This window comes from Bifidobacterium imperatoris, assembly GCF_002860405.1.
In the GTDB taxonomy this organism is placed as follows: domain Bacteria; phylum Actinomycetota; class Actinomycetes; order Actinomycetales; family Bifidobacteriaceae; genus Bifidobacterium; species Bifidobacterium imperatoris.
Map to the genome: position 1 here is coordinate 1 of NZ_NMWV01000008.1, position 57,671 is coordinate 57,671.

Sequence of the window (57,671 nt, forward strand, 5' to 3'; positions counted from 1 at the left end):
AAGCACCCGGGACGGCCGTCCCCGCCGCGTCTACGACGCACCACGCACCCCGTGGGAGCGGCTCAAGGAGTTCGACGAGGCGGACAGGGCCGCCGGCGGCCCCGGCTTCATACCCGACGACAAGCGAGAGGAGATCGAACACACGCTCGCGACCGTGAACCCGGCCGAGCTCGTCCGCCGCATCCACGACATCCAGGACCGGCTCGAAGCACTGGCGGCACCGCGCACCGCGCGGCTGGCCAGACGCATGGGCCCGGACATGGCATACTTGAACAAGACGCTCGCCCGGATCGCGGGCGTCGAACCGGAAGACGACGAAACCCCACAAGCCGACGCGGACTAGGATTTCACGCTCACCACAGGTGAGGCACCACTCCGGATTACGCGCTCATTTTCAAATGAGGCACCTCGAGGGTACACCTCGCATATAAAAAGCCCGGCAGCATAACACTGCCGGGCTTGATAAGCCTTAGTCAGAATTCAACTCAGAACTCGCGACGTGAGCAGTCGCCAGACTGCTCACCAAACAGCACAGCTGCGGTCGCAAGAATCGCGAGTTCTGATTAAAGCGCAAGCGGAGATCAGAACTCGCGGTTCTTACGGTAGAACTCGATCAGGCTCTGGGTGGAAGCATCCTGAGCTGCGAGAGCATCGTCATCCTTGGAGATGGCCGGGGTGATCTGCTTAGCCAGCTGCTTGCCGAGCTCGACGCCCCACTGATCGTAGGAGTCGAGGCCCCACACGGTGCCTTCAACGAAGGTGATGTGCTCGTACAGAGCAATCAGCTCGCCAAGTGCGAACGGGGTCAGAGCCACGCCGAAGATGGAGGTGGTCGGACGGTTGCCGGTGAACACACGGGCCGGAACGATCTCTTCCGGAGTGCCCTCAGCGCGGACTTCGTCGGCGGTCTTACCGAAGGCGAGAGCCTTGGTCTGAGCCAGGTAGTTGCCGAGGAACAGCTCGTGCACGTCCTGGTCGCCATCCTTGGTCGGGTTCGGGGTGTTCACGAACGCGATGAAGTCGGCCGGGATGAGCTGGGTGCCCTGGTGAATCAGCTGGTAGAAGGCGTGCTGGCCGTTGGTGCCCGGCTCGCCCCAGAAGATCTCACCGGTTTCGGTGGTGACCGGGGTGCCGTCCCAACGCACGGACTTGCCGTTGGACTCCATGGTCAGCTGCTGCAGGTAGGCCGGGAAGCGGTGCAAGTACTGGTCGTACGGCAGCACAGCGTGAGAGGCAGCCTTGAAGAAGTTGCGGTACCAAACGTTCAGCATGCCGAGCAGCACCACAACGTTCTTCTCGAACGGGGTGTTGGCGAAGTACTCGTCGATCTCGTGGAAGCCGTGCAGGAACTCCTCGAAACGAGCCGGGCCGAAGACCACGGCCAGGGAGGTGCCCACAGCGGAGTCGACGGAGTAACGGCCGCCGACCCAGTTCCAGAAGCCGAAAGCGTTGGCCGGATCAATGCCAAACTCTTCAACCTTCTCCAGGTTGGTGGAAACGGCCACGAAGTGCTTCTTGATGGCTTCGGCGCGCTGAGCGGCGTCGCCGGAAGCGATGGCACCATTGGCCTCGAGCTCTTCGAGCAGCCAGGTACGGGCTTCGCGAGCGTTGGTCAGGGTCTCCAGAGTGGTGAAGGTCTTGGAGACGATGATGAACAGGGTGGTCTCCGGGTCGAGGCCCTTGGTCTTCTCAGCCAGATCGTTCGGGTCGATGTTGGAGATGTAGCGGGCGGAGATGCCGGCGTCAGCGTACGGCTTCAGGGCTTCGTAAGCCATGACGGGGCCCAGGTCGGAGCCGCCGATGCCGATGTTGACCACGGTCTCGATCTTGCGGCCGGTCACGCCGGTCCACTTGCCGGAGCGAACGTCATCGGCGAAAGCGTAGATCTTGTCGAGGGTTTCGCGCACGTCCTTGACGGTGTCCTGGCCGTCAACGATGTACTTGCCTTCATCCTCAACCGGGCGACGCAGTGCGGTGTGCAGCACAGCGCGATCCTCGGTGTTGTTGATATGCACGCCGGTGTACATGGCCTTGATGCGGTCGCCGAGCTTAACCTCGTCGGCGAGGAAGGTGAACAGGCGCAGGGTTTCCGGCTTGATCAGGTTCTTGGACAGGTCGAAGTGCAGGTCGCCTGCGTCGAAGCTCAGCTCCTTGACGCGGTCGGGATCTTCAGCGAACCACTTCTTGAGGTCGATGCCCTCGGCCTGAAGCTCGTCATAGTGCTTCTGCAACGCAACCCATGCAGGGGTCTTGGTGGCGTCAACAGGAGGATTGATTGCCATTGGAATTTTCCTTTCCTCGTTGATTGGAGCGCCCGCGCACACGGTTCATCTGCGCTCCGTATCACCAAACAGAATACTCACAAATTCGGACATGAACAGAACAAAAACAGTCAGTGTCGCGGAGTCGAACTACGTTGCTCACGCCAGAAACCTATATATAGTTACCGTTTGGTCACTCACCGACCGCTACCCTCTCGGCGTTTCTCAAACCACCGTATTCGCGCTCAAACACGTCCGATTGGCATTTTTCCACAGTGTGCTTTATACTCATTATCTTGTGCGCGGTTAGCGAATGCTTTCCGCGAGACAAGCCACTTTAGCTCAGTCGGTAGAGCGGCTCACTCGTAATGAGCAGGTCGTCAGTTCGATTCTGACAAGTGGCTCGACTGCCCTAGGTAGGTTCGTCCGCCTAGGGTTTTGCATATCGACTCCGCATCAATCGGTGCGAACGGTATGCAGCAGCGCGCGAGTGGCGGAATTGGTAGACGCGCAGGATTTAGGTTCCTGTGTCTTTGACGTGTGGGTTCAAGTCCCATCTCGCGCACCCTGTTCTATGGCTCGGAAATGTCTTTTCTATTGGCGGCGCACAACATAAACGCCGAAAAATACAACAGGAAACACAACAAAAAGTAACACTTAATTTCACACAGCCACATCCTCTCCCTTATGACCACATATGGACCATATATGACTGTAGGGTTTTGAACACCGACTGTAGGGTTTCTAACATCAACTGTAGGAATCCCAACATTGACTGTAGGTTTTCCAACGGAATATGTTCAAAAACCTACAGTCGAAGTCAAAAAACCTACAGTCAGTGTTGAAATCCCTACAGTCATAAGTGATTAATAAATGGTTAAAAGATTAGAGTTCTGCGAAACAGCAGAGCAACATCTGCAAAACCGCAATCGTCAGTCCGTGGTGTGAGAAATCCCCCTAGTCCCGCACATTCCTCGTCCGGCACAGCGAGGATAGTAAAACCCGTACGCGATCGAGGGAGAGAAGCTGTGTCTGCCATACTTACGCCAGTCGGCCTGCTGCTGATTATTCTTGCCGGCTACCTGTTTCGGCGTTTTGGCCTCTTCGGGCAAAAGGATTACCGAGTCCTGCAAACCGCGGAATTCAATATCGTGCTGCCCGGTGCCATCGTTTACTCGTTCGCCACGAATCCTCACGATATTTCTCTACTCTGGATTTCGCTGTTCGCGTTTTTCTGCTCGTTTATTCCAGTCGTGTGCATTTTCATCGCCACTCGCAAACGCAATGTCACCGACCGCGCATTCCTCATGCTCAATGGCGCTGGGTTTAACCTTGGCTGCTTCTGTTTCCCTGTAGTGCAATCGTTCTGGGGCGCGGGAGCTGTGGTACCTGCCGCAATGTTCGATATTGGTAACTGCGTGATGGTTGCAGCCGGCACCAATGTGCTCACCCAGCAACTTTTGCATATTCAGCCCGGCAAAACACTCGCCGAGCAGCACGCCGGCTCTGCGCCTACGCTCCCGTATGAAAAGCCTAAGGATCGCGATGCCAAACGACTGGCCAGGCGCGCGCTGTTGCGCACTATCGGCAAAAGCTTCCTCGGTTCAGTACCATTCGACACCTATCTGTTGATGATTGCGCTCACCATGTTCAATGTGCATATTCCTGACTGGATTGCCACCATATGTCAGCCGCTCAGTGGCGCAAACGCACTGGTGTCCATGCTGATGGTGGGTATGCTCATGGATCTGCCGCAATCCAAGCATGATGTGCGCGAAGTGCTGGCCGTTGTGGCATGGCGACTGCCGTTCAGTATCGCGTTCGCTTGCGCCGCCTGGTTCCTGCTGCCGTTCAGCGCCTCGATTCGCGCGGTCGCAGTCATTTGTGCGCTGGCACCTATCGCCATCTTCTCCACACTGTTCACCGATAAGGTGCTCGGCAATGCCAAGCTCGCTGGCTTCTCGCTAGCCTTGACTGCGATTATTTCGCTGGTGCTGATGGCTATTGCCCACGCGCTGATGGGTGTGTGATTGCCAATAATTATGCGAGATGATTTGTGAGGCCTGTACTTCAGCGCAATGGAAGTACAGGCCTCAAATTGTTTTCGACTATATGCCGCGTTCAGCGCAACCTTGTAGGCGATATTGAACGCATTTAGCCAAGCAGCGCTTCGATATCCGGCACCAAAGCCTTGAGCGCCTTGCCGCGGTGGGAGATCGCGTTCTTTTCGGCTGGCGTCATTTCGGCGCTGGTCAGCGGCTCACCCTCATGATCAGGTTCGGTACTGGTACGACCTGCAGGCTGGTCGTTCGGCACGAACAGCGGATCATAGCCGAAACCATGCTCGCCGCGTTCTTTGCGAATAATGCGACCGATCATGTCGCCCAGTTTGACCACTTCGGATTTGATGGCGTAACGACCGGTTACCGGAGCGCCCTGAGCTGCGGCGGAATCCACAGTCTGCGCATCGCCGGTCACGTCAATGCCGGCTTCCGTGTCCGGCACCACCAGTGCCGCTGCGCAACGGAATCGGGCAGTGCGCTTGTCATCCGGAATATCTTCGATCTGAGCGAGCAGCAGCGCATTATTGGCCTTGTCATGACCGTGCGCACCAGCCCAGCGAGCAGACAGAATGCCAGGCGCATTGCCCATCACGTCCACAATCAGGCCGGAATCATCGGCAATGGCGGGCAGGCCAGTGCGGCTGGCCACATCGCGCGCCTTGAGCAGCGCGTTCTCTTCAAAGGTCACACCGGTTTCCACGGGATCGGGCAAATGCAGGCTGCCAGCGGAAACCAGCTCGATGTTTGCGGCATCCGCACCCAGGTCCTCTTCGAGAATGCGGCGGATTTCCACCAGCTTGCCTTCGTTGTGCGTGGCAACGACAAGTTTCATCGGGGTTTTCTCCTTATGTGATCGCGAGTTCGGTCGGTGGTCAGTCCAGAGCGAGGGCAGCACGCTGAGCGGCCTGCAGCTCCTTGTTGCCCTTTTCGGCAAGGTCGAGCAGGGTGCCAAGTTCGGCGCGGTTGAACGGACGGTGCTCAGCAGTGCCCTGAATTTCGATGAACGTGCCGGAACCGGTCATGGCCACGTTCATGTCGGTCATGGCTTGGCTGTCTTCGATGTATGGCAGGTCGAGCATCGGCGTGCCGTTGATCACGCCCACAGACACTGCGGACACTGAATCCTTCAGCACCTTGGCGGCGGACTTGATGTGGCGATTCTTCTCAGCCCAGTTCACCGCATCGACCAGCGCCACATACGCACCGGTCACGGAAGCGGTACGAGTGCCGCCGTCCGCTTGCAGTACATCGCAGTCAAGCTGAATCTGGTTCTCACCCAGTGCCTTCATATCGACAACACCCCTGAGGCAGCGGCCGATGAGTCGGCTGATTTCCATTGTGCGGCCGCCGAGCTTGCCCTTGACGGATTCACGATCCGTACGTTCGGCAGTGGCGCGCGGCAGCATCGCGTATTCGGCGGTGACCCAGCCAAGGCCGGAATCCTTGCGCCAACGCGGCACACCGGGAGTGAAGGTTGCGGTGCACATCACGCGAGTGTTGCCGCATTCAATCAGCACGGAACCTTCAGGAGCATCCGTGAAGTGGCGGGTGATGCGAACCGGGCGCAGCTCATCCACAGCACGACCGTCCGCGCGAATAATCTGATGATTAGGAAGCAAATCTTTAATTTCAGCCATGAGGCCCAGCATACGCCAACCGGCTCACGCACGAATCGCAAGTCACCTAGCCCAGGAAGGCTTTCTTCGGCAGCGCCCGGCCAATCACCCATACCGCAAAGGAAAGCACCACGAATGCGAGCGCCAGTTTGCCGCAGCTCACCGCAAAGCCTTGCCAGCCGAGCGCGTTCAGATTAATAAATTCATACGGGTATGGGCTGCCGCCCGCAGCCGGCCCGGAATTAGGCCAAAGCGCTGCACGAATCAGCACAAAAGCCAAGTACAACGGAAAATACAGCAGCCACGAGAACATGTAATGCCAGCGGAATCGACGGTGCGAGTCGAACAGCAGGAAATCTATTACCGCCATAATCGGTGCGATTTTGTGCAGCATGGTATTGGTCATGATGCCGATGACTTGCGGCACATAAGCAGGATTGTCGGGCGGCATCAGGAAGAAGGCAACCAGTGCTGTCACAATGGCGTACAGCGTGACACAGCCTTTCAGCCAAGCGGGCGGCTGTATGCCCTTGAGCAGCGTGGCGGCTCCGGCCCAGAGCATCACAACGCCGAGTACCAAGCCGGTTTGGAAGGTGAAATACACCCAGTATTGCGGCTTGGACCAAGCCTCATACGTGCCCACAAAGCAGAATCCCGCAATGGCCAGACGCCATAGTGCCGCAATGAATCTCATATCGATGAGTCTACTCACTGTGCCGGCCCCGCCGAGCGAGCGCTCAGGGCCACACAAGGACTACACTTATAGTCATATTTACTATTAGTAGGAAAGCAGATACGAAAGGCCCGATAATGGTCGATTATTCGCCGGCTTTGATGACCGACATGTACGAATACACAATGCTCGACGCCACACTCAAAGATGGCACCGCGAACCGCAAGTGCGTGTTTGAAGTGTTCACCCGTCATCTGCCGGAAGGCCGACGCTATGGCGTGGTGGCCGGCACCGGACGCATTTTGGATGAACTCGAGCGCTTCCACCTCGATGATGAGGACCTGAAGTTCCTTGCCGACCGCCATGTGGTGAGCCCGGAAACCATCAAGTGGCTGGAGAACTTCCACTTCTCCGGCTCCATCAAGGGCTACCGTGAAGGCGAGATGTTCTTCCCGAATTCCCCAATCTTGCAGGTCGAAGGCACGTTCGGCGAGTGCACGCTGCTGGAAACGCTAATTCTGTCCATTCTGAATTATGATTCCGCCGTGGCTTCCGCCGCCTCCCGCATGGTGTCGGCCGCCAAAGACCGCCCATGCATGGATATGGGCGGTCGTCGCACCAACGAATGGGCTGCGGTTGCCGCAGCACGCGCCGCCGTGGTGGGCGGGTTCAAAGGCACGGCGAACCTGCTCGCCGCACAGCTTTATGGCCTGAAAGCCATCGGTACTGCCGCGCATTGCTTCACTTTGGTGCACGACTCCGAGCGCGAGGCTTTCGAATCGCAAATCGCCGCGCTTGGCAAGAACACTACGCTGCTGGTGGATACGTACAACATTGAGGAAGCCGTCAAAACCGCTGTTGAGGTGGCGGGACCGGAGCTCGGCGGCATTCGTATTGACTCCGGTGATTTGGCCGCGATGGCTCAGCGTGTGCGCAATCAGTTGGATGCTTTGGGCGCTACGAACACCACTATTACCGTGACCAATGATTTGGATGAGTACGCGCTGGCTTCGCTGCAAACCGCGCCTGTGGATTCTTATGGCGTAGGCACGATGCTGGTCACCGGCTCCGGTGCTCCAACCTGCGCAATGGTGTATAAGCTCACTGAGCGCGAAGGCGCGGATGGCACGATGCAGCCGGTTGCCAAGAAGTCGAAGGATAAGGCCACTGTGCCGGGCCGTAAGCTGGCTTATCGTTCATACGAGTATTCGCTGGCCGAAGCAGAGCATGTGATTTCCGGTTCCGAGGAGAAGCTCGCTGGATTCACGCCAGAGCCGGAATGGAAGAATCTGCTCGTGGACTTCGTGAATCACGGTGATATTGATTCTCAGTGGCAGGGTCACGACGCCATCATGGCCGCACATGATTACCGCGCCAAGGCACTGGCCGAGCTGCCGATTACCGCACAAAGCCTGATGAAGGGCGAGCCGGTGATTCCTACGGAAACCACAGTTCTGTGATTTCCGTAGGAATCCGTCGCGGCACAGCCGCTCCCCTCACCTACGAACAGCCCACCGGGCTATTCGTTTAACGGTTCGGCTACGGAAACCACAGTTCTGTGATTTCCGTATTTAGCAATCAATTGAGTAGACGCGGGTTTTGTAGTTCTTCCAGTCCGGCAAGGACTCGCCCGCGTCTATCGCACGCTTGATATCACCGTAGTAGTGCAGCTTGCGATGCACATGGATGGCTGCCTCGTTGAGCGCGCGTCGCTGCTCATCCAAGGCTTTGCGCCGGGATTCCAAGAGCTCCAAAATCTCATTGATATGCTCCGGCTCATTGGACTCGTATACGAAGAACTTCTTCAAGTCATCAATGGTCATGCCAGCGTTCTTGAAGCAACAGATGGCCCGCAATCGGTCGATATGGCAGTCCTCATATATGCGCTGCCCGGTTTCCGTGCGCCCGACATTAGTGAGTAGCCCCTGATCCTCGTAGTAGCGCAGCGTGGACGGCTGCATATGGAATTGTGTGGCTACTTGCCGAATCGTATATGACATGCCCTGCTCCTTTTTCAGTGCACGAATGCCACGCGACACGCCGACGTGCCGCCCAACATTTGCATTCAAGTTCACTTGAACTGGAACCATAATAACCGACAAAGGAAAACGCACACCCCGAATCGAGCATCAGAACAATACGCCACAGGAGGCATTATGTTCGAACCAACCGCTACCTACTCCCCCAACCCGCATCGCTACGACACGATGACCTACAACCGTGCCGGCAACTCCGGACTCAAATTGCCGGCAGTTTCCCTCGGCTTCTGGCACAACTTCGGCGACATCACACCGTTTGAGCAGATGAAGTCCCTTGTGTTCACCGCGTTCGACAACGGCATCACCCACTTCGATCTGGCCAACAACTATGGCCCGGAACCCGGCCAGGCCGAGAAGAACTGTGGTTTGCTGCTTGCCAAGTATTTCAAGCATCATCGCGATGAGCTGATTATCTCCACCAAAGCCGGTTACGAGATGTGGGCAGGCCCGTACGGCGACCTCGGCAGTCGCAAGTATCTGCTCGCCTCACTCGATCAGAGCCTTGAGCGTTTGGGTCTTGATTATGTGGACATCTTCTACCATCATCACCCGGACCCGGAAACCCCGCTTGAGGAGACGATGGGTGCTCTGGCTCAGGCCGTGAACTCCGGCAAGGCGCTGTACGTGGGTCTTTCCAACTATGACGGCCCGACGATGGAGAAGGCGGCCGCAATGCTCAAGGAACTGCATGTGCCGTTCATCATCAACCAAAACAAGTACAACATCCTCGACCGCACGGTGGAACACAACGGTCTGAAGGAAACTGCATATCAGCTCGGCAAAGGCCTCATTACCTTCTGCCCGCTGGAACAGGGCCTGCTGACCAACCGCTATCTGAACGGCATTCCGGCCGACAGCCGCATTGCCCACGATCCGCGATTCCTCAACGATTCCGCACTCACCGACAAGCTGCACAAGCAGGTGGTGGACCTGAACAATCTGGCGGCCGAGCGCGGTCAGACGCTTGCGGAAATGAGCTTGGCCTGGCTGCTGCACGACGGCAAGGTGACTTCCGTGTTGGCCGGCGCCTCCAAGCCGCAGCAAATCCTCGACAACATCGGCGCCCTGAAGAACACCCACTTCACCGATGAAGAGCTCAAGCTCATCGACGAAATTGCGGCCCGCTGATCAAACAATCATCCAAACAAATAATAATGGCTCCCTTCGCACCAGCGATGGGAGCCATTACTTTTCAGAACGCCAAATTTCAAGCCATCATTTCGTCATAGATGCGCTTGCAATCCGGGCAGACCGGATACTTGGACGGATCATGCTTCGGCACCCACACCTTACCGCACAGCGCCACCACCGGGCGGCCGGTCGCACGAGACTCGGCGATACGGTCACGAGACACATAATGCGCGAATCGATCGGCATCACCGCCATCATCGCGAACCGGCGACTCTTCAACCTGCGGGCGCTCCAGCACCGAAGTTCCCGCGGATTGATCCGGGTTCCTTAATGGCTCAGCATCATTGACAAAGCTTGCAAAGTTCAGGCTCATAACGTACTTCTTTCCTTGGCATACAGCGTCCGCCATCATCAGAGGCGGATATCCGCACTCCATCATAGATTCCCACTACCCCTGCCGAACGATGTAGTCTAGGAATCATGACTATCGCAGTATGCCCCGGCTCGTTTGACCCCGTGACAGCCGGCCACTTGGATGTAATCGAGCGCTCGGCACGATTTTTCGACGAGGTACACGTAGTGGTGGCTGTTAATGCCGCGAAAACACCGATGTTTTCCGAATCCACCAGAGTCGAAGTAATCCGTCACGCATTGGAGAAGGCCGGCTGCACTAATGTGGTCGTTTCCTCCACTGAAGGACTCATCACTGACTATTGCAAGAAGGTTGGCGCAAGCGTTATCGTGAAGGGCCTTCGTCAAAACGGTGACTATGAGGCCGAGCTCGGCATGGCTTTGGTCAATCGCAAACTTGCCGGCATCGAGACACTGTTCCTGCCGGCCGATCCGATTCTTGAACATATCTCCAGCTCCATCGTCAAGGATGTGGCCCGTCACGGTGGCGACGTTACCGGCATGGTACCTGATTGCGTTGTTCCTATGCTTGCCGAAGCCTTGGCCCAGGAAGGTCGGAAGAAGGACTGATGACTATGAGTGACGAGCATCCCACTGGATACGTTGATTTGACTCAGCCGGCGCAGAATACTGCCCCGAATACTGCCCCGAATACGCAGGTAGATGATGTGCCGGTTCCACCGGTGACTTCGCCGGCTCCTGCATCAACTGCCGCTTACGAGTCACCCGCACCCACCGAGGCAGCTTCCGCAGTCATGCCTTCCGCTGCTTCGTCGGCACCGCATACAAACTATGCCGAACAAGCACCGGCCGCTGCTACTGCAGCTGGCAACACCGACAGCAAGCCACGCAACTTCAACATGGATTCGCTGCCTGACTTGCGCACCACACTGGACCCCGATTCCCCCACGGAGAAAAGCCGCGAGGAATTCACCACCGTGTATGACGTTATCGATCAGATTGATGCCATGCTCGCTGAAGCGAAAACCAGCATTTTCACCCCCGGCATGGTACGAGTCGACCGCGATGAGCTGACCTCACAACTCAACGAATTGAAGAAGCTGCTGCCGGTACAGTTGGAACGCGCTTCCGCTTTGATGCGCGAGGCGGAGCGTCGCTTGGAATCCGCCCAGACGCAGGCTAATGCCGTGGTGGCTTCCGCGCAAAGCCGTGCTGCCGACATGATCAAGGAAGCCAACGAACAGGCACAATTCCTGGCAGGTCAGGAGAATGTGACCGAGCTGGCCCGCCAAAAGGCGCGTGCAATCTTGGAGCAGGCGCAGAACAAGTCAGATCATCTCACTCAGGGCGCGGATCAATACTGCACCACAGTGATGGAAGGACTTTCTCAGCAGCTCATCAAGCTGAATCAGGATGTTCAGGCTGGTCTCAATGTGCTGAACGAGCGGCAGCGCGCGGCAGCGGAAAAAATGCCGAACATCACGCTGAACGATTATCCTGAAGCGCAGTAACTAGCAGCACAGCAGCAAGTAGCACGTACGAAAGGCATATATATGGCACGAGTTGAGGATTCTCCCTGGGCAATTCCGGTGGCGCAAATCGCCTCCCGAGCAGGGCAGTCCAAGTCGATTGACGCTGATTTCCCAGCACCGAGCGGTATTGGCGATAGCATTGTCGGCATCAAAGAGGGCGAGCCCGTACATGTGACCGGCCAGTTCGATTCGATTGTGGACGGACTGATTTTCACCGGCCGCTTGGTGGCTCCGTTTGTTAGCGAATGCACGCGATGCTTGAAGCCGATTGATGAGGATTGGCCTGTGAATGTCACGGTGTTCTTCCCATATGAATCCGCCGCAGACAAGAATGCAGCCCGCGGCAGCAAGGGCAAGGGCGGTAAGGCTTCCAAGGATGAGGAAGTGGAAATCTTCGCCGGTGAAGACGAGTCCGAAGACACCTACCCGCTGTTGGAGAATGGCGCATTTGCGGATATCGAGGCGATGATTCGCGACACGCTGGTCGAATCCCTTCCCCTGCAGCCGCTGTGCAAGCCGGATTGCAAGGGATTATGCTCCCAGTGCGGCGTGGATTTGAACGAAAACCCCGATCATCATCACGACACCACGGATATTCGCTTCGCCGGGCTTGCCGCGCTGAAAGCCCAGTTGGAAGCCGAACAGGGCGAATAGTCGAGGCACAAAACAGGCGAGTTTGGCGTTTGTACGAGCCCTGCGTTAAGATAACGGACGCTTAAGCTCAATTGTTCGAACGAAACAGAGGATACTCAAATGGCACTGCCTAAGTACAAGACCTCTCGCGCCAACACGCACTCGCGTCGCGCGAACTGGAAGGCCACCGCTGCTGCAACCGTGAGCTGCCCGAACTGTGGCGCTCCGGCTCTGCCGCACATGGCTTGCCCGGCATGCGGCAACTACCGCGGCCGCACCTACCGCTCCGCCATCCAGCCGGCTCACACCAAGTGAGTCCTGAGATAACGGCTTAACCAAGACCCTGCCATCGACGGGTGGCAGGGTCTTCGCATACCGGCTGATTATGATCCGCTGATGATCTGCACAGCATTACACATAGCAGCTCACGGTCGGCCGACAATGCGGCACATTAACCATCCATCCATCTCATTGCGAAGGATCGCGCATTAACCATGACTGAAGCATCAGCCGAACATCACGTCCGAGTCAGCGTCCAAACTCCCGAAAACAATCCGGCCAACGAACTGCTAGAGTCTCTCGGCACCACCATCAGCCCTGAACTGCTGGTACAGGCCCTCACCCACCGTTCCTTCTCCCACGAGAATCCCGGCGCGCTCAACTACGAGCGTCTTGAGTTCCTAGGCGATGCCGTACTGGAACTGGTTTCCACCGAAACCCTGTTCAAGATTCACCCGGATATGACCGAAGGCCAGCTTGCCAAGATGCGCGCCAAGGCCGTTTCCGAAGATGCACTGAGCGTCATCGCCAAAACCAAGCTCAAGGTTGGCCCTTATATTCTGCTGGGCCACGGTGAGGCCGAACAGGGCGGCGCACAAAAGAACTCGATTCTGTGCGACATCGTGGAATCACTCATCGGCGCCACGTTCCTGGAGCATGGCATTGACGAAGCCCGCAAAGTAGTGCATCGCCTCATCGACGACACACTCGCCGAAGTTGCCACAGAAGGTCCGGCTTTGGATTGGAAGACTTCACTAACCGTTAAGGCACATGAGCTGGGTAAGCCTGAGCCGATTTATCACATGGAAGTCTCCGGCCCTGAATACGCCCAGGTGTTCACTGCAAAAGTCAGCCTTGGCGATAATGACCAGATTATCGGCACTGGCAAAGGCTCCAGCAAACGTAAGGCTCAGCTGGCGGCTGCCGAAGCCGGTTGGAAGGCGCTTGACCAAAAGCAGAAGTCTGGCGCTCTCAAGAAGCGGACTAAGTAGGCCTGCTGTCAGCATTACGAATAGACTGATACCACAACATGAGCAGCGAGCCGCATCCTGAGCCACAAGCCCAGTCATCGGCGAGAATTCATACGAGCGCAGCACCGACTTCACCCACAGTCGGCAAGTATGCGCGGTACTTTATGAGGTGAGAGGAATCATGGCTTTACCCACGCCTTTGCAGGCTTTCAGCGGTGTGCCCAAAACCACTGCAGCCACGGACAAGCAGACCATTATCGACGGCGAGAAGATGACTGGCGCCGAAGCGCTGGTGCGTTCGTTGGAAGACCTGGGCGTTGAGGACGTCTTCGGCATTCCAGGCGGCGCGATTCTGCCGGTTTACCATCAGATCAACGGCAACACCAAGTTCCGCTTCGTGTTGATGCGTCACGAGCAGGCGGCCGGTCACGCAGCGGAAGGCTATGCGCTGGCTACTGGCAAGGTGGGCGTGTGCATTGTGACGTCCGGCCCGGGTGCCACCAATGTGGTCACCGCCATCGCGGATGCCAATATGGACTCCGTGCCGATGGTGGTTATCACCGGTCAGGTGGGCGTGAACGCCATCGGTACCGATGCCTTCCAGGAAGCGGATATTGTGGGCATCACATACCCGGTGTCCAAGCACTCCTTCCTGGTGACTCGCGCACAGGATATTCCGCGCGTGCTGTCCGAGGCGTACCACATTGCCAGCACCGGCCGCCCTGGCCCGGTTGTGGTCGATTTGACCAAGACCGCGCAGACCGGCGATATGTACTATTCCTGGCCGCAGCGCATGATTCTGCCCGGCTACAACCCAACCACCAAGGCGCACGGTCGCGTGCTTTCGGATGCGGCCAAGCTGTTCTCCAAGTCCTACCGCCCGGTGCTGTACGTGGGTGGCGGTGCTGCCCGTTCCAACGCCGGCGCTCAGGTCAAGGCATTGGCCGATCTGACTGGCGCTCCTGTAGTGACCACCCTGCCTGCCCGCGGCATTATTCCGGACACTGACCCGAAGAACCTCGGCATGCTGGGTATGCACGGTACGATTGCAGCCACCGGCGCTGTGCAGCGTGCTGATTTGTTGGTGGCCATTGGTGCTCGTTTTGATGATCGCGTGACCGGTAAGCTTGATGCCTTCGCACCGACCGCTCGCGTGATTCACATCGATATCGATCCGGCTGAGATCGGTAAGAACCGTCAGCCTGATGTGCCGATTGTGGGCGATGTGGCTACGGTTCTGGATGATTTGATTCCGGAAATCGAGCGCACACAGGCCATTGTGGGCAAGCCGAACTTGAAGCCGTGGTGGGATGCCATCGACGGTTGGCGCAACAAGTACCCAATGACTTGGGATGAGCCGACCGATGGCTCTTTGGCTCCGCAGTGGGTTATCAAGAAGCTTTCTGAACTCGCCGACCCCTCCACCATTTGGGTTACCGGCGTGGGACAGCACCAGATGTGGGCTTCCCAGTTCATCGATTTCGAGAACCAGCACTCCTGGATTTCCTCCGGTGGCCTTGGCACGATGGGCTATGGTCTGCCGGCCGCCATCGGTGCTTCCGTGGGTTCGGCCCGCGAATTCGATGGTAAGAAGCCGGTGTGGCTGATTGATGGCGATGGCTCCTTCCAGATGACCTCCGAGGAGCTGGCTGCAGCGTTCCTTGATCATGCTCCGGTGAAGATTGCTATTCTCAATAATTCCGTGTACGGCATGGTTCGTCAGTGGCAGACCTTGTTCTACAACCATCACTATTCGCAGACCAATCTGAAGGATGGCGAAGCTCACGGCACCGAGGGCGAGGCACAGCTCAATGCTGGCGACGCTCCGCTCGAGGTTCCGGACTTCATCAAGCTGGCAGAGGCTTATGGTTGCGTTGGCATCCGTGCCTTTACCGAAGATGAGGCCATTGCCGCCATCAAGAAAGCCAACGAGATCAATGACCGTCCGGTACTGATTGACTTCCGCGTGTGGAAGGATGCTATGGTCTGGCCGATGGTCGCCGCTGGCGCTTCCAATGATGAAGTGACGTATATGCCTGGCATCAAGCCGCTGATGGGTGGCACTCCAGCTCCGGGAACTGGCGCTGCCGATGCTGAAGTTGCTGCCGATTCCGCTGACTCTGCTGTGAACGAGCACTGAGGGGAGAAGATTTACGATGGCTATTTATCCTGCATCTCAGCCGGGTTCTGAGCGTCATACCCTGTCCGTGCTGGTGGAGAATCGCCCGGGCGTGCTGGCTCGTATCGCCGGACTGTTCGCTCGCCGTGCGTTCAACATCAACTCCCTGTCCGTCTCCCCCACCGAGCGTCCGGACATCTCCCGCGTGACCGTGACCGCCGACGTGGAGGCCGTGCCGCTGGAGCAGATCATCAAGCAGCTCAACAAGCTGCTGCATGTGCTGAAAATCGTGGAACTCGACCCGAACTCCACCGTGGAGCGCGAGCTGGTGCTCATCAAGGTGGCGGCCAACCAGTCCAATCGTTCCGATGTGCTCGAGATTGTGCGTCTGTTCCGCGTGCGCGTGGTGGATGTGAATCCGGAATCGCTCACCATCGAGGCCACCGGCGCTGAAGGCAAGATCGACGCGCTGCTGGGCCTTCTGGAGCATTACGGCGTGATTGAGCTGGTACGTTCCGGTGCCGTGGCCGTGACCCGCGGACCGCGAGCCCTGAGCGAAAAGGTAATCGGCTCCGAAGTTACCGGTCGATAAAGCCAATCCAATAGCCTCACGAAGCTTACGCTGATTCCTTATCAGCTTACGTTTCGTGAGGTTTTTCTATGTTTTGGCATGCTAGCAAAATGCATGCAGATTGTGCTAGCATTGTGCTAGCACAGACAACGATGTCTTTCTTAGGTCGATTTATAGAAAGGAGCGCCAACATGGCAACCATCACTTTGCGCAAAGTGCCTGACGACTGCGTAGAAATCTTGAAGAAGGCAGCTAAGAACAACAATCGTTCTATGGAGGCTGAGGCCAAATCGGTATTGGAAGAGTTCACTTCGCAATATGTGGCACACAAAATCGTTACCAATGCGGATTTAGTTCAAGAGATGTGGCGTCTGCTAGACGGACACGGGCTCGGAGAGGATGAAGAACTTGTCCCTCCTCGCAACACGTATGATACCGAGCCACGACCCGTAGATTTTGGAGACGATGATGATTGTGCTTGACACCAACGTGGTCAGTGAAATCCTTAAAAAGGACAACAGCGATCACAGCGTCATTAACTGGTTCATTCAGCTGCCACCGCAAGAGTGCCGCACGACGACGATTACCATAGCGGAATTGTTGTATGGACTTGCCATCAAGCCTGCTGGGCAGAGAAGGGACAACTTATCTCAAACCATTCAGGCGTTCATCGCAACCTATAGGGACCGGACATGGTCATTTAATCAAACAGCGGCATCTCATTATGCTGCAATTGCAGCATCACGTCGACAAGCCGGCCGACCCATCGGCGTGCAGGATGCCATGATCGCAGCCATCGCACGCTCCCACGGTGCGGCTGTGGCCACTCGCAATATCAAAGATTTCGAAGACACCGGCGTCGAGCTCATTAATCCGTGGGAATACGCCAAGTAATGTCTCGGTAATCAAAGTGCTTTCCTAAAAAACGTACGCTGACGGCAACTTAGCGTACGTTTTTTAGGAAAGCACCGAACTAGCCCAACTGTTCGGAGAGCTCGAGCCATTCGGCTTCGAGATCGTCATTCTCCGTGTTGATGGCGGTCAACTGCTCGTTGAGTTTGTTGAGGCCTTCGTAGTCGGACGGGTCATGAGCGGCCATCTGCGCTTCAAGGTCGGCCTTCTGCTCTTCGAGCTTGGCGAGCTTGCGTTCGATGGCATTCACGCGCTTGGACGCCTCATGGAAGGCCTTGCCGGTGAGCTTTGCCGAATCATTCTTGGCTTCCTCTGATGATGAAGCTGTCTGCGGAGCGGACTGAGGCAGAGATGCAGTAGTCGTCTTACCCTTGCCGGACTTCGTCGAACTGCTGCCCGTACCCGCGAAACCGGGGTTGTCGGCAGGCAATCCTTTGCCGTTCTTGATGTCCTCGACCATATCGAGGTAATCCTGCACACCGCCGGGCAAGTGGCGTACCTTACCGCCAAGCAGGGCGAACTGCTGATCGGTGACGCGCTCGAGCAGATAGCGATCGTGGGAGACCACGATCAGCGTACCCGGCCAGGTATCGAGCAGATCCTCCATCACGGCGAGCATATCGGTGTCCAGATCGTTGCCGGGCTCGTCCATGATGAGCACGTTGGGCTCGTCAAGCAGAATCAGCAACAGCTGCATGCGGCGCTTCTGGCCACCGGAGAGGTCGCGAATCGGCGTCATCAGCTGGGCGGACTCGAAGCCGAGTCGTTCCATCAGCTGTCCCGGCGTCACTTCCTTGCCGTCCACGATGTAACTCGGCTTATAGCGGGAGAGCACTTCCTTAATCTTGTACTTGCCAAGCTTCTCCAGCTCATCGAGACGCTGTGAAAGCACCGCGAACTTCACCGTTTTGCCGATGTTCACATGGCCTGCGGTCGGAGTGAGCGAGCCATCGATGAGCTTCAATAGCGTGGATTTGCCGGCACCATTCGCACCAACGATGCCGAAGCGGTCGCCGGGGCCAATCAGCCACGTCACATCATCCAAGATCTCACGGCCGGAAACCGTCACCTTGCGGGCGGCAGAGGTGGCACCAGCGACTACAGTCTCACCATCGGTACCGACTGCGATCGCATCACCGCCGATGGTCTCGCCGCCGGTGTTCATACGGCGGACCTCGCGGTCATCGGCGAGCTGCGGTTTACTGCCCTCGGTTTCGGCCTTCTTACGAGCCTCTTCCGCAGCCTCGACGGCCTCCGGCACACCGGCATCCACCAGGCGCGGGTCGGTCATGTCGGTGACCGCCACCTCGATGGAACCGTGCAGCTGCGGTTCGGCGTACATGGCGTTGACCACGTCCACGTGGGAGGCGGATGCGGAGAGCGCGGCCACGTCCGGGCCGATATCGGCCATACCCTGCGGCTTTTCGAAAATCTGCGTCACATCGACGAGATCGACCACCTGCTTGCCGAGACGGGAGGTAGCCATCTGCTTCAGTTCAAGCGTGTTACGCATCGGCGGCACATCGGCAATCAATTCGCGTGCGGCCTTGACGTGGAACTTCTGCTTGGTGGAGCGGGCACGGGCGCCTCGGGAGAGCCATGCGAGCTCCTTGCGGGCCAAGTTGCGGCGCTTGGTTTCACGCACGTCAGCCTGACGATCGCGCTCCACGCGCTGGAGCATGTATGCGGAATAACCGCCCTCGAACGGCTCAATCACACCGTCGTGTACTTCCCACATCGACTCGCAGACCTCGTCCAAGAACCAACGGTCGTGGGTGACGAGCAGCAGCGCGCCCTGGCCCTTCGGCCAACGGTTCTTCAGGTGCTCGGCAAGCCAGTGAATAGTGACCACATCGAGGTGGTTGGTGGGCTCGTCGAGCGCGAGGATATCCCAGTCCTTGAGCAGCAATCGGGCCAAATCAGCACGACGGCGCTGGCCACCGGACAGCGAGCCGACTTTGGCGTCAAGGCTCATGCCGCCGAGCAGTGCCTCGACGATTTCACGAGAAGTGTTATCGGATGCCCATTCGTAATCAGCACGACCTTCCAATGCGGCTTCGCGAATGGTGGCGTTGTCATCCAGCGGGTCGCGCTGGTCGAGCATGCCGAATGTGAGACCGCCGCGCTTGGTCACACGGCCGGAATCCGGCTCCTGCGCACCGCGGAACAGATGCAGCAGCGTGGATTTGCCATCGCCATTGCGGCCGACGATGCCGATGCGGTCACCTTCGAACACACCCTGCGTGACATCAGTGAAGATGGTTTTGGTGGCGAAAGCGAGCGAAACGTGTTCAAGTCCAATATCGTAAGTCGGCATGATTCACCAATGTAGCGGCATGCTTGCCCATCGGCAGCCTTATGCCACAGACTTACTCAGTCAGCGTCTGCGCATAGGAGTTGCAGCGGGCCGCAAAGCTGGAGAATACCTGCTCAGCAAGCGGCTGCAGCAGCGGATCATACTGTGCGAACTGTTCACGCAACTGTGACTTCGAGCCGCCGGCATCCTTCAGATCCTTGACCATGCTGGGCTCTTCCAGCCATTCATCCAGCAACGAACCGCACACTTCGAGATGGAACTGCAAACCCAGTGCCGAGCCAAGGCGGAATGCCTGTACTTTGGTACCGGCTGAGCGGGCGAGCAGCTCGCCGCCTTCCGGCAATCCCACCACATCGTTATGCCAATGCAACACATTCAGCTGCTTATCCCACATGGAGAAGTAGTCGTGCTTTTCCACGCGCTTAATCGGTGCGAAACCGATTTCAGGCGCATCGCCCTTGCGCAATTGGGCGCCAAGCGCCGTGGCGATGATCTGATGCCCGAGGCACACACCGATTACCGGTTTGCCGGAAGTCACCGCAGCCTTGGCGAGCTTGGCCTCCGTTTTAAGCCCTGGGTACTTGTCGTAATCGAGCGCCCCCATCGGTCCGCCCATAATCACCACGCCTGCAAGTTCGCCGAAATCGGGAAGATCGGGCTTCTTCTTTTTGGTGATGTTCATCGTCACCGTCTGGATGCCGAGATCCTCAAGATTCGACAGGATACGCCCGGGGCGTTCCCACGGAACATGTTGCAAAATGAGCACTTGTGGTGTGACCATGCCTCCTATTGTGGCACGAGCGTTTCCCGTTTGCGTTAATTCGGCGGCATGGCGTGCGCCAATTGTGCCTTTCCCCTAGCTGTAGCGTCCGCTTACGCCGTCCACATGCGAGCGCCATCCAGTTCCATGTCTGGCTTGTTTCCTACGCTTGGAAGCTATGGGAAACAGCCAAGAACCGCATGATTTCAACATTTCCGTTATGCCTTCAAGCCTTACGCCCGTACGTGTGGCCAAGGCTGCCGAGGGTTTGAACCTGTACGACACCGCTTCGCATCAGGTCAGCCATTTCGTGCCGCTCAAGCCCGGCCGCGTGGGCATTTACGTGTGCGGCGCCACCGTGCAGTCCTCCCCGCACATTGGTCATATTCGCGCCGCAGTGGCATTCGATGTAATTCGCCGCTGGTTCCTGAAGCTTGGCTATCAGGTGACGTTCGTGCGCAATGTGACCGATATCGACGACAAGATTCTTGACAAGGCCGCTGCCGCAGGCCAGCGCTGGTGGGCTCGTGCCTATTACTATGAGCGCGAATTCACCGAGGCCTACAACACGCTGGGCGTGCTGCCTCCTACTGTTGAGCCGCGCGCAACCGGTCATATGTCGGACATGATCGATTTAATTCAGCGCATCATCGACAATGGCCACGGCTATGTGGTGCTGGATGATGAGGGTAAGCCCACCGGCAACGTGTACTTCGATGTGGCTTCCTGGCCGCATTATGGCGAGCTCACTCACCAAAAGCAGACTGCTGAGGTGGATGAGGCTGCGGCCGTGGCCGATCGCATGGGACCATCCGTGGATGCCACCGGTGCTGACAAGTACAACCCGGTTGACCCAGCCGATGCCTCCCCCGATAAGCATGATCCGCGTGACTTTGCCCTGTGGAAGGCTCCGAAGGACACTGATCCCGAGGATGCCCGCTGGTCCACGCCGTTCGGCGTCGGCCGCCCGGGCTGGCATATCGAATGCTCCGCTATGTCTCACCGTTATTTGGGCGATGGCTTCGATATTCACGGTGGCGGTCTGGATTTGCGCTTCCCTCATCACGAGAACGAGATGGCCCAAACTCGTGCAGCGGGCTATCCGTCTGCGGCTCGATGGATGCATTCCGCTTGGGTGACTGCCAAGGGCGAGAAGATGTCGAAGTCGCTGGGCACCGGTCTGTCCGTACCGTCCGTGCTGGCTGAGCATTCCGCTTGGGTGGTGCGTTACGCCCTCGGTTCCGTGCAGTACCGTTCGATGCTTGAGTGGTCCGATCAGGCGCTGGTTGAAGCTCAGGCTGCATACGATCGTGTTTCGAACTTCATCGAGCGTGCCGGCGTGGTGCTCGGCGAGCAGCCGACTCACGATGAGATTGTGGCCGTGTCCGCCGACGAGTTGCCGGCCGACTTCGTGGCCGCGTTGAACGATGACATCAATGTGTCCGGCGCCACGGCCGCGATTTTCACCGCCATCCGTTCCGGTAATACGCTGCTCTCCAAGCTGGCCGATCGCGTGGATTCCGAAGCCGCCAAGGCCGAAGTACGTGAGACCTTGGTTTCCGTGCGTGCCATGCTCGATACGCTTGGACTCGACCCGCTGGCTGAGCCGTGGCTCTCTGATGGCGCTGCCGGCGGCGCTGGTACGGGCGCAGGCGAATCTCCAGAACACACGGCACTTGAGGCTTTGATTGCCGAGCAGCTTCAGGCTCGTCAGGAAGCCCGCAAGGCTCGCGACTTCGCCAAGGCTGATGCCATTCGCGATGCGTTGAGCGCAGCCGGCATCGCCATCGAAGATGGTCCGCAAGGCTCCACGTGGAGCTTGAAGTAGCGCCTTCAAGTTAACTGGGCTGATACGCAGAATGGCTCCGTGGGACTGTCACGGAGCCATTCTGCGTTACAAGGATTAGCGATATCAAATCAGTCGAATACGAAGTCCACATCAACGATGTGCAGACGTTTGGTGAGCGCCTTCTCCAGCGAGCGTTTGCATTCCACGAGATTCGCCACGTCAATGGTCTCGCCGGTTCCGGCCAAATACACATCGACCGTGTAGTTCATGCCGGTTTTAAAAATTAGCGTCTGCTCATATTCGGTGTTAAGCGGCAGATGCTGCTGTGCAGTCGCTTCTACGAACGCATTGGTTTCGTCATCATCGTGAATGCCGCCAACCAGTTCCACGAACGCTTCTTTCAGTACGCTGAACGGCTCTTTGATGGTCAACGCGACCAGTACCACGGTGATGAAGAAGTCACCGGTGTAATGCAGGAAGTCCAATGGACCATTTGTAGGCAGCACCATCAGGAACACTGCCACTGCGCCGATGCCGAATGACATCGCACCATCAACCAGCGTGCTTTTGCATTCGGCGGTAAGCATGGTGCTCGCGTTGCGAATAGAGCGGTTTTCACGGCGGTAGTACATAAACAGGCCGAAGCAGATCAGCACGGTCACAACTTCGTAAATCACTACAGGTCCGGTGACGATGCGTTCGCCGTCGCCTAGTACGAAGTAGTCGTAGGCTACCTGGCAGACGTCAATCAGCGAATACACCAGCAAGGACATGGTGAAGATGGCTTTGCAAATCGCATAGATCGGCTCCAACGCGAACATGCCATTGGGGAAACGTTCGGTGGTACGCACGGTTCGAGTGGAGAGATACACCGCCACAAGACCCGATAACACGGATATGGCGGTGAAGGAGAAATCGAGGAACATGGCCTTCAGGCCGGTCATAAAGAACACGGCCATGCCGGCGGCAACCTGAATAATATTGACAACAATGCCAACAATCAGGGCTTTGCGTTCGATGGTTTTCGTTTGGGGCATCGGTGGTCCTTCCGTATTGCACGGCATGTCTGCGTTGGCCCGCTACTTCACTGGCCGGCTAGTTCCAGCCGGCTCGATTCGCGAGGGCGCACGGCAGTCTGCGTATAGGGCGGTGTCCAAGGATTTTCAAAACTGCATAAGCATTCCAAAAAACACTGGATTTTTGCCATTCCATAGTAGCGGACACCCCTCGATCGGCATGGGACCAGTTGTGCCGTGAGCGGACGAGCCTTTGCAGGAGCATTCCCACATGAATGTGTATTTTGCGAGAAAAGCACGCGGCATGATTGCAGTACGGCGCAATTTCCCGCGTGGCGGCTAGACTGTTGCCCATTATGGCAGCTTTTTCATCTTTAACTGACAGGCTCTCGAATGCGTTCAAGCATCTGAAGAGCAAGGGCAAACTTTCCGAAGCGGACATCGACGGCACTATCCGTGAAATCCGCCGTGCACTGCTCGACGCCGATGTGGCGCTCGACGTGGTTCGCTCCTTCACCGGCAAGGTGCGCGAGCGTGCGCTGGGCACCGAGGTTTCCGAGGCACTGAACCCTGCACAGCAGGTGGTGAAGATCGTCAACGAAGAGCTCACCGATGTGCTCGGCCAGGGCGTGGACCGCCCGTTGAACTTCGCTAAGAATCCGCCGACGATTATTATGCTCGCGGGTCTTCAGGGTGCCGGTAAGACCACGCTGGCCGGCAAGCTTGGCTACTGGCTGAAGGATTCCGGCCATACGCCGCTGCTGGTGGCAGCTGATTTGCAGCGTCCGAACGCCGTGACCCAGCTGCAGGTAGTTGGCGAGCGCGCTGGTGTGCCGGTGTATGCGCCAGAGAAGGGCGTGCAGTCTGATGGTGGCGAGGCCGTTGCCGCTCCGGGCCAGGTATCTGGCGACCCGGTGAAGGTGGCACGCGACTCCATCGCCTTCGCCAAGCAGAAGCTGTATGACACGGTGATCATCGATACCGCTGGTCGTTTGGGCGTTGACGAAGAGCTGATGAAGCAGGCTCGCGATATTCGCGATGCCGTGCAGCCCAATGAGATTTTATTCGTTATCGATGCGATGATCGGCCAGGATGCCGTCAAGACCGCCAAAGCTTTCGATGAGGGCGTGGACTTCACCGGCGTGGTGCTTTCCAAGCTCGATGGCGATGCCCGCGGTGGTGCGGCCCTGTCCGTAGCTTCCGTGACCGGCAAGCCGATCTTGTTCGCCTCCACCGGCGAAGGCCTGAAGGATTTCGAGGTCTTCCATCCGGATCGTATGGCTTCCCGCATCCTCGACATGGGTGACATCATGACCCTGATCGAGCAGGCGCAGAAGCAGTTCGACGAGGAGGAGGCCCGCAAGGCCGCCGAGAAGATTTCCGAAGGTTCCTTCGGCTTGGATGACTTCCTGGATCAACTGCAGCAGGTGCGCAAGCTCGGTTCGATGAAGTCCCTGCTCGGCATGATTCCGGGTATGGCCCAGCATCGTAAGGAACTGGAGCAGTTCGACGAGAAGGAAATCGACCGCACTGAGGCGATTATCCGTTCGATGACTCCTGCTGAGCGTCGTGATCCTTCGATTATCAATGGTTCTCGCCGTGCCCGTATCGCCTATGGTTCTGGCGTTACGGTTTCTCAGGTCAATGCTCTGCTGCAACGTTTCGAGCAGGCTGCGAAGATGATGAAGCGTATGGCCAATCGTTCTGGCATGGGCGGCGGCATTCCCGGCTTCGGCGGCCCGGCTATGGGCGGCGGTAAGAAGAAGGGCAAGGGTAAGAACAAGAAGAAGGGCGGCAAATCCGGCAACCCGATGAAGCGTGAGGCTGAGGAGAAGGCATTACGCGATAAGTTGGCCGGCAAGTCCTCTGGTTCTGGCTCTACTGGAGGCTCCGCTTTCGCTAAGAAGCCGCAGAATCCGGCTCTGCCTGCAGGCCTTGAGCAGATGATGAACAATGCTGAGGGTGACGGCATGGAATTGCCGCCGAATCTTGGCGGCGGCATCGGTGGCCTGTTCGGCCGCTGATTTTCAGCTGATTTCCGGCTCCCCTCCACGGAGGGGAGCCTCTTTTGTACTTCAGTAGTTCAGTACTTAGTTTGCTGCGTAAGGAGTTTTGTTTATGACTACGTTGTTCGCTGTGATAGTCATCCTTTCATGGCTCTGGCTGGGATTGTCTGCGCTTCCAGCTGGCCTTGAAGCGCGTATGCCCATGCCATATATGATTGCGCTCACCCCATTTCTGTGGATTCCACTGGTTATTGTGGCGGGCGTGGCAGCTTGGCAGCATGAATGGGGCGGCATGTGTCTGCTTCTGGCCTCTGCTGTGATGACCAGCTCACAGCGCATCAGCTACTGGGGCACGGGCCTAACCTCCAGCACGAAACGTGAAACACCTCGTGAAACAGACTGGACCGACCGTGGAACCACCTGTGAAACATTGCCGAATCAGTTTACAGTCATGACATTGAATTGCCGATACGGGCGCGCAAACGCCGAAAGCATCGTGGCTGCGGTGCGCGAACGCCATATTGCGGTGTTGGCTTTGCAGGAGGTCTCCGACGAACTCATCGCGCGTTTGGATGCCGCGGGCGTCGCGGATCTGCTCCCCTACCGCCAATCTGGCGAGCCGCAGGACACGGATAACGGCGGATACAATATGCTGTTTTCTCGTTACGTACCGGCTGCCGCAGTACCGAACGTGGTGGAGATTCCTGCAGCCGATGTGCCCGCAATGACTTTGAGGCTCACCGATGAAGTAGCCACCGACCCACAATCACCGCAGCACGGCCGTACCATCACATTCTGTTCGGCGCATCCGAAGTCTCCGATGCGCGGCTGCGCGGATTGGTCGGCCGGTATTCTCGGCCTTGGTGCCGTGGCGAAAGCCTCTGCCATTGGCGACCACAATATCGCCGTGGTGATGGGCGATCTCAATTCCAGCACCGATCATCCCAGCTTCCGCGCGCTGCTGAAATCCGGGTTCAAGGATGCGAGCCTCATGCAAGCGGCCGGCCCGAATCTGACGTTCCCTCGTTGGGTCAAGTGGCCGCGCATCGAATTGGATCACATTCTCTTTACGCCCGGTCTGAAGCCATCTGGCGTGTGTTCATTTGAAGTCAAAGACACCGACCATCTTGCACTCACCGCAACGCTCACTCTGCGTTGATTCATGTGCTACAACTAGCGCCAGCGCAGGCGTGTTTCACGTCCGGGGCTCGGCGCTATAATGGGCCAGTTATTCACGCGCGCGTGGCGCCCTCTACACCCCGTGCCGTGAGGACACGTGGGTTCCGGCGAGCCGTGCCCCACACAGCATACCGAGAAACCACAAACCTAGTATTTACAAGGAGAGCCATTTTGGCAACCAAGATTCGTCTGAAGCGAATGGGCAAGAAGTTCTACGCCTTCTACCGCGTGGTAGTCGTTGATTCCCGCAAGAAGCGCGACGGCAAGGTCATCGAGGAGATCGGTACCTACAACCCGAACACCCAGCCCTCCACCATCGAGATCAAGTCTGAGCGTGCTCAGTACTGGCTCGGCGTCGGCGCTCAGCCGTCTGAGCCGGTCTTCAAGCTGCTGAACATCACTGGCGACTGGCAGAAGTTCAAGGGCCTCGAAGGTGCTGAAGGCACCCTGAAGACCGTTGAGGCTGGCCCGGATGCCGCTGCTCGCGTTGAGGCTGTGGAGAACGAAGCTCAGAAGCTGAAGGCTGCTAAGTCCGAAGCTGAAGCCAAGGCTAAGGCCGAGGCTGAAGCCGCTGCCGCCGCTGAGGAGGCCCCGGCTGAGGACGCCGCTGCTGAAGAAGCTCCGGCTGAAGCCTGATTCGAGAAAGGCTCGCAATGCTTGCACAGGCTGTGGAACACCTCATCAAGAACATCGTTGATTTTCCGGACGATGTTTCCGTCAAGTCCCATGAGAATGCGCGCGGCGAACTGCTTCGCGTGCGCGTGAACCCAGAGGACATTGGCCGCGTGATTGGCCGTTCTGGCCGCACCGCCAATGCGATTCGCACGGTGATTCAGGCACTGTCTGATCACAAGGTGCGCGTCGATATCATGGACGTCCGTCGATAAGGAATAGTTCACAGCATGGCACAGCAAGACATGCACGACGACCCTCAGCAGCTCGAGTTGCTGAGGGTCGCTCGTATTGGTAAGGCACAAGGCTTGAAGGGCGAGGTTACCGTTCGCCTGTACACCGATGATCCGGAATGGCGATTTGAGCCAGGTTCCGTTCTCTACGATGAGGACGGCGAAACCGAATACATCGTCGAGAACTCCCGCACGTTCAAGGACCGTTGGATCATCAAATTCGAGGGAACCGATGATCGCACCGCCGCCGAGACATTGAACGGCATCGAACTCTATGGTGAGGCCGATGACCCGGATGAGATGCTGGAGGCTGACGAATGGTATCCGAAGGATCTTATTGGTCTTGAGGCTCGACTGGCTGAAGACAACGGATTGGGTCTGCCGGCCGGCCAGGTAGTCGGCAAGGTAGTGGATGTGGTCGACTCTCCCGCCCAGTCGCTGTTAAAGATTCGTTTGACCAAGCCGGTGGTGACCGGCCAGAATTCAAAGGGCGAGGATGTAGTCGAGAAGACCGCATTGGTCCCGTTCGTGGAGCAGCTGGTACCGGAAATCGACTTGGATGAGCAGTGCCTCACGCTCGACCCGCCCGGCGGTCTGATTCCCGGACTGTGATACTTCGTCTTTATTGAAAAAGCTGGAAACGACTACTTCATCGTTTCCAGCTTTTTACGTCTACGGCAGTGAGATACCAATCAGCCGAGCTTGGCGAGCTCTTCGGGGCTAAGCTCCAATTGATCGGCCTTTAGGGAGTCGAGAATGGTTTCGGGGCGGTGGGCACCCGGAATCACGAACATGTGGTTACCCTTGGCGAGCTCCCAAGCCAATACCACCTGCTGGTAGCTCACGCCGTGGGCGGCGGCCACTTCACGGAATGGGTCAAACTTGGACTCGTCATACGGATGGCGGTAGCCGCCGAGCGGGCTCCAGCACACGAATGCGAGACCGAGCTTGGCACAGTAGTCGAGCGTGTCCTGAGTTTCGAGATGAACCGGGGAATACTGGTTCTGCACGGCCACCAGCTTGTCACCCAGAATGGAGCGGGCGATATCAATCTGCTCGATGGAGGCATTGGAAACACCGGCCACACGAGCCACGCCCTCGTCCACCAGCTGCTTCAACGCTTCAATGGACTCGTTGTAGGGCACTTCCGGGTCATGGCGGTGCAGGTACAGCAAATCAATCGTATCCACACCGAGCGCCATAGCGGACTGCTTGCCGTATTCAATCAGGTGCTCCGGCTTGCCGTCGCGCGGCCATAGCGGCTCACCGTTCTCGCCCCAGACGCGGCGCAGACCAATCTTGGTGGCCACGGTGACTTCGTTGCGCGGGCCCTTCCACGTAGCCAAAGCCTCACGCACCAGCTTTTCGCCGGTTTGTTCCTCTTGGCCAGGCGTGTAATATGCCCAAGCGGTATCAATGTGGCGGCATCCGGCATCCAATGAAGCATGCAGGGTTTCCAGACCGACTTCATGGCCACGATTGTTTTCAATGGTCAACGGCATTTCGCCGTGGCCAATGGCCGTAGTGGAAAACGGACCAAGATTGCGGAACAGTGCCATAGTGGCTCCTTTGCTGTAGGTGTTCAAAGCAACACTTCTATTGGCCACTATAAACCGCTTCGTGTTTCCAGCGCGGATAATTTACACTCTTGGCGCGTCAGGCTTTACTTAGCGACCACCGAAGGAACCGCCTCCGGCTCCACCGCCGCCACCGTCGAAGCCGCCACCGGAGAAGCTGCCTGAGCCGGAACCGCTGGCATCCACAGGCGCAGCCGCGTGAATCGCGGAACTGATTTCACTGAAGCCGGAGCTCAACTGCGAACCCAAATCGGTGACGCCGCCATAATTGCTGGCAATGCCCGAGGTGAAGCTGCTTGGATCAAGACCACTCGAAGCATTAGTGGAACCAAGCAGCGAAATGGAGCGGTAATCCCAGTACATCAACGAATCAGAGGCATTGCCATCCAACCATTCGGGGTCTTTGACCTGCGGGTAGGCTTTGGCGAGTTCATTCAACACCTGCCGACAAATACCCATTGCGGTGGCATAAATCAGATACTCGTCCCAGAGTGCCAAATCAAGCGCGCCACGGTCATCGAAATTACTGAAATCAGTGAGATACCGGTAGAAGCCAGCCACTTCCTCGCCATATTTCATGCCGTTCTTGGTGAACATTTCCTTGGGAGCGCTCAAGAAGGCAAAGGAGCCTAGCAACATGCCAGGCACGCCCATAATGAGCGAAAGCGCAAGATTACCGATGCCTGTGTAAATAACCGCTGCAGTCATGCCATAGAGTACTGCGCCGAGGCCGAAGAAGGCGGTCACGCCTCCAATAGGCCGTACGATCCTGCGCTTATCCAATTCCTCATTGCACGCATCGGTGAAGCGTTCCAACGCTTTATAGCCACTTCGCCATCCTTGGCAGCTCTTCTGCATCTGGTTCAAATCAAACGTATCCGTGCCGCGATCCTTGCCGACGAACTCCAGAATGCGCAGTAGCGCATGCTCCGGCTTGGTCAACGGTTTTGGTCTCCGTTGGCTGCGGCAAACCGGATGCAGCACAATGGTGCTAGTACCGCTCATTTCCTCCTCAGTGACCGGGCGCACGCCGTTCACTCCCAACGCCTGCAACGCCACATGCGGGGTGAGCGTCATAGCACCTGAGCTCTTCGCCTCGTCAGTACCGTATAATCTGGCCGGACCAGGGTACAGTGCAATAGCTCCCTTGGATACCAGCGACAGCATTGTGGCGGCAAGCCGGCGTTGTTCCACGTTGCCTGATGTTGCAATGCCGAGAATATCAGCGATGTTCGCCACAGTGGTCGGTTTGAGACTTGGTATCTCACGCCGATAATCCACACTCTTGCTATACAGCGGACCATGCGCACGCCATCGGCCAAATATCGCCATACCAAGCGATATCGCACATAGCAGCAGTTCCAAGCCGAGCACAATAGCCCAGGTTCGCACAGTTTTGCGCTGCTTGGCTTGAGCCTTAGCCAACTTTTCGGATTCGAGCTTCTTCAGCGATTGCAATCCCGGATAGTCGCGCGTGCGAATCCACTCCCCCGCTGGCTTGTACTTGGCGCCAACCGTTCCATTCGATGTGTCGTGCACCACTGAAGAATCAAAGGCCACCATCAAGTTCAAATAACGCCCGGCAGCCACGTTGGTCGCCTGGAAATGCAAGGTACCGTCTGCATCGCGGGAGGTGGAGGACGAACCGGCATAATGTAGCCATGCCCAGGAATTCTTTGCAGTAATGCCTTTCGGGAAATGCACGGTACCAGTTACACGCCCTATCGGCGTCGTATTGCTTTCGGCAATCGGCTCCCATTGGAACCATGCAATATCCGGGTGAAGGCGAGCGGCACCAACCAGTGTCATTGTCACGTCGAATTTCATGCTGCGCGCATGTTTGGTGGCGGGAATATTCCAACCGATTTCCACAGTACGCTGGCGCTTCAACGCATTGTCCTGAATGAAATCATCGTATTGCGTTTCATCCGAATAAATGGGCATGCCATTGACGCCGGGCTTGTATTCCTTGGGATTGGCACCCAGCAGATCTGATATCTGCGCATACCAGTAGCCGGCATACTTGCTGTTCCATTCGGCATCGCTCGCCACGTCGCTTGGCAGCACAGTATTGGTGCGCGTATAGGTTTCGCCAGTGGTCACATTCTTGACGGAAATATCCGTGATATCCGCCAAATCAGACTGATTCAACGTGTATTGCTGGTACAGCTGCTTCCACGGCTTGCCCTTACTTCGCCGTCCTAATTTCATATCGATGTGCTGGGTAACTTTGATGTCCCCGTTGGTTTGCACAGTCACATCGTAATCGACACTGCGATACTGCAAATCCGAGTGACTTCCGGTGAACCAGAAGCCGATGAATATCACGGCAAACACCACAGCGGTGAATATCACCGACGAAATAATGGCGCGCGGAATCCTGCGGTTCATAGGGCGTCAGCGACCTCCGAAACTACCGCCGCCAGAACCACCGGAGGAGCCGCCGAAGCCACCGCCTGACGAGAAGCTGCCGCTGGAACTAAAGTCGCTACCGCTTGATGAACTAGCCGGCGCAGCGGCATCGATGGTGGAGGTGATATCCGCGAAGCCGGAGGAGAGCTGCGAACCAAGATCGCTGAAGCTCAAGCTCGGCGTATATGAGGCGCCTCCGAACATCGAGTTCGCGCCGAATTGGCCGGCGAGACCACCGCCGGCACTCTGCGTGCTGACCCGTGCGCCATAACCATAACGGGCATCGTCATCCCAGCTGTGCGAGCGGTAGGACCAGTAGAGCGTGGAGTCGGAAGCGTTGTCGTCGAGCCAACGCGGGTCGGTGACTTGCGGATATGCCTTGGCCAGCTCCGCGGCCACCCGTTCACTAATGCCGAATGCGGCGGCGTATACCATGTACCAATCCCACATGGCAAGGTCGGCGGCACCGCGGTCGGTGAAGTTGGAAAAGTCCTGCATGTAATGCTTGAGTCCCAAGCACTTGCCGGCGATTTCCTGGCCTTGTGCAGTGAGTTCCTTTGCCGCACCGCCAAAAGTACAGAACATGCCAATGAAGAATATCGGCATTCCGATAATAATACCGACTACAGCGTAATCAAGAATCGTATTGGCCATCATGGCAGCGAAACCGATGATTCCAGCAAATATGCCGGCTACAATTGCTTGCCAGCCACGCGAACGCGAAGCATTCAAGCGCGCGTATTCGATATCGCAAGCGCCGGTGAATTTGTCGAGTTCCAGATAGCCGTCTTCCCAATCCTTGCAGGCTTGCTTCATCTGACCGAAGTCGAATACCGGGGAACCGACGCGCTTGGAAATCACAATCAAGAGATTCAACAGTGCGTTCTCGGATTCGCTTAAGCCCAACTGCTCGGCGTTCGGCACGCCATCGATGGATTTCGGCAAAATCACAATGGTGCTGGTGAATCGTGAGGCTTGGCGTCTGCCCGCATCGGCATCAATCATATGGCTCAAGCCCACTGGCGTGGCTTTGCTCATATCGATGCCGCGATACATATCCGAGGGGCCTGGATAGATGGCGATGGCCTTCTTGACGGCAAGCGACAGCATCGTTGCCGTGAGCTCACGGTTCATTGGGCGCGAATGCTTCGGCGGCTCCGCCACCTCGATAAGCCGGGCAGCGGAGGCCGGGCTGATGCCAGGCTGATCGCGCCAATACTCAATAGGTCCACGATACTTTGAGTTCCTATTGCTCCTGACCACAACCACAATGCCCCACGCGCAGAAGATGAGGCCGAGCACCGTCGTTGCAATCCAAATGCCCAAGCGCACACGAGCCAGCGTGCGCTGGCTATCACGCCACTGCTGCTCCTGCTGGTATTCGCTCTGTTTCAGCGCATCCAAATGATCGCCGGATTGATGGCGGGCAATGCCGGTTTCGTTCGGGGTTGCCTTAAACGCGGCGACCACATCCAGATAGTCGCCAGAATGCACGTTGTAGGCCTTGAATTTGAGGCTTCCATCCTTGGCTCGGCGGGTTTCCGACGTGCGTTCGGTATGCAGCCAGCCCCACGAGGTGTCTGAGGTGATGCCGTCCGGGAAGTGCACGATGCCGCTCACTGTGCCGATGGGCACTGGATTGGACTTGCCGAACGGCTCCCACTGCAAGCTTGCAATGTCATTCCACTGGGTGGCCACATCGTGCAATGTGAAGGACACATCGAATTTCATCGAATCCGCAGACTCGGTGGCGGGAATATTCCAACCGATCTCCACGGTTTTCTGGGTTGAGTCGGCGCTTCCGGGCGTGGTGACGGCGAGCGCATCCTCACCGGGAGTGTAGGGGTGGGCGTCGCTTTCGCCGGCAGTCACATCCGCGATATACCAGTGACCGGCGTAATCGGAGTTCCATGCGGCATCGCTTGGCACATCATCCGGCATCGTCAGCTCGGTTTGCTGCTGATAGGTGGTGCCATCGGTGACGTTACGCACGTAGATGTCGCTGATGTCCGTGAGATTATCGGAACGCAGCGTGTACTGCTGGTAGAGCTGCTTCCACGGCTTAGTGTCGCCATTATCATCTTTGCGTTTCAGCAGCTTCATATCGATATGCTGCGTGACTTTGAGGTCACCTTCAGTGGTAAAGGTGGCATCATAGTCAAGCGCGCGATAACTCAGATCCTCACCAACTACAACCGGCGAAACCGTACCAATCGCAAATAATACGAACATGCCACCAACGAGCAATGTGCTCACCACGGCGAAGATAGTGGCTCGAATCAGACGCTTTCTCATTGCTGCTTCCCCCAAATCCCCAGTGCAGCCGGTCCTTGACCCCTATGCGAGGGCCAGATGATTAGAACTTCACTTGCGGCGCTTGGCGTGCGGTTTCATCAACCTGGAAGTACTGAGCCTGCTCAAAGTGGAACAGGCCGGCGATGATATTGGTCGGCACTGTTTCGATGGCAGTGTTGAGCTTGAGCACCACATCGTTGTAGAACTGGCGAGCGTATGCAATCTTATTCTCCAGATCCTTGAGCTGCCCCTGCAAATCCATGAAGTTCTGATTGGCCTGCAGCTGCGGGTAAGCCTCCGCAGTCGCCTGCAGATTGACCAGTGCGCGCGACAGCTGATTTTCTGCAGCGGTACGCTGCGCTATCGTCGCATTCGGATCATTCGCAGCAGCCACAGCACCAGCGCGAGCCTGAGTCACCTGCGTAAATACTTGGGATTCATGCGACGCATAACCTTTGACTGTCTCCACCAAATTCGGAATCAAATCAGCGCGCTGTTTCAACTGCACATCAATTTGCGCCCAACCGTTCTTCACACGGTTCTTCAGCGTAACCAATCCGTTGTAGGCGCTAATGCCCCAACCGATCACGCCCACGATGATAACGACAATAACAATGCCGATGATTGCACCAGTGCTCATAACTGCCCCCTTGCCGGCCCGGATGGACCTTGCCGAGTAGTCTTTCCCCTTCTCGGCTACCGGATAGTACCGGATTACTGTTCACGCCTATTCTTTCACGAGTCAGCATAAAAAGCGAGGAGGCACGGACAATCACTTTGAAATCATGCAAGTCCAGCAAGCATTCAGGAACGTTTCAGTCAAGTGCAACGTAGTTTGTCTGTTGCGCTCAGCCTTGCATAAGCGCGCAATCATCATGGGCACCGATAGTTAGGGGCAGAAGTTCCACGCGAAACATGCCGTCTTGCGGGGAACTTGCGAAACAACCATAGTTCTGCGGCGCTGTATTCTTGGTGCCGCGCTCATTCAAGGACCTGTTATGTTTGTGTTGAACAACGCCTGGAAAACCGTGATACGGAACAAAGGCCGCAATATTTTGATTGTGCTAATCGTGGCGATCATCGCCGCAGCAGCCACCATCGGACTTGCTATTCGCAACGCGGCCAGCACCGCACGCGAAACCGGTTTGGCGAACACGTCCGTGACCGCCACCATCAGCGTGGATCGCAGCAAACTCATGGAGCAAGCGCGCGAATCACAGTCCAGCTCATCCTCGGATTCGTCTAGTTCCGAGGATTCCACGCCTGATTTTGATTCGATGCGCAGCGCTCTGGAAGGCAGCAGCCTGACTTTGGCCGACTACCAGAAGTACGAAAAGGCCTCCAGCGTTTCGGTGAGCTCGTATTACTCGGAAAGCACCGGCGTCTCCGGTACCGACTCGTTCCAGCCGGTCGAGTCCAGCACGGCGAATGCGGCGAATTCTTCCTCTTCTGATTCTTCTTCCTCCGACTCCTCTGCTTCCGGCGACGGTCAGCAGGGACCCGGCGGCGAAGGCGGCGGACAGGGCGGACAAGGTGGTGGACCCGGCAACATGATGACCTCCGGCGACTTCACCCTGACCGGCTTCTCCTCGGACACCGCCATCGCCAATGCTTCCAACGGTTCGTTCACCATGTCCAGTGGCGAGGTGTTCGGCTACGGCGAATCCGATAACGGCAAAGTCATCATTTCCAAAACTCTGGCCGACTTCAACAATCTCTCCGTGGGCGACACCATTACCGTGACCAATCCGAGCGATACCTCGCTCACCTACACGCTGACCATTTGCGGCATCTACGAGAATTCCACCTCCAGTAACACCAACGCAATGGGGCCGATGGGTGGTACCTCGCAGGACGCGGATAACGCGATCTACACGTCCGTTTCCACACTGAAGTCACTCGGCTTGGACTCCGACACCACCGCTAACGACGATAACGACGACACCACTACCCAGCTCAACTACACGTACGTGCTCGCCAATGCGGATGACTACGAGACCTTCGCCTCTGATGTGAAGGCCGCCGGCTTGGACGATACCTACACCGTGCAGTCCGCGGATGTCGAACAGTACGAGTCCAGCCTCGTGCCGCTCGATAACCTCGCGAAGTTCGCACTGACCTTGCTGATTGTGGTGCTCGTGGTGGGTGCCGTGGTACTTGTGGTGCTCAACTTGTTCAATATTCGCGAGCGCAAATATGAGGTCGGCGTGCTGACCGCCATCGGCGTGAAGAAAGCCACGGTTGCGGCACAGTTCGTCATCGAGCTGCTGATTGTTACAATGTGCGGCATCGCACTGGGTGTGGCCGGTGGCGCGGTGGCTTCCGTGCCGGTATCAAACCAGTTGCTGGCATCGCAGGTTTCCGCGCAGGAATCCGAGGCATCCAGCCAACAGCAGCAGTTCGGTCGTGCAGCAGATATGGGCGGTGGACCGGGCGGCGAGCAGCAATCCAGCTCCAGCTCTGCGAACTCGTCCTCCGACTCCGCAGGCTCTACTAAGAGCAGCAACGCTCAGCAGGGCGGGCCGGGCGGCATGCGTCAGGCGGTGAATTACGTTAGCGAAATCAACGCCACCGTGAATCTTGCGGTGGTTGGGCAGCTGATTCTCATCGGCCTTGGATTGACGCTCATCTCCGCACTGGTCGGCATCGTGTTCGTCATGCGTTACGAACCGCTGCAGATTCTCGCCGATCGCTCGTAAATACATCCATTTTCCACGGTAAGGACTTCATCATGGATACTGCAATTGTAAACGCCACCGAACCGGCAGTCGTCGCTAACACTACCACCCCAGCCTTGGAACTGGAGCACGTCTCCTACTCGTACACCAAGGGCGGCAAGCGCGTGCTCATCGACAAGAACTATGTGTTCCGCACCGGTCGAGTCATTTCGATTACCGGTCCTTCCGGCGCAGGCAAAACCACACTGCTCTCGCTGCTGTCCGGGCTGACCACACCAACCAAGGGCCGTGTGCTGCATAACGGCGAGGACTTGGCGAAAGCCGACCGTTACCGCTTCCGCAGTCATGATATCGGCGTGATTTTCCAGAGCTTCAATCTTTTGCCGGCGCTGACTGTGGCAGAGAACATCATCCTCTCGATGGATGCCTCCGGCAAGACCTTCGATAAGCCGAAAAAGGAAATCGCAGCCGAACTCATCGAAAAAGTGCGATTACAGCCGGAATATTTGAACGAGCGTATTCTGCATCTCTCCGGTGGCGAGCAGCAGCGCGTGGCCATTGCTCGCGCACTGAGCTACGACCCGCAAATCATTCTGGCCGATGAACCCACCGGCAATCTCGACCTTGCCACACAGGACGACATCATGGCGATTTTCAAGGATCTGGCACACAACGAGGGCAAATGCGTGATTATCGTGACGCACAGCCCCGAAGTCGCCACCCAATCCGACGAGGTCTTCCAACTTGCCCCGCTCCGCGAGCGGTAAAGATACACCCCGCGTGCCACGCCAGCGCAATATCACATCTTTTGTGCTGGCGTGGCGTTGGTTTCAGCCACACAACTGTAAAAAGGGCCCAATCCGCACTCGTGTGGCACGATTTATAGGGTAAATCGCGTGATTTCTCTATGAGGCTCCGCCACGCTAGCACAATACTGCTCAATTCGCGCTAGCGTGGCACGGACATAACCGCAACACATTTATACAGCAATGCGCCTCTACCCTACTTTCGACTCTAATGCAGTCCAATCGACTTTCCTCGGCAAAGGAGCCAGCAATTCAAGTGGCAATGCTTTGAGACGAAATACAAAATCCGCACCTCGCAGCGTCAACGCACGACCAACATGGAATGCGAACTCCGCACGCGCATCGTCATCCGCAAGACTTGCCGCTGTCGCTGTAAAAATCAGCCATCCACGCCCCACCAGTTTTCCTCTCTTCTCTCGGTCGCGGCGCCATTGCATTTTGTCGGTACGATGTTGATCACCGTCATACTCCACCGCGACTTTATATTCCGGCCATGCAAGATCAAGTGTCATTGCTACGCCAGAGTCAAACATTATGTTCGGCACGACGTAATTCAATTTCGGTTGAGGAATACCGTGAACACACAGTGAAATTCTTTTCTCGGATTCCTTCGGCGATGAAGATCCCGGCATGATAAGCGATAATGCCCGAATACAGGAAGGACGGCCAGCAAATCCTGTCACCGATTGCGTAAAGCGCACCAATTCACAATAAATCTGCTTCATATCACATTGTCTACGGCGGCTCATAACGCTGATAATGGAGTCACCAAGTACAATCAATGATTGCAACGAAACATGACTCGCCATCTGCGCCCACACATGAAATATATCAAGCGCATACACTCGAGTATTGATTTTCACTGCATGCGATTGTGGTAGGAACTTCCACACATGCGGACGCAACGTCGTGCTATTTGCGCGCAGTCGCTTCTCCTTTGTTTCAAATACCGTGTGCAACTGCGAAGTATCCAAATCACAATCTGCGGGAAGCGGCACACCGTACAATATCAACGCAGTGGTCATACCGAACAGTAGATTACAACCAATTCGGTTAGCTTCCTCAATGCATCGATTGAGCGTCTCCCGCCGGCGGTTATCGAGACTATCTCGCATTGATATTGAAGATAATGGGACATCATCATTGACATAGGTATTCATTCTTTCACCGTAGCTACTGGAAATCTACGGGAAAAGCTGAAACGGGGTATGTGGCACTAGCTCCAGTTATCCACATCGCATACAAAAGAACGGTGGATAAACTTGCGATAGAGATAACACAAAACGAAAAGTGCCTTTGTACTGTGAAAAATCAACGCAGTACAAAGGCACTTGGCTAGTCAGCAGTCCCTCTCAGTAAGGGAATCCGCGAGATGGCGTCAGTCCTCGAACGGATCGAAGTCGCGGCGAACGCGGCGACGCGGACGCTCGGAACGCTCTTCGCGATCGGCGCGGTAGTCGTCGTAGTTGTCGTCGGTGGCGTAACGCGGGTTACGGTCGGAGCCACGGCCGCGGCGGCCAGAGGAACGACGGTCATCACGATCGAAATCGCGGTCGGCGGAGCGACGGCGACGCGGACGATCATCATCGCGGTCATCACGATCGAAATCGCGATCATCACGATCAGAACGGCGGCCACGGGAACCACGACGGTCATCATCGCGGTCATCACGGTCAAAGTCGCGATCATCGGAACGACGGCGACGCGGACGATCCTCGTAATCATCCTCGAAGTCATCGGAGCGACGGCGACGCGGACGATCATCATCGCGGTCATCACGATCGAAATCGCGATCATCGGAACGACGGCGACGCGGACGGTCGTCACGATCACCACGGGAGCCACGGCCACCACGGCGGTCATCACGATCGGAACGCTCGGAGCGAGCACCGCCGCGGGAACCGGCGTTGTTCTCCTGATCCTCGAAGCCCGGGATGGCCAGGGAGATCTTGCCACGGTCGTCAACGCCCTGCACGACTACCTCAACGTTGTCGCCTTCCTTGAGCACGTCTTCCACAGAGTCGATGCGCTCACCGTTGGCGAGGTTACGAATCTGGGAGATGTGCAGCAGGCCATCGGTGCCCGGGGTGAGGTTCACGAAAGCACCGAAGGAGGTGGTCTTCACAACCTTGCCGTTGTAGGTTTCGCCGGCCTGAGGCACATGCGGGTTGGCGATGGAGTCGATAATCTGCTTAGCCTTCTCAGCGGCCTCGCCACCCTCAGAGGAGATGAAGACGGTACCGTCATCCTCGATAGCAATCTCGGCACCAGTATCTTCCTGAATCTGGTTGATCATCTTGCCCTTCGGGCCAATGACTTCACCAATCTTCTCAACCGGAACAGTGGTGGTGATGATGCGCGGAGCGAACTCGCTCATCTCAGCCGGACCATCGATGCACTCGTTGATAACCTCGAGGATGGTGGTGCGGGCTTCGTGAGCCTGCTGCAGAGCAGCGGCCAGAATATCAGCCGGAATACCATCGAGCTTGGTGTCGAGCTGCAGAGCGGTGATGAACTCGGAGGTGCCAGCCACCTTGAAGTCCATATCGCCGAAAGCATCCTCAGCGCCCAGAATATCGGTCAGGGTCTTGTAGATGTGCTTGCCATCAACGTCGCCGGAGACCAGGCCCATAGCGATACCGGCAACCGGAGCCTTCAACGGCACGCCGGCGGCGAGCAGGGACAGAGTGGATGCGCACACGGAACCCATAGAGGTGGAACCGTTGGAGCCGATGGCCTCGGAGACCTGGCGGATGGCGTACGGGAACTCTTCGCGGCTCGGCAACACCGGCACGAGAGCCTTCTCAGCCAGAGCACCGTGGCCGATTTCGCGGCGCTTCGGGGAACCAACGCGGCCGGTCTCACCGGTGGAGTACGGCGGCATCTCGTAGTTGTGCATGTAGCGCTTGGACTGCGGACCGGACAGAGCGTCGATCTGCTGCTCCATCTTGAGCATGTTCAGCGTGGTGACGCCCAGGATCTGGGTTTCGCCGCGCTGGAACAGAGCGGAACCGTGCACGCGAGGCACAATGTCCACTTCGGCGGACAGGGTACGGATATCGCGCAGGCCACGGCCATCGATGCGGTAGTCCTCGGTCAGGATGCGGCGACGCACAATCTGGCGCTGCAGCTCCTTGAAGGCGTTGCCGAGTTCCTTGTCCTTCTCGGCATCGTCCATGTCTTCGAACTCGTTGGCGAGCACTTCGCGAACGTGTTCCTTGATTTCATGAATGCGATCCTGGCGCGGCAGCTTCTCGGCAATGGAGAGAGCCTCGTCCAGATCCTTGTGAGCGATCTCGTCGATGCGAGCGTACAGTTCGTCGGTGTACTCCGGGAAGAGCTGGAATTCCTTGGTTTCCTTGGCAGCCTTCTCCTTGAGCTCGTTCTGAGCCTCGCAAATCACCTTGATGAACGGCTTGGCAGCCTCAAGGCCCTGAGCCACAACGGTCTCATCCGGCTTGGTCTGGCCCTCATCGTAAATCAAGTGCCAAGCGTTCTTGCCGGCGCCGGCCTCGATCATAGCGATAGCAACATCGCCGTTCTCGATCACGCGGCCAGCGACCACGATCTCGAACACGGCGCGTTCACGCTCGCTCCAACGCGGGAAAGCAACCCACTGGCCATCAATCAGGGCCAGACGCACACCGGAAACCGGGCCGGAGAACGGCAGACCGGAAATCATGGTGGAAGCGGAAGCAGCGTTCAGAGCGATAACGTCGTAAGCATCATCCGGGTTCACAGCGAGCACGGTCTCGACAACCTGCACTTCGTTGCGCAGAGTGTGCGGGAACAGCGGGCGCAGCGGGCGGTCGATGATACGGCAAGCGAGAATAGCCTCAGAGCTCGGGCGGCCTTCACGGCGGAAGAAAGAGCCCGGAATCTTACCGGCTGCATACATCTTCTCTTCCACATCCACGGTCAGCGGGAAGAAGTCGTAATTCTCCTTCGGGCTGGAGCCAGCGGTGGTAGTGGACAGAATCATCGAATCGTCGTCAAGGTAGGCGGCCACAGCACCATCAGCCTGCTGTGCGAGGCGGCCAGTCTCGAAGCGCAGCGTGCGCTTACCGAACGATCCATTATCAATTACGGCCTCAACAGCCTTGATTTCGGGACCCTCCATAGGGTTCCTCCTTTTTACTTATCTATTTATTCCTACATGCAAATGCGGATTCATACCGCATGTCCTCTTCAGCGGACGTCACATACCATGTTTCGGCTGGCCCCTTGGCCGCCGCATCCTCGTGTCAACCCATTCATTCAGGTTCTCTTGTCGGCCTTACCTACGTGAACTTCCGCGCCCGTTTCAATGCCACATGGCGCTTGTTGTGCGGCCTATCCTCTAACCCTCTTGTTGTTGTTGCCGTTGGCTGGCGTATGTAAAACGCCCGAGCACCATCTTAGGCACTCGGGCGGAAGTCTGTAATTATCGACGCAGACCCAGACGCTCGATGAGGGAGCGGTAACGGTTGATGTCGACGCGCTTGAGGTAATCAAGCAGACGACGACGATCACCAATCATGAGCTGCATACCACGACGGGAGTGGTGGTCGTGCTTGTGCTGCTTCAGGTGCTCGGTCAGGTCGGAGATGCGCTTGGACAGAAGAGCAACCTGAACCTCGGGGGAACCGGTGTCACCTTCGTGCGTTGCGTACTCGTTGATAATCTGGGTCTTCTCTTCAGCCGTCAGTGCCACGGCATCCTCCTTAATTGTGTCGTTGCGCGGTGTTCCGTGCGGGCTCGCTCGGAACGCTCTCTATCCGCGGGCGAAATCACGCCAAATGGATACTGTACGGCAAGGTGCGGACCGCAGCACCGTCGCACCTCACACCGCAGTCAGCAATCCGCCGAACAGAATCACAAACAATGCCAACGCTTCAATCGCAAAGTACAGAATAAAACTGGCCCAGCTTTTAGTCAGCACATTAAGCGGCGAAGTTTTCTTAATAATGACAAGCAACCCTACGAACACTACGGCATACACGGCAATGCCAATCGCCGCTGCCAAAATACCTAAGTTCGCAGCATTAAAAACATTCGCCTGATCGCCGTACACCACATATGTGGAATACCAGAAGTTCAGGTTGAGCATGCTCAGGCCCGCAATGAACTGCTCTGCGGCAAGCCCTATGACGAACACGATGAGCCACGGCCAGGAGGGCGATACGACCACGGCCATTGCAAGGCCAACGTAGGCGATCACCACTACTGCCCAGCCCACCAAGGCGATGCCGCGAGGTTCGATACCGCCCAAAGCTGCGACTACAGCATCCGTATTGTTAACCGCAAGCGTACGACCGAACCAATAGGGAGCGATGATAGCCACCAGAGCTGCAACAATAACGGCAATCCAGCGCGCAGGATGCGAACGCCGGCGTTCAATATCCGCCAGCGATAATTCGGTGACGGGAATCGAAGCTTCGGGGTGCTTGGACACCTCAACCATTTCGACCTTGCCGCCCACGATTTCCGTAGCTTCGTTCGGTTCCTTCTGCATGCACCGCCTCGCCCATTATTCGTTGCAGTTTGATTGCGGTGACTATCTTAGCGTGCCGCCAGTCCAGCTGGCGGCGGCATCGATCAACTCATTCTGAAGATGAAACAGCATTGTTGCTGGAGTCAGCATTATCCGCAGTATTGTTTGCAGCGGATTCATCGGCTTGTCTCTTACTCTGCTCCGTATGCAGCAACGCTTCCAGCATATCTACTTGGCGCTCCAGCTCATCGATGCGACGAACTTGCTGAGAAATCAGCAGATCACGTAAATCGCTGTTTGGAATATCGTTGTCGAGACTGCTCGTTGGCAGAATGATAGCGCGGCGCTCTGGGGACACATGAAAATCAGCCTCACCACTAGAGTTTTGCGCAGATTGCTTGCGCCACGTATTGCCTGGAAAAACTGGCGATGAGGATACCCCCCCCCCCAAGGCCATTTTTAGGGTTTGACTCGTCGGATCCTGACTGCAATATCTCATCCTGCTGTTCGCGCCAACGTGCTATACACCGTTCGATACGCTTATAACCAATCAGCGCAGGGTCAAGCCCAGCTTCCCGGAACATGCGCACAGGCGACGCACCCTGGTTGTAATGAATTATGCAGTACCGCTTGAAGTCATCGGTATAGGTTATACGTTTCGAGGTGGCTCCTGCTACCGACGGTAAAGACTTCAGATACTTTATTTCCTCGGGGCTAAATACCCCGCCACCACTGGCCATTATCATCCCTTACTTGCACTCGGAAGGCTACGAATAAACAGCTAAACAGCACGTGCCACAGTTCGGGATAGTAGTCAGTAGGCTACAGACCGTTGTAACCCCGTAAAGAGGCAGTTTTATCCCCGATTTTCCTTGGTAAGGAGCACTGACGTAGTGTGAATGGTGCGAAATAGAGCACGATTAAGGAAATCTAGTGCCACGCAACTGCAAAAACAGTCAAAATGCAGTCGCGGGACACTTTGCACCAGTGAAAATAACCAATTTCCGCCAAAAACCGTGCCACACAAATGCAATTCAAGCGATTTTGCACTCGCGTGCCACAAACGAGTGCCCCGCAACCGAAAATCCCCAATTTTGCAGTTGCGGGGCACGGATTGCATTATGAAAGAATCCCTTCAATCGCATGTTTTGCGAACAAATGTTCAGTTCCTGTATATGGTGCAGGTTGATTCCATCCAGCTGCGATTGCAGAACGACCCTGCGTTACTTTGCGATGAGTAGAAGGAGAAGTCGCATACCCGTTATTATCCACGGGCAAAGATGCAATGCCGTTAATATCGACGGGCAAATTAGTCGATAAGAAATCCCCCTCCTTGCGCTGAGCAATTGGCCACCCTTCTCCGGTCAGTTTCCATCCAGCCTCACGGTACTTTTCAATAGCGGCATTAGACGGGTGCCCATACTGACTATTGCCTTTGGTCGTTGTTCCGAACGAGAACAGTAATCGAGCGTATCCATGTGCAGGACGTGTGGGCGGCTTATTATCCGCAGCAGATAATCTTGCACCATGATGAGATGCTGTCATCGCAACAATTTCACCATACTGTCTAGCGAATTCAAGGAAGGACTTTTTACTCGATGCCCTGAAAGACAGAACCGGAGGCTTTCCGGCTTGCAATTCACCTACTTGCAATTGGCCGAATTCCCTTTTCACTGTATGGTAACCGGCATCAGCCACAAGCAGCCAAACAGCATTCTCAGAAGAATTCACCACAGCAATTACAACCCCAACATCATTGGTGCTTTTAATGAGTTTATTATTATTCGGGTTTGTATGAGCCGTTTCACAAATAATAAGCTTTTCCTGATCATTCGATGCATTGCCTGAGTTATTCAGGTCAACGACACATAGCGCCGGCAACGTCGAGCTTAAATTGTATACATTTGCACCATTGTTAGCGCCAATTTCACCCATTAATTTTGCATAGCTGGCTTGCCCTTTTTTCGTGGCAGGCCGTTGAGGGACAATCCATGAAAGACTCAGTAACTTAGGTTCCGCGCTAATTCCTAACCAATGATCTTCATCCCAACTAGACAAAATGATAGGAGGGCGATTACAAGTACAATATTTAGGAATTTTAGTTTCATGGACACCCCATCCAACATCAAAATATGCACAAGGCATCCCATTCGCATCAAGCAAACCAACACACTGCCCTTGCCCTACGTCAAATACCACCATTTGCTCAAAGGCAGGCAGTCCGCTCAATAACTGAGCTACCTGTTGATCAGACGCGGTTGGCACAGCAGGAGCGGGCGAAGCATGTCCTCCACCAGTGTTGTTCCCATTGACGGCCATGCGCAGCACCGAATCACGTCTCGCCAGCAATGTCTCAACATTAGGTGAACCATTATCATCAATAGCATTGCTACTATTCACGTCATTCACGTTGCGTGAAGAAACGTTTTCAGATTTATTCTCGCTGTCCTCGCTACCTCCAATATCAATACGAGTGACATATGGCGTTGGATCCATCAGCCATGACAGTCGATTAGACAGCTGAACAGGCAAACGGTATATTCCAACAGGCGCGAATGGAAGTTTCTCCCTGCCTTTTGGATTGGCCCCAACAAAATACTGTTGAACCTGGGCAAACCCAAAATGCACTGCATACTTACTATTGATGATTCCATGATTTAGATACGTATAGTCTGGGCTCTGCACTGTGCGCAACCCACTACTGTTGTCAATACACTCATTGGAGTAATCAGCTCTATCTTTACGAGATAAATCAGTCTTAGGAAGATAATTAGTGCAAATCATAAACCAACGGCTACGCACATCCTTACGTCGCGCCCAGACTGGCATGCTCTGAGGTGAATCGGGAATAACATCAATGGTGTAAATATCTACATCATCAAATGCATTCGAACGGATATCTCCACCGACTACAGGCTTATGCTGCCGATCAATGATACGGCGGCGCTCCCAATACGTTCGATAATAATCATCAGATCCGCGATAATCACGATTTAAGGAAACATCCACCTCCGGAATCTCACGCAGCTGGCTATTTTCAATTAGATCCTGCTCCGTCTTAGAAATCCTCGTTGGAATAGCACGACAAAATGCTGGCGACTTTGCATCAATTGCCATGAATATCATATGCAAAGTATCATCATCGTCGATTTCGCTATGATCATATGCGGCAAAGAAACAATGCTTCTCTATCACCTTATTAATACATGTAATAAGATTGTTTTTCCATACACGATAGCCTTTCAATAAAGTTTTAGGATCTTCGTTCTGCAAAGGAGCAATAATATCTATGTCATCCTTTGCAATATAAAGAGCGTATGCAATCCGGCTTATTATTTGAGAATTATCAGATTCCGAACCATTGCTAAATATGCCTAAGGCATCCTGATATATCATCTCTCTAGGAAGGCTCTCCCCTCGAGCGGAATGCGATCGGTAGCTTTCATGCAACAATCTACATGCTTCGCTAACACTCATATTATTCTCATAAGTCATGAATTTCCCCTTCTACGAATCATGTTTTATATAAGCAAAAAGCCGGCCTGATTTCTCAGGTCGGCTTTCGTATTACTCAATTATGAGCAAGTGTCAAGCTCAGGCTTCGAGAGCGCGCTTGGTGGAACGGGACTTGGCGAACACGGTCACGCCAGCGCCAGCGATCAGAGCAGCGACGACGACGAACAGTGCAGTGCCAGCAGCACCAGTGAGCGGCAGCTCGGTGATGTTCTTGACGTTGGTGACGGTGAACGTATCACCGTTAAGCTGAACAAGCTTGAACGGATCAGCAGTGTTCATCTTGTAGGTAGCCTGAACAACAGCGGTCTTCGGGGTGTTCCAGTTGGAACGAAGACCGATGACGAACGTCGGCTTGAGAGCATCGGAGTACTCAGCAGACGGGGTCTTGGTTTCCTTCACGGTGAAGTAGCCTTCCAGACCCTGCACTTCGGTAGTACCTGCAGGAATAACGTCAACCGTGTTGGTGTCATCGGAATCAGCAAGCTTATACACGCCTGCGCTGACCTTGACGAACTTCAGAGGAGTGGTCTCCGGAGCGGTGGCGGCCGGGTTGCCCTTGCCGTCAGCGTTATCGTTCCAACCACCCTTGAAGACCTGGAACTGAGCACCGTTCAGCTTGTTGCCGGCCTTGTCCTGCTTGGTGATGATGAACTTGCCGGTGAACACGTAAGCGGATGCGGTCAACTCAGCGGTTGCGGCTTCGCCCACAGAGCTCGGGTTCTTGGAGTAGGTCAGAACAGCAACGTTCTTGTTCTGAATGGATTCTTCGTACACCTTAGCGTCGGAAGTCAGCTCAGCAGCATAGGTGACCACAATCTTCTTGCCGGCCTTGGTCTGATCAGCAATCTGGTTGGACAGGTCGAAGGTGAGAGACTGGCCATCCTGAGTCAGAGCCGGAGCAACAGCTTCAGAGCCGTCAACCGAGACCTTGGCAGAGTCTGCCTTGTACACAATGCCGGTAGGCAGGGTGTCCTTGATGGAGAAGACGAAGTTGTCGTAACCAGTGGTAACCGGCACTTCGGTGGTCAGCGTGTAGTAGACGGTGTCACCGAAGGAAGCGGCGACATGGTCAGCAGGGGTACCGGTTTCGGTCAGGCTCACGCCCTTGGTGAAGGTAGGAGTCTGGTTCTTCAGGTTAACCTCGCCCTGAGTGGAACCCTTGAGAGACAGACCATTGACCTGAGTGGCTACCAGCATCGGGATGGACACAGTGGCCGGATCAGTAGAGGTGGTGTCGAGAACGATGTACAGGCCAGGCTGCAGTCCGGAAATAGTGCCGGATTCGCCGTTCTCATCTGCAGTGTAAGTACCAGCAGTAGGAATCTTTGCGTTCTTGATTCCGTCCTGGAAATCAGTGCTCTTCGCAAGAGAAGTCACGAAATCACGCAGAGCGCCTGCATACAGAGGGGTCTCCTGATCGTTGCTGAGCGTAGCAACGTAACCAGCCGGATTGCCGACATAAGACTTGCCGGTCGCAGTGGCATCCCAGCCCTGCGGCAGGTTATCGGAAAGAAGCTGCTCAAAATTGTTCACGTCAGGCTTCTGGAAATTGTTGAAGGACTTGTAGTTCGAAGTCTCAACAGTGACACCGGCAAGTGCGGTGCCATCCTCGTTAGTGGTTGCGGAGCTGAAATAGCCAAGCTGAACGGCGGTAAACGTGTGCCCTGCAACAGCTCCATTGATCGTAATGCTCTGAGTCTTAGCCAAATCGGCATCACTCACAGTAGCCGCATTAGCGGTGGTGGCGCCGAACGCGATGCCACCGAGCAGGGTGGCCATAGCGGCAACGCCCGCGAAAAGCTTCCTCATCTTCATGAGAAATCCTCTCTTCCTTAATTACTTCTTTTGCTGGTGGAGTGCCCCATCAGCAGGTTTGTTCTTGCAATCGCGGAGGCTCGGGCCCATTCCCATGAACCTTCGCGATCCGCAAATCTTTAATTCATTGAGGGGCCAGTGCTCGCCACTCCCCTCAGTCACCCGCGGTGACAGCTCCCCTCAGTGAGGGGAGTCAAAACATCGCAGGATTGAGTAGCAATCAGATCAGCTGACGCTTGCGCCAAATGGTGTAGCTTGCCGCAGCAAGCAGGGCAAGCACGCCCATACCACCGCCGTAAACCATCCAGTCGCGAGCCGACCTGCCACCGGTGAGTGGCAGCTGGGAGACCTCAATGTATGTGTTGGTGATCTTGCCGTCATTTCCGGCACTGACCGTGAACTCAGCATCATCGGAGGAGTCATTAGCCGGTACAACGGAAACGTCATAGGTCTTGTCGGACAGCTGGTAGCCTCTCGGCGCAACGGTTTCCTTTAGCGAGTAGTCGCCCCACTTCAGACCGGACACCTTGATGGTGCCTGCATTGTCAGCGGCGGCATCATTCTCGCCGTCATCAACCACATGCTTGGTGAAGGCGGTATCAGTCTTGCCAGTGAGAGTCCATTCAGAACCCGACAGCAGTTGATTTTGCTTCGAAGCATTCACCTTCTGCCACTGGATAGCGCCAGGCTTTGCCGTATTAATCACCGTGCAGGTGAGGTCAACACCCTGTGCCAGATTCACGGTGTTGTCCTTGGAGACGTTAACCTTGTTACCGCTTGCATCCACGCATGACCACTCGCCTGCGGTATAGCCGCTAAAGTAGCGGTAATTCGTGGACGTATCGGGCGTTTCGCCCAGCGTGTAGGTACCAGGAGCCACCAATGTCTTGGCCACAGACTGCTTGGTCACGTTGCCTTCGGTAGTGGTTTCACCGGAAGGATTCGTAGCCTCAACACCGTACGTGCCATTGTTCTTCAGTGCGGAGAGCTTCCAATCAGAAGGCGTTGCGCCAAGCTTGCCGGCATACGTATTATCAATGCCCTTCGTCAGAGTGATGCTTGGCACATTCACCTGGATAACCGGTCGATCGTATGCGGAACTCTGCTGCTCGCCAACGGTTTCCTGACCGTTGACATTAGTGACTACCTTGTAGTACACGTTCGCCTGTGTGGTGCCATCAGCATTATCTGCATTGGAATAGAATCCCGGCTTGCCGGAACTCGTGTTGTTGCCTTCGGCATCGGTTCCTTGATCGCCTGTATTCGGATATTGGCCACTATTTTCGATGAAGTATTGATATGCGGCATCGGAAGGCTTCAGCATGATGGACACCGTATAGGTGACACTTGGGCTGAGCTTGGTGCCTTCATCAAAGTTCAAGGAAAGCTGCTGTGTTTGCTGATTGTAAACCGCGTGCATCTTGGTGGCGGCGGGATCCGTCTTCGATACATCGTTGCCATCGGCATCGCGCGCGGAGGCGGACAAAAGATATCCGGTGCCGCCGGTCTGATCGGTGGATACCGCGTAGCCGGATAGCGTGTCCTTAATCAGCACATCCTGATACGTAGAGTCGGTCTTGATTTGTTCGATGATGGTGTCGAATGCTTGGGAAAGCTTGTTGGCATCCGTACCGTCGAAGAAAGTACCGGCAGGATTAATGGTTTGCGCAAATTCCTGCATCTTGGTATTTGCCTCAGCTCCGGTGCTTACCGCATATAGTGTGGCACCATTGCGACGGTTGGCTTCCGCGACGGCGGCGTTAAAGTTATAACCGCCATTGTCATCACTACCGCTTCCAGCATGACCATTCCCGGTGCTGTTGAGACGGTATGTAGGCTCGCCATCCGACACGAACACGATGTATTTCTTCGCGCCTGCGCGAGCAGTATTCAGAGAATTCGCATTTCGTAATGCCGCTTCCCAGTTGGTGCCACCACCATTGTCGCGGCTGGCATCCATGCGGCTGAAGGAAGAGGAAACCGCTTGGGCTGATGTGGTCCACTGGCCACGGCCCAGAGTCATAATGCGTGAGTCGGTATCGAAGTCAATCACCGACATCTGCACTTGCTGGTCTGCAGGCAATGCAGCGTTTTCTGCGGTCAACAACTTCTGGGCCAGTGTTTTGGCAGCAGATGTGGCGACCGTCCAACGGCTGTCACCATACTGTGTGCAGTTGCCAAACCAATCTTCTTCAAGGCATTCCTGAGTTGACATACTGCCAGAGGAATCCATCACCAGCACCACATCAGCTGGCTGACGCTTCTCCTCGGTGCTGGCTCGAGAGGCGCCAGTCACATCGAGGCTGAGCCAATAGGTGCCATCATTGTTGTATTTGATGTACTTGCGGTGTGCAGGCGCACCCAAATCCGTGGCACTATCTGCTTCAACGCTTTCCGGCTGCAAAGTCGATGCCTCGGCAGTTGCCTGAGCTTTCGCCTTCGCATCAGATGAAGCTTCCTCCGACTGCTGCGCCTGGGCATCCGAGGCGCTAGCAGACTGATCGGCCATAGCGGTTGCGCTTACGCCGGCGACGCCACCGAGCATCGCCACGGCAGCAATGATGGCCATAATACGCTTGCCACTCTTGCCCGCCACGTCCCCAACTGCGGCGAACCAGTCTCTCATTCTCTTCATAGCCTTGCCTATCTCTACGATTGCGTACGCCAAAACCCGGCTATACGCCTACAAGGCGTTAGGCTATTCAACAGAAAATGCGGATGCGTACACCCTAGTAGAGGGCAGTTTTTCCCCGAAAAATCAAGGTTTCTTGGAATATTCAGGCGACCGCACCCATGTGTTCACCCCCGAATTCGGAAGGCTTTTCTTCATGGCATGGCGAGTCGCGCCCGCAATGCGAGCCACGGCAAGACAGCGGTCACAGATGCTACTATGCGCGTCAGTTATATACGCATTATGGCCGTGACGCAAATCACACCCGCATGCCATCTGGGTGCCATCGGTGTGTCTTCTCGCCGGCAACACCAAACAACAAAGGCCGAAAGCCCTTGCAATGCTTGGGCTTTCGGCCTTTTGGAATGGAGCGGATGACGGGAATCGAACCCGCGTCACGTCATCCGCTTAATGTACGATCGCTGATTTTTCAAGCATCTTCCGATGAAGGAAAACCTCTAGAATCATATTTTTTTACGGAAAGTGTTCTCACCACGTTCTCACGACACGCCCTAAATGATTCGATGCATCCAATAACGAGCGAAAGCAGGCCGTAGGGCTTTCGTGCGGCAGCTGGCATTGCTTTGCCAGCGGTTGCAGCAGTGATCGAGATGGCGTTCTCGACGTTCCCGGAAGCGTCAGGTAACTTCACAAGCCAGCTGTAGTGGTTTTCGTTCCAGGCATTGTTATCGGGTGCGTACTCGATACGCACCCGATTTGAAAAACTTAGTAAGCCCATGCCAGGGGGTGAAGAGTGAAACAGGGGAAGCACCATCCCAAGGCAAACAAACCAGATAACCCAACAGCCATCAGAAGCCAATCCAGAATCCCCAAAAAACAAAAGTCAATCAAAAACACGAAAAGCCACAACCAAAGAAGAAACCAACAAAACCACAACCAGAAACCAAAGAAAAACACCAAACCAGACCAGCAGCACGAAAGACATGCACTTCTTGCACCCACCCCCTTGCAGGGGGCCGCCTTTCGGCGGAATTCCGCGGATAATGATGGTGTCTCGTGAGTTTCGGGTCCGATATCGGTGGGGTTTCCGCCGTCAGCCCCGGGTCAGCTCCTCTATGTCGCGGTTGAGTTCCTCGGCCTCCTCGCGGGTGAATTGGCTTCTCGGGGCGGTCGGGTCGTGCATGAAGTAGCGCCACACGTCCCGTCTGCCGTGCCTGCACGGCTGTTTTTCACACCGCACGACCAGTTCGATCAGGCCCTTGTCCCTGAGGGACCTAGCGGCCCTCTCCCGTGAGCGCTTCTCGCTGTCGCCCATCCCCGGCTCCGTCACCGGCACACTGCGCCATCCGCTCGCGCGGCACCGCTCCAGCAGTTCACGTTCCACGCGCCCCAATCCCCTGCTCATGGCCAGACCCCCGGTCTAAGTGTTGTATCGTTCGTGCATCTATGGCGAACGATACAACACTTAGACGAGCGATACAACACTTACATTCCGCCGATATCGTCGCACATGTTCCGGCCCACGCCGATATCGGCCACCGGACTCGGAAAACACAGGCAATTTCGTTGAAATTCCGCCGAAAGGCGGCCCCCTGCAAGGGGGTGGGTGCAAGAAGTGCATCTCTTCTGTTTATTGGGTATGGTTTGGTGATTTTTGATGGTTTTTCTTCGTGATGTGGCCTGTATTGGCTGTTCTTGCCTTTGATGGCTCTTCTGTTGGGCTTATGTATTCTGCTTCTTGTTGTCCTGGATTATCTGCATGTGTTTTCTACTTCATGGGTTCCGTTCCATGTATTTCCCTGGACTCACCCGCTACCATGTGAAACCGGCAGGTGTGAGGCCGAAGGCTTTAGCCGACCCAGGAAGGAATGCGAATACTTAGATATTCGCTATGCTGCATTCAGAATCAGCTCATTTACCCGCTCAGCAACAACGTCTAGATCACTATCAAACAAGTCGGCGTACGTGTCTAGAGTCATTGCCGCCGTTTTATGCCCAAGCATCCTCTGGATAGCTTTAACATTCGCCCCGCTGTGAATTGCTATGCTCGCCGCGGTATGGCGCAAATCATGCAGGGTGAGTTCCGGGACTCCGGACGATGCCAGCGCTCGTGCATACCATCCATAAGCGCCTTTCCGGTATTCTCCAAGATACCTACCATGCCAACGTCCAACGAATACGAGATCTTCGGCTTTCTTTCCCTCGCATTGCTCGCGTAGCTTATCCATGACATAGGAAGGCACAGGCACGCTTCGCCTCTCCCATGTCTTTGGTTCGCTTTCCACATATTCGCGTTGGACCCGAGTGACACTTTTTTCCACGTTCAATCGCCCATTTGCGAAGTCAATGCAATGGACCCTCAATCCTCGTGCCTCCCCCATACGCAAACCACAGAACCCGAGGACGAGTATCAGTGTCGAATAATCCTCACTCGCATCAGCAAGGTCAAGCACCTGTTTCTCAGTGAGATAGGTTCTCTGCTTTCTGATCTTTTTCGGCAGTTCGATGTCCTTGCAAGGCGATTCCCTGAGCAGTCCGTCACTCACCGCCATTTCAAGGATTCCCTTTATCACCGTGTGTGCACGCTGCACCACACTAGCGCTGCGCTCTTCCGATAGCGCGCTCACCCACGATTGAATTTCCGAACGGCGTATCGTGCCGATTCCCCGACCTCCCCATCTCAGTTTCACATGGTTTTCCCACGTGCTTTCGAGATCGGCATAATACTTGGGTTTCACCGTCCCTTTCTTCCCCGCAAGAAAGGTTGCCGCAAGCGATTCGACTCGGACCAATCCCGAACGAGGATCGATATAGCTTCCGTCATTGAGATCGATGGTCACTCGCGCCAGATAATCCTGCGCGTCCTTCTTGCGTTTGAAGCCACGCTTCGTCTTCTGCTTATGGTTAGGCAGACGGTATTTGACGTAATACCGTTTTTCTCCTTCTCTGGTTTGATACGCGTACGGTCCGGGCATGACTCATTTCACCTCAGAAGAACCGGATTCCAAGAATGAATATTGGCTCAATGCTTTTTTCATCATCTCGTCCTCCGCCTGGACGAGTTCCCGGTAATGCCTCTGAGTGGCCACCGTAAACCGTTCGGCGGCTTCTTCGCTATCAAGCATCTCGATAAGCTTGTCACGCGTTTTCTTATATCTAGCCATCGCGATTTCAAAATCATTACGCGCCAGACGCATCCATAAGACTTCCGCATTCAAGCGAGATTCGGTCGGCGTCTCGTAAATCACGGACAATTGGGAAACGGGATCTTCGAATCCTAGGCAATGCAGCAAATCGAATATCTCAGATGCCCTAAGGGGGCGCGTTCCTCTTTCGATGTTCGACAATGTGGTCGTAGACCACTTATAGCCGCACACTTGCATTGCTTTCACAACGTTTTCAAGTGTTTTTCCGTTGTCGATTCGCATTTTTCTAATGTTGCCGCCGATTACCGAATCGAAATTATCCTCTTCCATATTGATTGATTCTAGCAGGCCATAATTTAGATAATCCACAAAACAGTGAACCGGTTTGCATAAATTAGAAAATGTTGTTATCTTAAAAATCAAGATTTTATATAACTTATTTCACTGAAAGGAAGAATAATGGCAGCGTCATCGATTTACACAAGTCTCATGGAACGAATTGCAACCAACCCGAACCCGGATGATATCGTCATGTCACCAGATGAAGCCGCTGCCTACACTTCGTTGCCGAAGGGACAGTTGGCACAATTGCGATACGCCGGACAAGGCCCAGCGTTTCTGAAACCCGCTCCAAAGACGGTGCTCTATCGCAAGGGCGACATCGACGTTTGGCTCTCCGCCTCCGTACGCCACTCAACGGCGGAAGTTCCCGCATGAGCACTGAGACGACACAAGACAAAAAGAAAAAGCCACCGCGTCGACGGTGGCTCAATGATGAATCCTCTACAACGAATCATCTGCCGCCATTGTAACGCGGCTGAGGAACAGGACAACATGGGAGATCGGCTACTAGAATACGCCCGCTTCGTACTCGCTCACATGCGCGAACGACGCACTACAAGCAATGGGACAGAACGCTATTACTCGCAAATTCCGCATACCGCAGCTAACGTGCTCCAGCACATGGCCAAAACCGCTGCCGATCCCCGCGGTGACAACTTACGCAATTACTCCGATAAGAGAGGCAAGCACCAACGCACTTGTTGGTACTACGCATCGAACGAAAACACCATCAAAGCGTTATGGGGCGTTACCCCAGACGACGAAAAGATGTATCGGGGACGATGGCAAGCCTTGCAACGCGCCTACGGCATACTCGTCAAGCATGGACTCATCGCACGCGCATCCCGGGCGTCCCCTGGACATCAAACAACTTTCGATCTTCTTCCCCTCGTTAGCACATACCTCGAAATGCATAAGGTCATCGATGAATTAGACAGCTGGAGCAATCAACAAAACGACATGCCCACAAAATCAGCATGAAGAAAGAGCCTGCACATGTCAATGCAGGCTCTTTCGTTTCTTACCCACAGAAAATGTGGATAAGTATGAATATCCACAAAAAATGTGGATAAGTCACGAATAAACCACAAACGTTTATCAATAATTGACAAACGAACGTTTATCAATAATTGATAACCCTATTTTTTAATAGAATGCTAGGTATTTTTTAATGAACTCTACGCGCGCGCGAGGAATCCGCTCAGGGGTGTCATTTTGACACCTCTGGCAAGTTATCGACTAGCCAGCGAAGCCAGACCGCAGCAATTTGACTCGAAGCACAGTAAATCCTCGAACATATCTCGTAAGCGATTCTTTGGCACCTTAGACGCGCTTAAACAGCAATTACATAGAATTTATCGCACCTGCGACAAACAAGGCCCCTAGGGGCGTTTATTTAACTTCTGGAGGCATATGGATGCTTAAGCGGTAGAATCCCCGTCATGAGGCTGTTCGCCTCACCGCGTTAGACGGTTCAGACCGTGCGCACCTCGGCTCTTCAATCCACACAGTGGATTTCAGCGCCTTGAAATATGCTCGGCATTTTTCAATTGTTCTCAATGCGTTCTCACGAGAACCTTTGAGAACAGTCAAAACTCCTTGAAAACCTTGTTATTTCAGGCGTTTCGGCTTGGAGCGGATGACGGGAATCGAACCCGCGTAATCAGTTTGGAAGACTGAGGCTCTACCATTGAGCTACATCCGCGTGTAGGGCGTCGCTTTTGGCGACTTGAGATATTATACACAAATCCCGGAAAGCGGCAAGCCCGTTATACAAAACCGGCTCTCCTCTTGTGCGAGGAGAGCCGGCAGCTCAGGGATGAGGGAAAATCACAGGTGGATGAAGCGGGCCTCGTACGGTGCAAGGTCGGCGTCAAGCGGCTCCTTAATCACAGCATCGCCTTGCTCATCGGCACCAGCGTTCAGATGGACATGCTGTTCCAGTTCGGAGAAGTTGAACAGGCCGACCAGCACGGCATCATCAACCTTGCGAACCACGGCAAGCACAGCATCGTTGAAGGTGTCCCAAGTGGATACCCAGGCGTCCGGAGCGAAGCAGGGGTCATGACGCTCTTCGCGCAGGCCTTCCATGCCCTTGAATAGTCGGTTCTGGAGGGTTCCTGCCTTCTTGCGCAGTGCGGCCTTGTCCCAATCGAACTTGCTGCGATGCAGGTTGCGGCTGTCTTCCACGCGATCGGGGTCTTCCTTGTAATCCCAACCATTGAGCTGGCCGATTTCGTCACCGCAGTTGAGCATCGGGAAACCACGCAGGAATGCCATAGTCTGATGCATCAGCAGGTCGCGCTTGATGGAGGTCTCATACAGCGGCTTGTCGTGCGTGATGATGGCCTTTTCGATGCCGGTGAGAGATGCGGTGGTGCCGCAGCTGCGGGCGTCGCGGGTGGCTTCATCGTAGTTGTAGAGTTCGCCCATCGACCAGCTGCCAGGAACCGCACCCTCATAGAAGTGGTACAGGAACTCCTTATGCTTGAGCGGATCGATGTCGAGGTAACGCTCCACATCCTCGTCAAGACCCCAGCCGATGTCGTCATGGCAGCGCAGGTAGTTGACGAACCAGCAGTTGTCGGGCAGGGCGTCGAACTGATCGATCTGGTTCTTGAGCAGGCGCACGTCGCGGCTGGCGAGCGCGCTCCACAGGTTCACCATGATGGAAACGTTGTAGAGCATGTGGCACTCAGGAGCTTCCGGGGTGCCGAAGTAGGCGGCGAGCTCCTTAGGAGCCATCACCACTTCACCCTTGAGCACGACTGCCGGGCAGACGCATTCGAGGATGATGCGCAGCATGCGTACGATGGTGTGCACCTGCGGCAGGTTGCGGCAGTTGGTGCCGAGCTGTTTCCAGATGTACGGCACGGCGTCAATACGGAAGACTTCCACGCCAAGGTTGGCGAGGTGCATCACGGAGCCCATCATGGCAACAAGCACCTTGGGGTTGCGGTAGTTCAGATCCCACTGGAACGGGTAGAACTGGGTCATGACCCACTTGTTCATCTGCTCGTTCCAGCTGAAGTTGCCAGGGGCGGTGTTCGGGAAGACCTGCGGCACGTGGGCGTCGTACTCGTCCGGAATGGTGCGGTCGTCGTAGCAGAAGTAGTAGTCCTGGTATTCAGGATCACCGGCCTGTGCGGCCTTGGCCCAGCGGTGAGTGGAGGCGGTGTGGTTCATCACGAAGTCGATGCACAGGCTGATGCCGGCGCGACGCAGCTTCTTGGCGAGGGCGGCAAGGTCTTCATTGGTGCCGAGCTTCGGGTCTACATTATCGAAGTCTTCAACTGCGTAGCCGCCGTCGTTGTTCGGGTGCGGCATCTGCAGCAGCGGCATCAGGTGGAGGTAAGTGAGCTTCTGTTCCTTCAAGTACGGAATCTTGTCAGCGAGCTTCTTGAGGTCGCCGGCAAAGAGGTCGGTGTACATGGTCATGCCGAACATGTCGCCGCGCTTGTACCATTCAGGGTCCTGTTCGCGGGTCTTGTCGAGGCGCTTGAGATCAGCTGGGCGGGCAGCATAAGCAGCGGCCATAGATTCAAGGAGAGCGTTGAAGTCTTCGGTGGCGGTTGCACGCTCACCATACAGGCTCATGAAGAGGCTCTCGAGCTCAGCCTTGTGAGATTCGAGGCGAGAGAGGAAGACTGGGCTTGGAGCGTGGCGCTTGGCTGCAGTCGTACGCTTTGTTGTCGATCGAGTGGCCGTCTTGGTCGATTTTGCAGTCTTGGTCTTGGCTGCGGTGGTTGTTTCTTCTACCGATTGGTTACCCTGAGCCATCGGAAACTCCTTCGTCCCATTGTTCTGCTCGCGTCAACCGCTTGACGTTGATGCC

At 55.7% G+C, this 57,671-nt stretch carries 48 protein-coding genes, 3 tRNA genes and 2 pseudogenes; 26 read left to right on the forward strand and 27 right to left on the reverse strand.

Annotation, left to right across the window (positions count from 1 at the left end; genetic code table 11):
• A pseudogene (locus tag Tam1G_RS03330) lies at nt 1-343 on the forward strand (integrase catalytic domain-containing protein); the annotation flags it as partial.
• A 238-nt stretch (nt 344-581) separates the two neighbouring features.
• Here the strand turns inward: Tam1G_RS03330 and pgi are convergent.
• Nucleotides 582-2,282 carry a glucose-6-phosphate isomerase gene (gene pgi / locus Tam1G_RS03335; RefSeq protein WP_101625445.1) on the reverse strand — a complete coding sequence of 567 codons (1,701 nt, stop codon included), beginning with the start codon at nt 2,280-2,282 and terminating at the stop codon, nt 582-584.
• A 310-nt stretch (nt 2,283-2,592) separates the two neighbouring features.
• Here pgi and Tam1G_RS03340 point away from each other — a divergent pair.
• From Tam1G_RS03340 to Tam1G_RS03350, 3 genes are all read left to right on the forward strand, one after another.
• Nucleotides 2,593-2,665: transfer RNA gene (locus Tam1G_RS03340), tRNA-Thr, on the forward strand.
• A gap of 80 nt (nt 2,666-2,745) precedes the next feature.
• Nucleotides 2,746-2,826: transfer RNA gene (locus Tam1G_RS03345), tRNA-Leu, on the forward strand.
• Between the two features lie 463 nt (nt 2,827-3,289).
• Complete coding sequence (locus Tam1G_RS03350) at nt 3,290-4,291, forward strand: AEC family transporter (RefSeq protein ID WP_033891536.1); 1,002 nt, start codon at nt 3,290-3,292, stop codon at nt 4,289-4,291.
• Between the two features lie 124 nt (nt 4,292-4,415).
• Here Tam1G_RS03350 and Tam1G_RS03355 read toward each other — a convergent pair whose 3' ends face one another.
• Genes Tam1G_RS03355 through Tam1G_RS03365 form a run of 3 tightly spaced genes read right to left on the reverse strand, consistent with a single transcriptional unit; the run spans nt 4,416 to nt 6,634 of the window.
• Nucleotides 4,416-5,156, reverse strand: a complete 741-nt coding sequence (locus Tam1G_RS03355; RefSeq protein ID WP_101625446.1) for a non-canonical purine NTP pyrophosphatase — start codon at nt 5,154-5,156, stop codon at nt 4,416-4,418.
• Nucleotides 5,157-5,196: 40 nt separating this feature from the next.
• Entirely contained in the window at nt 5,197-5,961 is a 765-nt protein-coding gene (rph, locus tag Tam1G_RS03360; RefSeq protein WP_101625490.1) for a ribonuclease PH, read from the reverse strand.
• 46 nt (nt 5,962-6,007) lie between these two features.
• On the reverse strand, nt 6,008-6,634 hold the full coding sequence (locus Tam1G_RS03365) for a Pr6Pr family membrane protein (protein WP_101625447.1): 627 nt from the start codon (nt 6,632-6,634) through the stop codon (nt 6,008-6,010).
• A 116-nt stretch (nt 6,635-6,750) separates the two neighbouring features.
• Between Tam1G_RS03365 and Tam1G_RS03370 the strand changes: the two genes are divergently transcribed.
• Entirely contained in the window at nt 6,751-8,073 is a 1,323-nt protein-coding gene (locus Tam1G_RS03370; protein ID WP_101625448.1) for a nicotinate phosphoribosyltransferase, read from the forward strand.
• 111 nt (nt 8,074-8,184) lie between these two features.
• On the opposite strand, the gene Tam1G_RS03375 is transcribed toward Tam1G_RS03370, so the two are convergent.
• Nucleotides 8,185-8,613 (reverse strand): MerR family transcriptional regulator, encoded by a 429-nt coding sequence (locus Tam1G_RS03375; protein ID WP_101625449.1) that lies wholly within the window; start codon nt 8,611-8,613, stop codon nt 8,185-8,187.
• A gap of 156 nt (nt 8,614-8,769) precedes the next feature.
• On the opposite strand from Tam1G_RS03375, the gene Tam1G_RS03380 reads away from it, so the two are divergent.
• On the forward strand, nt 8,770-9,780 hold the full coding sequence (locus Tam1G_RS03380) for an aldo/keto reductase (protein WP_101625450.1): 1,011 nt from the start codon (nt 8,770-8,772) through the stop codon (nt 9,778-9,780).
• A gap of 79 nt (nt 9,781-9,859) precedes the next feature.
• Here Tam1G_RS03380 and Tam1G_RS03385 read toward each other — a convergent pair whose 3' ends face one another.
• Entirely contained in the window at nt 9,860-10,150 is a 291-nt protein-coding gene (locus Tam1G_RS03385; protein ID WP_101625491.1) for a DUF3039 domain-containing protein, read from the reverse strand.
• A 113-nt stretch (nt 10,151-10,263) separates the two neighbouring features.
• On the opposite strand from Tam1G_RS03385, the gene coaD reads away from it, so the two are divergent.
• The 9 genes from coaD to Tam1G_RS03430 all read left to right on the forward strand — a co-directional run bounded on the left by coaD (nt 10,264) and on the right by Tam1G_RS03430 (nt 17,154).
• The gene (gene coaD / locus Tam1G_RS03390) at nt 10,264-10,764 is read left to right on the forward strand and encodes a pantetheine-phosphate adenylyltransferase (protein ID WP_101625451.1); all 501 of its coding nucleotides are present in this window, start codon (nt 10,264-10,266) and stop codon (nt 10,762-10,764) included.
• Complete coding sequence (locus Tam1G_RS03395; protein ID WP_165781886.1) at nt 10,764-11,666, forward strand: DivIVA domain-containing protein; 903 nt, start codon at nt 10,764-10,766, stop codon at nt 11,664-11,666. Before coaD ends, Tam1G_RS03395 begins: the two co-directional genes overlap by 1 nt.
• Nucleotides 11,667-11,708: 42 nt before the next feature.
• Nucleotides 11,709-12,341, forward strand: a complete 633-nt coding sequence (locus Tam1G_RS03400; protein ID WP_101625452.1) for a YceD family protein — start codon at nt 11,709-11,711, stop codon at nt 12,339-12,341.
• Between the two features lie 99 nt (nt 12,342-12,440).
• A complete protein-coding gene (rpmF, locus tag Tam1G_RS03405; protein WP_101625453.1) occupies nt 12,441-12,635 on the forward strand; it encodes a 50S ribosomal protein L32 in 195 nt (64 codons plus the stop codon).
• Between the two features lie 179 nt (nt 12,636-12,814).
• Nucleotides 12,815-13,591, forward strand: coding sequence for a ribonuclease III (gene rnc / locus Tam1G_RS03410; protein WP_101625454.1), 777 nt, complete (start codon nt 12,815-12,817; stop codon nt 13,589-13,591).
• A gap of 160 nt (nt 13,592-13,751) precedes the next feature.
• Nucleotides 13,752-15,710, forward strand: a complete 1,959-nt coding sequence (locus Tam1G_RS03415) for an acetolactate synthase large subunit (protein WP_101625455.1) — start codon at nt 13,752-13,754, stop codon at nt 15,708-15,710.
• A 16-nt stretch (nt 15,711-15,726) separates the two neighbouring features.
• On the forward strand, nt 15,727-16,281 hold the full coding sequence (ilvN, locus tag Tam1G_RS03420; protein ID WP_033891554.1) for an acetolactate synthase small subunit: 555 nt from the start codon (nt 15,727-15,729) through the stop codon (nt 16,279-16,281).
• Nucleotides 16,282-16,451: 170 nt separating this feature from the next.
• Nucleotides 16,452-16,742 carry a FitA-like ribbon-helix-helix domain-containing protein gene (locus tag Tam1G_RS03425; RefSeq protein WP_101625456.1) on the forward strand — a complete coding sequence of 97 codons (291 nt, stop codon included), beginning with the start codon at nt 16,452-16,454 and terminating at the stop codon, nt 16,740-16,742.
• On the forward strand, nt 16,729-17,154 hold the full coding sequence (locus Tam1G_RS03430; RefSeq protein ID WP_101625457.1) for a type II toxin-antitoxin system VapC family toxin: 426 nt from the start codon (nt 16,729-16,731) through the stop codon (nt 17,152-17,154). Before Tam1G_RS03425 ends, Tam1G_RS03430 begins: the two co-directional genes overlap by 14 nt.
• A 79-nt stretch (nt 17,155-17,233) precedes the next feature.
• Here the strand turns inward: Tam1G_RS03430 and Tam1G_RS03435 are convergent, their stop codons facing one another.
• Both Tam1G_RS03435 and Tam1G_RS03440 read right to left on the reverse strand, forming a co-directional pair.
• Entirely contained in the window at nt 17,234-19,489 is a 2,256-nt protein-coding gene (locus tag Tam1G_RS03435; RefSeq protein WP_101625458.1) for an ABC-F family ATP-binding cassette domain-containing protein, read from the reverse strand.
• Between the two features lie 52 nt (nt 19,490-19,541).
• On the reverse strand, nt 19,542-20,270 hold the full coding sequence (locus Tam1G_RS03440; protein ID WP_101625459.1) for a type 1 glutamine amidotransferase: 729 nt from the start codon (nt 20,268-20,270) through the stop codon (nt 19,542-19,544).
• Between the two features lie 157 nt (nt 20,271-20,427).
• On the opposite strand from Tam1G_RS03440, the gene cysS reads away from it, so the two are divergent.
• A complete protein-coding gene (cysS, locus tag Tam1G_RS03445) occupies nt 20,428-22,077 on the forward strand; it encodes a cysteine--tRNA ligase (RefSeq protein ID WP_101625460.1) in 1,650 nt (549 codons plus the stop codon).
• A gap of 89 nt (nt 22,078-22,166) precedes the next feature.
• Here cysS and Tam1G_RS03450 read toward each other — a convergent pair whose 3' ends face one another.
• Nucleotides 22,167-23,075 carry a cation transporter gene (locus Tam1G_RS03450; protein WP_101625461.1) on the reverse strand — a complete coding sequence of 303 codons (909 nt, stop codon included), beginning with the start codon at nt 23,073-23,075 and terminating at the stop codon, nt 22,167-22,169.
• Between the two features lie 335 nt (nt 23,076-23,410).
• Here Tam1G_RS03450 and ffh point away from each other — a divergent pair, with 335 nt between their 5' ends.
• The 5 genes from ffh (at nt 23,411) to rimM (ending at nt 27,756) form a co-directional block, all read left to right on the forward strand.
• Nucleotides 23,411-25,078 (forward strand): signal recognition particle protein, encoded by a 1,668-nt coding sequence (ffh, locus tag Tam1G_RS03455; protein WP_165781887.1) that lies wholly within the window; start codon nt 23,411-23,413, stop codon nt 25,076-25,078.
• 94 nt (nt 25,079-25,172) lie between these two features.
• Nucleotides 25,173-26,219, forward strand: a complete 1,047-nt coding sequence (locus Tam1G_RS03460) for an endonuclease/exonuclease/phosphatase family protein (RefSeq protein WP_101625463.1) — start codon at nt 25,173-25,175, stop codon at nt 26,217-26,219.
• A 191-nt stretch (nt 26,220-26,410) separates the two neighbouring features.
• Nucleotides 26,411-26,875 carry a 30S ribosomal protein S16 gene (gene rpsP / locus Tam1G_RS03465; protein ID WP_033891568.1) on the forward strand — a complete coding sequence of 155 codons (465 nt, stop codon included), beginning with the start codon at nt 26,411-26,413 and terminating at the stop codon, nt 26,873-26,875.
• Between the two features lie 17 nt (nt 26,876-26,892).
• Nucleotides 26,893-27,126, forward strand: coding sequence for an RNA-binding protein (locus Tam1G_RS03470; RefSeq protein ID WP_033891569.1), 234 nt, complete (start codon nt 26,893-26,895; stop codon nt 27,124-27,126).
• Nucleotides 27,127-27,141: 15 nt separating this feature from the next.
• A complete protein-coding gene (rimM, locus tag Tam1G_RS03475; protein WP_101625464.1) occupies nt 27,142-27,756 on the forward strand; it encodes a ribosome maturation factor RimM in 615 nt (204 codons plus the stop codon).
• An 80-nt stretch (nt 27,757-27,836) separates the two neighbouring features.
• Here the strand turns inward: rimM and Tam1G_RS03480 are convergent, their stop codons facing one another.
• The 4 genes from Tam1G_RS03480 to Tam1G_RS03495 all read right to left on the reverse strand — a co-directional run bounded on the left by Tam1G_RS03480 (nt 27,837) and on the right by Tam1G_RS03495 (nt 34,068).
• Nucleotides 27,837-28,703: an aldo/keto reductase gene (locus Tam1G_RS03480; protein ID WP_101625465.1), complete on the reverse strand. Its 867-nt coding sequence runs from the start codon at nt 28,701-28,703 to the stop codon at nt 27,837-27,839.
• A 108-nt stretch (nt 28,704-28,811) separates the two neighbouring features.
• On the reverse strand, nt 28,812-31,112 hold the full coding sequence (locus Tam1G_RS03485) for a DUF2207 domain-containing protein (RefSeq protein ID WP_101625466.1): 2,301 nt from the start codon (nt 31,110-31,112) through the stop codon (nt 28,812-28,814).
• Between the two features lie 6 nt (nt 31,113-31,118).
• Nucleotides 31,119-33,428, reverse strand: coding sequence for a DUF2207 domain-containing protein (locus Tam1G_RS03490; RefSeq protein WP_101625467.1), 2,310 nt, complete (start codon nt 33,426-33,428; stop codon nt 31,119-31,121).
• A 61-nt stretch (nt 33,429-33,489) separates the two neighbouring features.
• The gene (locus tag Tam1G_RS03495) at nt 33,490-34,068 is read right to left on the reverse strand and encodes a LemA family protein (protein ID WP_101625468.1); all 579 of its coding nucleotides are present in this window, start codon (nt 34,066-34,068) and stop codon (nt 33,490-33,492) included.
• Between the two features lie 358 nt (nt 34,069-34,426).
• Between Tam1G_RS03495 and Tam1G_RS03500 the strand changes: the two genes are divergently transcribed.
• On the forward strand, nt 34,427-36,127 hold the full coding sequence (locus Tam1G_RS03500) for an ABC transporter permease (RefSeq protein WP_101625469.1): 1,701 nt from the start codon (nt 34,427-34,429) through the stop codon (nt 36,125-36,127).
• Nucleotides 36,128-36,159: 32 nt separating this feature from the next.
• Nucleotides 36,160-36,873, forward strand: a complete 714-nt coding sequence (locus Tam1G_RS03505) for an ABC transporter ATP-binding protein (protein WP_101625470.1) — start codon at nt 36,160-36,162, stop codon at nt 36,871-36,873.
• Nucleotides 36,874-37,103: 230 nt separating this feature from the next.
• On the opposite strand, the gene Tam1G_RS03510 is transcribed toward Tam1G_RS03505, so the two are convergent.
• The 9 genes and pseudogenes from Tam1G_RS03510 to Tam1G_RS03550 form a co-directional block, all read right to left on the reverse strand.
• A complete protein-coding gene (locus Tam1G_RS03510; RefSeq protein WP_242689678.1) occupies nt 37,104-38,072 on the reverse strand; it encodes a hypothetical protein in 969 nt (322 codons plus the stop codon).
• A gap of 218 nt (nt 38,073-38,290) precedes the next feature.
• The gene (locus tag Tam1G_RS03515; RefSeq protein WP_101625472.1) at nt 38,291-41,032 is read right to left on the reverse strand and encodes a polyribonucleotide nucleotidyltransferase; all 2,742 of its coding nucleotides are present in this window, start codon (nt 41,030-41,032) and stop codon (nt 38,291-38,293) included.
• A 303-nt stretch (nt 41,033-41,335) separates the two neighbouring features.
• Nucleotides 41,336-41,605 carry a 30S ribosomal protein S15 gene (gene rpsO, locus Tam1G_RS03525; RefSeq protein ID WP_033891585.1) on the reverse strand — a complete coding sequence of 90 codons (270 nt, stop codon included), beginning with the start codon at nt 41,603-41,605 and terminating at the stop codon, nt 41,336-41,338.
• Nucleotides 41,606-41,734: 129 nt separating this feature from the next.
• A complete protein-coding gene (locus Tam1G_RS03530) occupies nt 41,735-42,406 on the reverse strand; it encodes a membrane protein (protein ID WP_033891587.1) in 672 nt (223 codons plus the stop codon).
• A gap of 88 nt (nt 42,407-42,494) precedes the next feature.
• A complete protein-coding gene (locus tag Tam1G_RS11885) occupies nt 42,495-42,884 on the reverse strand; it encodes a hypothetical protein (protein ID WP_243394865.1) in 390 nt (129 codons plus the stop codon).
• Nucleotides 42,826-43,125, reverse strand: a pseudogene (locus tag Tam1G_RS11890) (hypothetical protein); the annotation flags it as partial. The pseudogene Tam1G_RS11890 and the gene Tam1G_RS11885, both read right to left, overlap by 59 nt.
• A 379-nt stretch (nt 43,126-43,504) precedes the next feature.
• Complete coding sequence (locus tag Tam1G_RS03540) at nt 43,505-45,880, reverse strand: hypothetical protein (protein WP_101625473.1); 2,376 nt, start codon at nt 45,878-45,880, stop codon at nt 43,505-43,507.
• 99 nt (nt 45,881-45,979) lie between these two features.
• Nucleotides 45,980-47,716: an isopeptide-forming domain-containing fimbrial protein gene (locus Tam1G_RS03545; protein ID WP_101625474.1), complete on the reverse strand. Its 1,737-nt coding sequence runs from the start codon at nt 47,714-47,716 to the stop codon at nt 45,980-45,982.
• A 220-nt stretch (nt 47,717-47,936) separates the two neighbouring features.
• Nucleotides 47,937-50,351: a DUF7604 domain-containing protein gene (locus tag Tam1G_RS03550; RefSeq protein WP_101625475.1), complete on the reverse strand. Its 2,415-nt coding sequence runs from the start codon at nt 50,349-50,351 to the stop codon at nt 47,937-47,939.
• A gap of 790 nt (nt 50,352-51,141) precedes the next feature.
• On the opposite strand from Tam1G_RS03550, the gene Tam1G_RS11615 reads away from it, so the two are divergent.
• Nucleotides 51,142-51,408 (forward strand): hypothetical protein, encoded by a 267-nt coding sequence (locus Tam1G_RS11615; protein WP_165781888.1) that lies wholly within the window; start codon nt 51,142-51,144, stop codon nt 51,406-51,408.
• A 33-nt stretch (nt 51,409-51,441) separates the two neighbouring features.
• Here the strand turns inward: Tam1G_RS11615 and Tam1G_RS03555 are convergent, their stop codons facing one another.
• From Tam1G_RS03555 to Tam1G_RS03565, 3 genes are all read right to left on the reverse strand, one after another.
• A complete protein-coding gene (locus Tam1G_RS03555) occupies nt 51,442-51,663 on the reverse strand; it encodes a hypothetical protein (RefSeq protein WP_101625476.1) in 222 nt (73 codons plus the stop codon).
• 574 nt (nt 51,664-52,237) lie between these two features.
• Nucleotides 52,238-53,323 (reverse strand): site-specific integrase, encoded by a 1,086-nt coding sequence (locus Tam1G_RS03560; RefSeq protein WP_101625477.1) that lies wholly within the window; start codon nt 53,321-53,323, stop codon nt 52,238-52,240.
• A 3-nt stretch (nt 53,324-53,326) separates the two neighbouring features.
• Nucleotides 53,327-53,824, reverse strand: a complete 498-nt coding sequence (locus tag Tam1G_RS03565; protein ID WP_101625478.1) for a helix-turn-helix domain-containing protein — start codon at nt 53,822-53,824, stop codon at nt 53,327-53,329.
• A gap of 159 nt (nt 53,825-53,983) precedes the next feature.
• Between Tam1G_RS03565 and Tam1G_RS03570 the strand changes: the two genes are divergently transcribed.
• Entirely contained in the window at nt 53,984-54,211 is a 228-nt protein-coding gene (locus Tam1G_RS03570) for a helix-turn-helix transcriptional regulator (RefSeq protein WP_207797861.1), read from the forward strand.
• Nucleotides 54,212-54,265: 54 nt separating this feature from the next.
• Nucleotides 54,266-54,817 (forward strand): hypothetical protein, encoded by a 552-nt coding sequence (locus Tam1G_RS03575; RefSeq protein WP_101625479.1) that lies wholly within the window; start codon nt 54,266-54,268, stop codon nt 54,815-54,817.
• 650 nt (nt 54,818-55,467) lie between these two features.
• Here Tam1G_RS03575 and Tam1G_RS03580 read toward each other — a convergent pair.
• Together Tam1G_RS03580 and Tam1G_RS03585 are read right to left on the reverse strand one after the other, a co-directional pair.
• A tRNA-Gly gene (locus Tam1G_RS03580) sits at nt 55,468-55,541 on the reverse strand.
• A 125-nt stretch (nt 55,542-55,666) separates the two neighbouring features.
• Nucleotides 55,667-57,616: an alpha-amylase family protein gene (locus Tam1G_RS03585; protein ID WP_101625480.1), complete on the reverse strand. Its 1,950-nt coding sequence runs from the start codon at nt 57,614-57,616 to the stop codon at nt 55,667-55,669.
• Nucleotides 57,617-57,671 lie beyond the last annotated feature (55 nt).

What these genes read in the sequence shown, in the direction of transcription:
- Tam1G_RS03375 (WP_101625449.1), bottom strand. Translation starts at nt 8,613, where the DNA reads ATGTCATATACGATTCGGCAAGTAGCCACACAATTCCATATGCAGCCG.
- Tam1G_RS03490 (WP_101625467.1), bottom strand. Translation starts at nt 33,428, where the DNA reads ATGAGAAAGCGTCTGATTCGAGCCACTATCTTCGCCGTGGTGAGCACA.
- rnc (WP_101625454.1), top strand. Translation starts at nt 12,815, where the DNA reads ATGACTGAAGCATCAGCCGAACATCACGTCCGAGTCAGCGTCCAAACT.
- Tam1G_RS03450 (WP_101625461.1), bottom strand. Translation starts at nt 23,075, where the DNA reads ATGCCCCAAACGAAAACCATCGAACGCAAAGCCCTGATTGTTGGCATT.
- Tam1G_RS03415 (WP_101625455.1), top strand. Translation starts at nt 13,752, where the DNA reads ATGGCTTTACCCACGCCTTTGCAGGCTTTCAGCGGTGTGCCCAAAACC.
- Tam1G_RS03500 (WP_101625469.1), top strand. Translation starts at nt 34,427, where the DNA reads ATGTTTGTGTTGAACAACGCCTGGAAAACCGTGATACGGAACAAAGGC.
- Tam1G_RS03515 (WP_101625472.1), bottom strand. Translation starts at nt 41,032, where the DNA reads ATGGAGGGTCCCGAAATCAAGGCTGTTGAGGCCGTAATTGATAATGGA.
- rimM (WP_101625464.1), top strand. Translation starts at nt 27,142, where the DNA reads ATGGCACAGCAAGACATGCACGACGACCCTCAGCAGCTCGAGTTGCTG.
- Tam1G_RS03505 (WP_101625470.1), top strand. Translation starts at nt 36,160, where the DNA reads ATGGATACTGCAATTGTAAACGCCACCGAACCGGCAGTCGTCGCTAAC.
- Tam1G_RS03530 (WP_033891587.1), bottom strand. Translation starts at nt 42,406, where the DNA reads ATGCAGAAGGAACCGAACGAAGCTACGGAAATCGTGGGCGGCAAGGTC.
- Tam1G_RS03550 (WP_101625475.1), bottom strand. Translation starts at nt 50,351, where the DNA reads ATGAAGAGAATGAGAGACTGGTTCGCCGCAGTTGGGGACGTGGCGGGC.
- Tam1G_RS03370 (WP_101625448.1), top strand. Translation starts at nt 6,751, where the DNA reads ATGGTCGATTATTCGCCGGCTTTGATGACCGACATGTACGAATACACA.
- Tam1G_RS03555 (WP_101625476.1), bottom strand. Translation starts at nt 51,663, where the DNA reads ATGGGCGACAGCGAGAAGCGCTCACGGGAGAGGGCCGCTAGGTCCCTC.
- Tam1G_RS03560 (WP_101625477.1), bottom strand. Translation starts at nt 53,323, where the DNA reads ATGCCCGGACCGTACGCGTATCAAACCAGAGAAGGAGAAAAACGGTAT.
- Tam1G_RS11885 (WP_243394865.1), bottom strand. Translation starts at nt 42,884, where the DNA reads ATGAGATATTGCAGTCAGGATCCGACGAGTCAAACCCTAAAAATGGCC.
- Tam1G_RS03395 (WP_165781886.1), top strand. Translation starts at nt 10,764, where the DNA reads ATGACTATGAGTGACGAGCATCCCACTGGATACGTTGATTTGACTCAG.
- Tam1G_RS03495 (WP_101625468.1), bottom strand. Translation starts at nt 34,068, where the DNA reads ATGAGCACTGGTGCAATCATCGGCATTGTTATTGTCGTTATCATCGTG.
- Tam1G_RS03460 (WP_101625463.1), top strand. Translation starts at nt 25,173, where the DNA reads ATGACTACGTTGTTCGCTGTGATAGTCATCCTTTCATGGCTCTGGCTG.
- Tam1G_RS03355 (WP_101625446.1), bottom strand. Translation starts at nt 5,156, where the DNA reads ATGAAACTTGTCGTTGCCACGCACAACGAAGGCAAGCTGGTGGAAATC.
- Tam1G_RS03510 (WP_242689678.1), bottom strand. Translation starts at nt 38,072, where the DNA reads ATGAATACCTATGTCAATGATGATGTCCCATTATCTTCAATATCAATG.
- cysS (WP_101625460.1), top strand. Translation starts at nt 20,428, where the DNA reads ATGGGAAACAGCCAAGAACCGCATGATTTCAACATTTCCGTTATGCCT.
- Tam1G_RS03365 (WP_101625447.1), bottom strand. Translation starts at nt 6,634, where the DNA reads ATGAGATTCATTGCGGCACTATGGCGTCTGGCCATTGCGGGATTCTGC.
- Tam1G_RS03540 (WP_101625473.1), bottom strand. Translation starts at nt 45,880, where the DNA reads ATGACTTATGAGAATAATATGAGTGTTAGCGAAGCATGTAGATTGTTG.
- Tam1G_RS03570 (WP_207797861.1), top strand. Translation starts at nt 53,984, where the DNA reads ATGGAACGAATTGCAACCAACCCGAACCCGGATGATATCGTCATGTCA.
- Tam1G_RS03545 (WP_101625474.1), bottom strand. Translation starts at nt 47,716, where the DNA reads ATGAAGATGAGGAAGCTTTTCGCGGGCGTTGCCGCTATGGCCACCCTG.
- pgi (WP_101625445.1), bottom strand. Translation starts at nt 2,282, where the DNA reads ATGGCAATCAATCCTCCTGTTGACGCCACCAAGACCCCTGCATGGGTT.
- Tam1G_RS03380 (WP_101625450.1), top strand. Translation starts at nt 8,770, where the DNA reads ATGTTCGAACCAACCGCTACCTACTCCCCCAACCCGCATCGCTACGAC.
- coaD (WP_101625451.1), top strand. Translation starts at nt 10,264, where the DNA reads ATGACTATCGCAGTATGCCCCGGCTCGTTTGACCCCGTGACAGCCGGC.
- ffh (WP_165781887.1), top strand. Translation starts at nt 23,411, where the DNA reads ATGGCAGCTTTTTCATCTTTAACTGACAGGCTCTCGAATGCGTTCAAG.
- Tam1G_RS03470 (WP_033891569.1), top strand. Translation starts at nt 26,893, where the DNA reads ATGCTTGCACAGGCTGTGGAACACCTCATCAAGAACATCGTTGATTTT.
- Tam1G_RS03485 (WP_101625466.1), bottom strand. Translation starts at nt 31,112, where the DNA reads ATGAACCGCAGGATTCCGCGCGCCATTATTTCGTCGGTGATATTCACC.
- Tam1G_RS03425 (WP_101625456.1), top strand. Translation starts at nt 16,452, where the DNA reads ATGGCAACCATCACTTTGCGCAAAGTGCCTGACGACTGCGTAGAAATC.
- Tam1G_RS03565 (WP_101625478.1), bottom strand. Translation starts at nt 53,824, where the DNA reads ATGGAAGAGGATAATTTCGATTCGGTAATCGGCGGCAACATTAGAAAA.
- Tam1G_RS03440 (WP_101625459.1), bottom strand. Translation starts at nt 20,270, where the DNA reads ATGGTCACACCACAAGTGCTCATTTTGCAACATGTTCCGTGGGAACGC.
- rph (WP_101625490.1), bottom strand. Translation starts at nt 5,961, where the DNA reads ATGGCTGAAATTAAAGATTTGCTTCCTAATCATCAGATTATTCGCGCG.
- rpmF (WP_101625453.1), top strand. Translation starts at nt 12,441, where the DNA reads ATGGCACTGCCTAAGTACAAGACCTCTCGCGCCAACACGCACTCGCGT.
- Tam1G_RS03430 (WP_101625457.1), top strand. Translation starts at nt 16,729, where the DNA reads ATGATTGTGCTTGACACCAACGTGGTCAGTGAAATCCTTAAAAAGGAC.
- Tam1G_RS03435 (WP_101625458.1), bottom strand. Translation starts at nt 19,489, where the DNA reads ATGCCGACTTACGATATTGGACTTGAACACGTTTCGCTCGCTTTCGCC.
- ilvN (WP_033891554.1), top strand. Translation starts at nt 15,727, where the DNA reads ATGGCTATTTATCCTGCATCTCAGCCGGGTTCTGAGCGTCATACCCTG.
- Tam1G_RS03400 (WP_101625452.1), top strand. Translation starts at nt 11,709, where the DNA reads ATGGCACGAGTTGAGGATTCTCCCTGGGCAATTCCGGTGGCGCAAATC.
- Tam1G_RS03585 (WP_101625480.1), bottom strand. Translation starts at nt 57,616, where the DNA reads ATGGCTCAGGGTAACCAATCGGTAGAAGAAACAACCACCGCAGCCAAG.
- Tam1G_RS03575 (WP_101625479.1), top strand. Translation starts at nt 54,266, where the DNA reads ATGATGAATCCTCTACAACGAATCATCTGCCGCCATTGTAACGCGGCT.
- Tam1G_RS03480 (WP_101625465.1), bottom strand. Translation starts at nt 28,703, where the DNA reads ATGGCACTGTTCCGCAATCTTGGTCCGTTTTCCACTACGGCCATTGGC.